The sequence below is a fragment of the Ruegeria sp. CDSC051 genome, from assembly GCF_059610665.1.
Map to the genome: position 1 here is coordinate 617449 of NZ_JBXWOC010000001.1, position 55646 is coordinate 673094.

General features: G+C 55.1%; 59 protein-coding genes and 1 tRNA gene (2 of these 60 only partly in view). 31 read left to right on the plus strand and 29 right to left on the minus strand.

The genetic code is table 11. The features are described from left to right. On the minus strand, window positions 1–239 hold the beginning of the coding sequence (locus AC2FH0_RS03160) for an invasion associated locus B family protein (RefSeq protein WP_142633757.1). Its footprint begins 379 nt before the window's first position; the window shows 239 of its 618 coding nt (coding positions 1–239); the start codon lies at window positions 237–239; its stop codon lies off the left edge, out of view. A gap of 433 nt (window positions 240–672) precedes the next feature. On the opposite strand from AC2FH0_RS03160, the gene AC2FH0_RS03165 reads away from it, so the two are divergent. Beyond that, window positions 673–2214, plus strand: a complete 1542-nt coding sequence (locus AC2FH0_RS03165) for a helicase HerA-like domain-containing protein (RefSeq protein ID WP_496788562.1) — start codon at window positions 673–675, stop codon at window positions 2212–2214. 36 nt (window positions 2215–2250) lie between these two features. Here AC2FH0_RS03165 and AC2FH0_RS03170 read toward each other — a convergent pair whose 3' ends face one another. From AC2FH0_RS03170 to AC2FH0_RS03200, 7 genes are all read right to left on the minus strand, one after another. Continuing rightward, window positions 2251–2502: a hypothetical protein gene (locus AC2FH0_RS03170; RefSeq protein ID WP_142633761.1), complete on the minus strand. Its 252-nt coding sequence runs from the start codon at window positions 2500–2502 to the stop codon at window positions 2251–2253. 176 nt (window positions 2503–2678) lie between these two features. Further along, on the minus strand, window positions 2679–3992 hold the full coding sequence (locus AC2FH0_RS03175) for a branched-chain amino acid ABC transporter permease (protein ID WP_496704583.1): 1314 nt from the start codon (window positions 3990–3992) through the stop codon (window positions 2679–2681). Then, window positions 3989–4999, minus strand: a complete 1011-nt coding sequence (locus AC2FH0_RS03180; RefSeq protein ID WP_282021241.1) for a branched-chain amino acid ABC transporter permease — start codon at window positions 4997–4999, stop codon at window positions 3989–3991. The genes AC2FH0_RS03175 and AC2FH0_RS03180 overlap by 4 nt, the downstream gene beginning before the upstream one ends. Next, on the minus strand, window positions 4999–5385 hold the full coding sequence (locus AC2FH0_RS03185; protein ID WP_496788563.1) for a hypothetical protein: 387 nt from the start codon (window positions 5383–5385) through the stop codon (window positions 4999–5001). The genes AC2FH0_RS03180 and AC2FH0_RS03185 overlap by 1 nt, the downstream gene beginning before the upstream one ends. A gap of 2 nt (window positions 5386–5387) precedes the next feature. Then, the gene (locus AC2FH0_RS03190; protein WP_271947146.1) at window positions 5388–6218 is read right to left on the minus strand and encodes an ABC transporter ATP-binding protein; all 831 of its coding nucleotides are present in this window, start codon (window positions 6216–6218) and stop codon (window positions 5388–5390) included. Then, window positions 6215–7003 (minus strand): ABC transporter ATP-binding protein, encoded by a 789-nt coding sequence (locus AC2FH0_RS03195; protein ID WP_496788564.1) that lies wholly within the window; start codon window positions 7001–7003, stop codon window positions 6215–6217. The genes AC2FH0_RS03190 and AC2FH0_RS03195 overlap by 4 nt, the downstream gene beginning before the upstream one ends. Before the next feature lie 130 nt (window positions 7004–7133). Further along, entirely contained in the window at window positions 7134–8315 is a 1182-nt protein-coding gene (locus AC2FH0_RS03200) for an ABC transporter substrate-binding protein (protein ID WP_142633772.1), read from the minus strand. 153 nt (window positions 8316–8468) lie between these two features. Here AC2FH0_RS03200 and AC2FH0_RS03205 point away from each other — a divergent pair, with 153 nt between their 5' ends. Continuing rightward, a complete protein-coding gene (locus AC2FH0_RS03205; protein WP_496708456.1) occupies window positions 8469–9566 on the plus strand; it encodes a PQQ-dependent sugar dehydrogenase in 1098 nt (365 codons plus the stop codon). On the opposite strand, the gene AC2FH0_RS03210 is transcribed toward AC2FH0_RS03205, so the two are convergent. Then, window positions 9563–10567 (minus strand): GlxA family transcriptional regulator, encoded by a 1005-nt coding sequence (locus AC2FH0_RS03210; RefSeq protein ID WP_496691228.1) that lies wholly within the window; start codon window positions 10565–10567, stop codon window positions 9563–9565. The genes AC2FH0_RS03205 and AC2FH0_RS03210 overlap by 4 nt on opposite strands. A gap of 169 nt (window positions 10568–10736) precedes the next feature. Here AC2FH0_RS03210 and AC2FH0_RS03215 point away from each other — a divergent pair, with 169 nt between their 5' ends. Further along, complete coding sequence (locus AC2FH0_RS03215; RefSeq protein WP_496788565.1) at window positions 10737–12107, plus strand: class II 3-deoxy-7-phosphoheptulonate synthase; 1371 nt, start codon at window positions 10737–10739, stop codon at window positions 12105–12107. Window positions 12108–12180: 73 nt separating this feature from the next. Here the strand turns inward: AC2FH0_RS03215 and AC2FH0_RS03220 are convergent, their stop codons facing one another. Next, window positions 12181–12855: a PAS domain-containing protein gene (locus AC2FH0_RS03220; RefSeq protein ID WP_496788566.1), complete on the minus strand. Its 675-nt coding sequence runs from the start codon at window positions 12853–12855 to the stop codon at window positions 12181–12183. A gap of 243 nt (window positions 12856–13098) precedes the next feature. On the opposite strand from AC2FH0_RS03220, the gene AC2FH0_RS03225 reads away from it, so the two are divergent. The 12 genes from AC2FH0_RS03225 to AC2FH0_RS03280 all read left to right on the plus strand — a co-directional run bounded on the left by AC2FH0_RS03225 (window position 13099) and on the right by AC2FH0_RS03280 (window position 24863). Then, the gene (locus tag AC2FH0_RS03225; protein ID WP_496788568.1) at window positions 13099–13989 is read left to right on the plus strand and encodes a YicC/YloC family endoribonuclease; all 891 of its coding nucleotides are present in this window, start codon (window positions 13099–13101) and stop codon (window positions 13987–13989) included. Between the two features lie 16 nt (window positions 13990–14005). Beyond that, a complete protein-coding gene (gmk, locus tag AC2FH0_RS03230; RefSeq protein ID WP_142633784.1) occupies window positions 14006–14647 on the plus strand; it encodes a guanylate kinase in 642 nt (213 codons plus the stop codon). Next, a complete protein-coding gene (locus AC2FH0_RS03235; protein ID WP_282027405.1) occupies window positions 14644–15168 on the plus strand; it encodes a gamma carbonic anhydrase family protein in 525 nt (174 codons plus the stop codon). The genes gmk and AC2FH0_RS03235 overlap by 4 nt, the downstream gene beginning before the upstream one ends. A 34-nt stretch (window positions 15169–15202) precedes the next feature. Further along, window positions 15203–16249, plus strand: coding sequence for a sensor histidine kinase (locus tag AC2FH0_RS03240; protein WP_496788569.1), 1047 nt, complete (start codon window positions 15203–15205; stop codon window positions 16247–16249). A gap of 195 nt (window positions 16250–16444) precedes the next feature. Continuing rightward, on the plus strand, window positions 16445–17485 hold the full coding sequence (locus tag AC2FH0_RS03245) for a substrate-binding domain-containing protein (RefSeq protein ID WP_142633790.1): 1041 nt from the start codon (window positions 16445–16447) through the stop codon (window positions 17483–17485). Window positions 17486–17563: 78 nt separating this feature from the next. Further along, complete coding sequence (gene pstC, locus AC2FH0_RS03250) at window positions 17564–19036, plus strand: phosphate ABC transporter permease subunit PstC (RefSeq protein ID WP_496788570.1); 1473 nt, start codon at window positions 17564–17566, stop codon at window positions 19034–19036. Next, window positions 19033–20394, plus strand: a complete 1362-nt coding sequence (gene pstA, locus AC2FH0_RS03255; protein ID WP_271947130.1) for a phosphate ABC transporter permease PstA — start codon at window positions 19033–19035, stop codon at window positions 20392–20394. The genes pstC and pstA overlap by 4 nt, the downstream gene beginning before the upstream one ends. A 12-nt stretch (window positions 20395–20406) precedes the next feature. Beyond that, on the plus strand, window positions 20407–21204 hold the full coding sequence (gene pstB, locus AC2FH0_RS03260; RefSeq protein WP_142633794.1) for a phosphate ABC transporter ATP-binding protein PstB: 798 nt from the start codon (window positions 20407–20409) through the stop codon (window positions 21202–21204). Window positions 21205–21220: 16 nt separating this feature from the next. Further along, window positions 21221–21922: a phosphate signaling complex protein PhoU gene (gene phoU / locus AC2FH0_RS03265; RefSeq protein ID WP_271947126.1), complete on the plus strand. Its 702-nt coding sequence runs from the start codon at window positions 21221–21223 to the stop codon at window positions 21920–21922. 11 nt (window positions 21923–21933) lie between these two features. Further along, complete coding sequence (phoB, locus tag AC2FH0_RS03270) at window positions 21934–22623, plus strand: phosphate regulon transcriptional regulator PhoB (protein ID WP_142633798.1); 690 nt, start codon at window positions 21934–21936, stop codon at window positions 22621–22623. A 121-nt stretch (window positions 22624–22744) separates the two neighbouring features. After that, window positions 22745–23974, plus strand: a complete 1230-nt coding sequence (locus tag AC2FH0_RS03275; protein ID WP_281972097.1) for an acyl-CoA dehydrogenase — start codon at window positions 22745–22747, stop codon at window positions 23972–23974. Window positions 23975–24095: 121 nt separating this feature from the next. Next, window positions 24096–24863, plus strand: a complete 768-nt coding sequence (locus AC2FH0_RS03280) for an SDR family oxidoreductase (RefSeq protein ID WP_496788572.1) — start codon at window positions 24096–24098, stop codon at window positions 24861–24863. On the opposite strand, the gene AC2FH0_RS03285 is transcribed toward AC2FH0_RS03280, so the two are convergent. Both AC2FH0_RS03285 and AC2FH0_RS03290 read right to left on the minus strand, forming a co-directional pair. After that, window positions 24860–25729 (minus strand): acyl-CoA thioesterase, encoded by an 870-nt coding sequence (locus AC2FH0_RS03285; protein ID WP_282021248.1) that lies wholly within the window; start codon window positions 25727–25729, stop codon window positions 24860–24862. The genes AC2FH0_RS03280 and AC2FH0_RS03285 overlap by 4 nt on opposite strands. Window positions 25730–25778: 49 nt before the next feature. After that, window positions 25779–26996 carry a serine hydrolase domain-containing protein gene (locus tag AC2FH0_RS03290; protein WP_496788574.1) on the minus strand — a complete coding sequence of 406 codons (1218 nt, stop codon included), beginning with the start codon at window positions 26994–26996 and terminating at the stop codon, window positions 25779–25781. 183 nt (window positions 26997–27179) lie between these two features. Between AC2FH0_RS03290 and AC2FH0_RS03295 the strand changes: the two genes are divergently transcribed. Continuing rightward, window positions 27180–27791, plus strand: a complete 612-nt coding sequence (locus AC2FH0_RS03295; protein ID WP_496788576.1) for a 2-hydroxychromene-2-carboxylate isomerase — start codon at window positions 27180–27182, stop codon at window positions 27789–27791. A 12-nt stretch (window positions 27792–27803) separates the two neighbouring features. Here the strand turns inward: AC2FH0_RS03295 and AC2FH0_RS03300 are convergent, their stop codons facing one another. After that, the gene (locus AC2FH0_RS03300; RefSeq protein ID WP_496788577.1) at window positions 27804–28823 is read right to left on the minus strand and encodes a phosphotransferase family protein; all 1020 of its coding nucleotides are present in this window, start codon (window positions 28821–28823) and stop codon (window positions 27804–27806) included. A 25-nt stretch (window positions 28824–28848) separates the two neighbouring features. Next, entirely contained in the window at window positions 28849–29667 is an 819-nt protein-coding gene (locus AC2FH0_RS03305; RefSeq protein WP_271947112.1) for an SDR family NAD(P)-dependent oxidoreductase, read from the minus strand. A gap of 151 nt (window positions 29668–29818) precedes the next feature. Between AC2FH0_RS03305 and AC2FH0_RS03310 the strand changes: the two genes are divergently transcribed. The 3 genes from AC2FH0_RS03310 to AC2FH0_RS03320 all read left to right on the plus strand — a co-directional run bounded on the left by AC2FH0_RS03310 (window position 29819) and on the right by AC2FH0_RS03320 (window position 32116). Then, window positions 29819–30814 carry an NADPH:quinone oxidoreductase family protein gene (locus tag AC2FH0_RS03310; protein WP_271947110.1) on the plus strand — a complete coding sequence of 332 codons (996 nt, stop codon included), beginning with the start codon at window positions 29819–29821 and terminating at the stop codon, window positions 30812–30814. A gap of 100 nt (window positions 30815–30914) precedes the next feature. Beyond that, window positions 30915–31355: a type II 3-dehydroquinate dehydratase gene (gene aroQ, locus AC2FH0_RS03315; protein WP_496700298.1), complete on the plus strand. Its 441-nt coding sequence runs from the start codon at window positions 30915–30917 to the stop codon at window positions 31353–31355. A gap of 5 nt (window positions 31356–31360) precedes the next feature. Then, window positions 31361–32116 carry a LuxR family transcriptional regulator gene (locus AC2FH0_RS03320; protein WP_142633818.1) on the plus strand — a complete coding sequence of 252 codons (756 nt, stop codon included), beginning with the start codon at window positions 31361–31363 and terminating at the stop codon, window positions 32114–32116. A 396-nt stretch (window positions 32117–32512) separates the two neighbouring features. Here the strand turns inward: AC2FH0_RS03320 and tsf are convergent, their stop codons facing one another. The 5 genes from tsf to AC2FH0_RS03345 form a co-directional block, all read right to left on the minus strand. Further along, the gene (gene tsf, locus AC2FH0_RS03325) at window positions 32513–33388 is read right to left on the minus strand and encodes a translation elongation factor Ts (protein WP_496788578.1); all 876 of its coding nucleotides are present in this window, start codon (window positions 33386–33388) and stop codon (window positions 32513–32515) included. A 77-nt stretch (window positions 33389–33465) separates the two neighbouring features. Next, entirely contained in the window at window positions 33466–34257 is a 792-nt protein-coding gene (rpsB, locus tag AC2FH0_RS03330; RefSeq protein WP_142633821.1) for a 30S ribosomal protein S2, read from the minus strand. Window positions 34258–34424: 167 nt separating this feature from the next. Next, window positions 34425–35261 (minus strand): lyso-ornithine lipid O-acyltransferase, encoded by an 837-nt coding sequence (gene olsA / locus AC2FH0_RS03335; protein ID WP_271948058.1) that lies wholly within the window; start codon window positions 35259–35261, stop codon window positions 34425–34427. A 4-nt stretch (window positions 35262–35265) separates the two neighbouring features. Then, window positions 35266–36021: an L-ornithine N(alpha)-acyltransferase gene (gene olsB, locus AC2FH0_RS03340; protein ID WP_496688091.1), complete on the minus strand. Its 756-nt coding sequence runs from the start codon at window positions 36019–36021 to the stop codon at window positions 35266–35268. A 97-nt stretch (window positions 36022–36118) separates the two neighbouring features. After that, window positions 36119–36301 (minus strand): DUF3553 domain-containing protein, encoded by a 183-nt coding sequence (locus AC2FH0_RS03345; protein WP_271947102.1) that lies wholly within the window; start codon window positions 36299–36301, stop codon window positions 36119–36121. A gap of 42 nt (window positions 36302–36343) precedes the next feature. On the opposite strand from AC2FH0_RS03345, the gene AC2FH0_RS03350 reads away from it, so the two are divergent. Next, window positions 36344–36940 carry a histidine phosphotransferase family protein gene (locus AC2FH0_RS03350; protein ID WP_496691241.1) on the plus strand — a complete coding sequence of 199 codons (597 nt, stop codon included), beginning with the start codon at window positions 36344–36346 and terminating at the stop codon, window positions 36938–36940. Here AC2FH0_RS03350 and AC2FH0_RS03355 read toward each other — a convergent pair. The 9 genes from AC2FH0_RS03355 to AC2FH0_RS03395 form a co-directional block, all read right to left on the minus strand. Continuing rightward, window positions 36937–38199 carry a glutamate-5-semialdehyde dehydrogenase gene (locus tag AC2FH0_RS03355; protein WP_496788579.1) on the minus strand — a complete coding sequence of 421 codons (1263 nt, stop codon included), beginning with the start codon at window positions 38197–38199 and terminating at the stop codon, window positions 36937–36939. The genes AC2FH0_RS03350 and AC2FH0_RS03355 overlap by 4 nt on opposite strands. A gap of 24 nt (window positions 38200–38223) precedes the next feature. After that, window positions 38224–39330 (minus strand): glutamate 5-kinase, encoded by a 1107-nt coding sequence (gene proB, locus AC2FH0_RS03360; RefSeq protein WP_496788581.1) that lies wholly within the window; start codon window positions 39328–39330, stop codon window positions 38224–38226. Further along, a complete protein-coding gene (obgE, locus tag AC2FH0_RS03365) occupies window positions 39318–40352 on the minus strand; it encodes a GTPase ObgE (RefSeq protein ID WP_496691244.1) in 1035 nt (344 codons plus the stop codon). The genes proB and obgE overlap by 13 nt, the downstream gene beginning before the upstream one ends. A gap of 37 nt (window positions 40353–40389) precedes the next feature. Next, the gene (locus tag AC2FH0_RS03370) at window positions 40390–40926 is read right to left on the minus strand and encodes a GNAT family N-acetyltransferase (protein ID WP_496700295.1); all 537 of its coding nucleotides are present in this window, start codon (window positions 40924–40926) and stop codon (window positions 40390–40392) included. Further along, window positions 40923–41531 (minus strand): LysE family translocator, encoded by a 609-nt coding sequence (locus AC2FH0_RS03375; protein WP_496688076.1) that lies wholly within the window; start codon window positions 41529–41531, stop codon window positions 40923–40925. Before AC2FH0_RS03375 ends, AC2FH0_RS03370 begins: the two co-directional genes overlap by 4 nt. Before the next feature lie 93 nt (window positions 41532–41624). Continuing rightward, entirely contained in the window at window positions 41625–41894 is a 270-nt protein-coding gene (rpmA, locus tag AC2FH0_RS03380; RefSeq protein WP_120635433.1) for a 50S ribosomal protein L27, read from the minus strand. A gap of 11 nt (window positions 41895–41905) precedes the next feature. Beyond that, a complete protein-coding gene (locus AC2FH0_RS03385; RefSeq protein WP_271947092.1) occupies window positions 41906–42523 on the minus strand; it encodes a 50S ribosomal protein L21 in 618 nt (205 codons plus the stop codon). A 210-nt stretch (window positions 42524–42733) separates the two neighbouring features. Continuing rightward, window positions 42734–43531: a DUF2059 domain-containing protein gene (locus tag AC2FH0_RS03390; RefSeq protein ID WP_496704615.1), complete on the minus strand. Its 798-nt coding sequence runs from the start codon at window positions 43529–43531 to the stop codon at window positions 42734–42736. Beyond that, window positions 43531–44313 (minus strand): DUF2059 domain-containing protein, encoded by a 783-nt coding sequence (locus tag AC2FH0_RS03395; RefSeq protein WP_282021541.1) that lies wholly within the window; start codon window positions 44311–44313, stop codon window positions 43531–43533. The genes AC2FH0_RS03390 and AC2FH0_RS03395 overlap by 1 nt, the downstream gene beginning before the upstream one ends. 183 nt (window positions 44314–44496) lie before the next feature. Between AC2FH0_RS03395 and AC2FH0_RS03400 the strand changes: the two genes are divergently transcribed. From AC2FH0_RS03400 to AC2FH0_RS03450, 11 genes are all read left to right on the plus strand, one after another. Beyond that, window positions 44497–44586, plus strand: a tRNA-Ser gene (locus AC2FH0_RS03400). Between the two features lie 344 nt (window positions 44587–44930). Next, on the plus strand, window positions 44931–45452 hold the full coding sequence (locus AC2FH0_RS03405) for a hypothetical protein (RefSeq protein ID WP_281972111.1): 522 nt from the start codon (window positions 44931–44933) through the stop codon (window positions 45450–45452). 201 nt (window positions 45453–45653) lie between these two features. Continuing rightward, window positions 45654–46682 (plus strand): zinc-binding dehydrogenase, encoded by a 1029-nt coding sequence (locus AC2FH0_RS03410; RefSeq protein WP_496708447.1) that lies wholly within the window; start codon window positions 45654–45656, stop codon window positions 46680–46682. 74 nt (window positions 46683–46756) lie between these two features. Beyond that, window positions 46757–47632 (plus strand): branched-chain amino acid ABC transporter permease, encoded by an 876-nt coding sequence (locus AC2FH0_RS03415; protein ID WP_281994624.1) that lies wholly within the window; start codon window positions 46757–46759, stop codon window positions 47630–47632. Window positions 47633–47635: 3 nt separating this feature from the next. Continuing rightward, window positions 47636–48733, plus strand: a complete 1098-nt coding sequence (locus AC2FH0_RS03420) for a branched-chain amino acid ABC transporter permease (RefSeq protein ID WP_142633851.1) — start codon at window positions 47636–47638, stop codon at window positions 48731–48733. Next, window positions 48730–49494 (plus strand): ABC transporter ATP-binding protein, encoded by a 765-nt coding sequence (locus tag AC2FH0_RS03425; RefSeq protein WP_271947084.1) that lies wholly within the window; start codon window positions 48730–48732, stop codon window positions 49492–49494. The genes AC2FH0_RS03420 and AC2FH0_RS03425 overlap by 4 nt, the downstream gene beginning before the upstream one ends. Further along, the gene (locus AC2FH0_RS03430) at window positions 49491–50264 is read left to right on the plus strand and encodes an ABC transporter ATP-binding protein (RefSeq protein ID WP_496788582.1); all 774 of its coding nucleotides are present in this window, start codon (window positions 49491–49493) and stop codon (window positions 50262–50264) included. Before AC2FH0_RS03425 ends, AC2FH0_RS03430 begins: the two co-directional genes overlap by 4 nt. Before the next feature lie 4 nt (window positions 50265–50268). Next, the gene (locus AC2FH0_RS03435) at window positions 50269–52155 is read left to right on the plus strand and encodes an AMP-dependent synthetase/ligase (protein ID WP_496788583.1); all 1887 of its coding nucleotides are present in this window, start codon (window positions 50269–50271) and stop codon (window positions 52153–52155) included. 29 nt (window positions 52156–52184) lie between these two features. Then, window positions 52185–53345: an ABC transporter substrate-binding protein gene (locus tag AC2FH0_RS03440; RefSeq protein ID WP_281994628.1), complete on the plus strand. Its 1161-nt coding sequence runs from the start codon at window positions 52185–52187 to the stop codon at window positions 53343–53345. A 144-nt stretch (window positions 53346–53489) separates the two neighbouring features. Next, complete coding sequence (locus AC2FH0_RS03445) at window positions 53490–54155, plus strand: YrbL family protein (RefSeq protein WP_496691251.1); 666 nt, start codon at window positions 53490–53492, stop codon at window positions 54153–54155. Between the two features lie 153 nt (window positions 54156–54308). Then, window positions 54309–55397, plus strand: a complete 1089-nt coding sequence (locus AC2FH0_RS03450) for an SGNH/GDSL hydrolase family protein (protein WP_496700271.1) — start codon at window positions 54309–54311, stop codon at window positions 55395–55397. A gap of 102 nt (window positions 55398–55499) precedes the next feature. Here the strand turns inward: AC2FH0_RS03450 and rpsI are convergent, their stop codons facing one another. Beyond that, window positions 55500–55646, minus strand: the 3' end of a protein-coding gene (gene rpsI / locus AC2FH0_RS03455; RefSeq protein ID WP_058271904.1) for a 30S ribosomal protein S9. Its footprint extends 339 nt past the window's final position; 147 of the gene's 486 nt are visible here — the last part of the coding sequence; its start codon lies beyond the right edge, outside the window; its stop codon occupies window positions 55500–55502.

Below are 55646 nucleotides of genomic sequence, written 5' to 3' on the forward strand. Positions count from 1 at the left end.
TCTTTGCCCGCGTTCATCTTCAAACAGTTCAGGCTCCAGTCGCCGAATTTTTCTTTGTCATAGCGCTGTCCGACCTTGACGGTTTCATCGACCGGCTGCCCCAGGTCGAGACCATTGTCCACCTGCTCGGTCGTAGGGGATTCGGTGGCAGGTTCTGTCGTGTCGGTGGTCTCTTGCGCCAGGGCGGCGCCGTTGAAAAGAAAAGCTGCCGCAACAAGCTTTATCGGTGTCCTGAACATAATTGCCTCGTGATTGTTGATGTGGCTTTTCGCCGGGTCTAGCACCACTGGCGCGCAGTGTCAGGCATTATGCAGCGTAAAAAGACAGAAGTGATCGGAATCTCGCCTGAGGCCCCGTGGGCAACACGTGTGGCCAAGATAAAAGGGAGCCGGTGGAGCGGCTCCCTTTCATGAATTTTTCTCCCCGTCGGACCGGCCGACTTAATTATGAGCAGACGTTACGAGAGGGCGGCGCGGTGGTCAACTGCTAACCTGAAAATTTAATTATGAAGCTATGGTGGAAAAAGGGCCACGCGTGAACGCGCGGCCAGTCGACAGGGAGGAAGTTTGTTGACCGCGCAATTCTCATACACGAACAACCAGAAAACTATCGCAGCCAAAGGTTAACTTTGTATGCTGGGCGGAGATCGGTAGGAAACAGGGCCTTAAGCATATGAGTGAGAACATATTTCTTGGCGGTGGTGGCGCAGATTACAGCCAACCGCAGACGTTGTCGTTGAAATACGCCAACCGCCACGGCCTGATTGCCGGTGCGACCGGTACTGGCAAGACCGTGACGCTTCAGATCCTGGCCGAGGGGTTTTCCAAGGCCGGGGTGCCGGTGTTTCTGTCTGACGTCAAAGGTGATCTGTCTGGTTTGGCGTTGGCGGGCAGTGAAAGTCACAAGCTACATGGGGCATTTCAGAAGCGTGCCGAAACCATCGGATTCACGGATTACGAATATGCCGCTTGCCCGGTCACTTTCTGGGATCTGTTCGGTCAGCAAGGCCATCCGGTTCGAACCACAGTATCCGAGATGGGACCTTTGTTGTTGTCCAGGCTGATGGACCTGAGCGAAGCACAAGAAGGCATTGTAAACATTGCATTTCGGGTTGCCGATGAAGAAGGTATGCCCCTGTTGGATATGAAAGATCTGCAAGCCCTGTTGGTCTGGATTGGAGAGAACAGAGCAAATCTTTCGCTGCGCTATGGGAATGTCTCAACCGCCTCGATCGGTGCCATCCAGCGACGGTTATTGGTTCTTGAAAATCAAGGGGGCACCAATCTGTTTGGCGAACCTGCCCTGGAACTGGCCGATCTTATGCGCACCGATGCCAACGGGAATGGCATGGTGAACATCCTGGCCTCTGACAAGCTGATGGGATCACCTCGTCTGTATGCGACGTTCTTGTTATGGCTGCTGAGCGAACTGTTTGAAGAGTTGCCCGAAGTCGGCGATCCGGACAAACCCAAGCTGGTATTTTTCTTTGACGAAGCGCATCTGTTGTTCGAAGACGCGCCCAAAGTGCTTGTGGACAAGGTCGAGCAGGTCGCCCGCCTTATCCGATCAAAGGGCGTAGGGGTCTATTTCATCTCGCAAAACCCGGCAGACATCCCAGAAGACATTCTGGGTCAGTTGGGTAACCGGGTACAGCATTCTTTGCGAGCCTTCACCGCCCGAGACAGGAAAAACCTTCGCCTTGCGGCTGAAACCTACCGCGAGAATCCAACCTTTGATACTGAGGCCGCCATCCGTGAGGTTGGCGTGGGCGAGGCGGTTACATCCATGCTGCAAAAGAAAGGGGTTCCGGGCATCGTCGAACGCACTTTGATCCGTCCCCCTGGGTCACAGTTGGGGCCGATTACCGCTGCCGAACGGCAAACGGTAATGAATGTGTCTCCGATGAAAGGCAAATACGAAACCCGCATAGATCGCAGATCAGCCTTTGAGATGCTCCAGGCGCGGACTGATGCCGCAGCACAGGCCGCAGCCGAGGCAGAAGAACAGCTTGAGTCTCAATCGATTGCAGAACGCGAATTTGCCACGGCTCGCCGATACTCAGGTAGCAAAGTATCGCGGTCTTCTTCGCGGATCGTGCGAAAGAAGGACACCTTTGCCACCGCCATGAGCGAGGCCGTCATAAAAGAGCTTAAGGGAACAACCGGGCGCAGGATCGTCCGAGGCATTCTGGGCGGGTTATTTCGTAATCGTTGAATGGCGGGCCGGGCTGATTGCCCGGCCACACAACGGTCACTTCAGGCGGCGTTGGCCTTCTTGTCTGCAATATGCATCAGCCTCGGGGACGGACATTTTTGTTGCCGGAAAGTCGATTGCCCGGTCCCAGTCCACGCGGTTCTGCCGGTAGAGCTGGCATGTTACCACGCCCTTGGGGGTCTGGACCTTGACCGGAGTGGTTTCCAGATCTTTTGGTGACGGAATACATGCGGTCAAAGAGGCAAGAACCGGCAGCAGAATGAGTGTCTTTGTAAGAGTGGTTTTCATCGGTGTTTTCTATTCCCTGCGGGCAAATGGTAGTAGTCTGCACAAAGGCAAATATTTGGTGAACACGACTGTGAAACTTGTCAGGCCGATGAGTTGCTCTAGTAAGTTCCTCACTCAAAAGCAAGAAACCGCACCAATTTCTTGACGCGGTTCCATATATTGGAGGTTCTGTGGCCCTATTTCTCGGGGATCAGCCCTCTTGGACTGAATCTAAGAACAATCAGCAGAATCAACCCCATCGTGAACAGTCGCATATGGGCCGCGCTGTCGATCAGATGCGTCTTGAGCGCACTGCCATCGGGCATTCCGGACGTGATCAGGTTCATAATCCACAACCCAATCGGTTCGACCTGGACCCACAGGAACCAGATGAGGAATGCGCCCAGCACAGCACCAAAGTTATTGCCCGATCCGCCCACGATCACCATGACCCAGACCAGAAATGTAAAGCGCAGAGGGTTGTAGGTACCCGGCGTCAACTGCCCGTCCAGCGTTGTCATCATCGCGCCCGCGATACCGCAGATGGCAGAGCCCAGAACGAAGATTTGCAAATGGCGGCGGGTGACATCTTTACCCATCGCCTCGGCTGCAACCTCGTTGTCACGGATGGCGCGCATCATGCGGCCCCAGGGGCTGCGCAGCGCCATCTGGGCCATCCACAGCAGGATCAGAAGAACAACCATGAACAGCAGGGAATAGCCCAGCTTGACCGACAGGGTCGAGGCGATGACAGGGTCCAGCCCAAACCAATCGGCACGGGCAATGAAGGATGGATCCTGCTGCAGCTCAACCTCATAGCCGACCACGGGCGAGGGGCGTGGGATGCCGTAGACATTCTTGACACCTCGGGCCAGCCAGTCCTCGTTTTTCATGATTGCGATGATGATTTCGGCAATCCCAAGCGTCGCAATCGCCAGATAGTCCGAGCGCAGGCCAAGGGCTGTTTTGCCGATCAACCAAGCAGCACCGGCGGCCAACACACCGCCCGCGGGCCAGGCCAGCAGAACCGGCAGATTCAACCCGCCAAGGTTGCCCGCAACGGCTGGGTCAATGGCTTCGACACCAGCAACGCTGGGGTCAAACACCGCACGGTAAATGAAAAACCCGGCGATCAGAATGGCTACGATGGCAATCGTCTGTACACGGCCCCTCGGCATTTTTGTTGCCACCAGAACCGCCGCAACGACGGTCGCAGCCCCCAACAGCAACGCAAGGACGATCCCGTATCCTCCGGATGACCACGCGCCGGGTGTCGGCGGGGTTGAGACCAGCACAACTGCCAGCCCGCCCAGCGCAACAAAGCCCATAACACCAACGTTAAACAGGCCCGCAAAGCCCCATTGCAAGTTCACCCCAAGCGCCATGATGGCCGAGATCAACCCCATGTTCAGGATCAGGATTGCCGAATTCCAGCTTTGCGTGAATCCGGTCAACAGGATCAGGCCGCCAACAACCACGAAAAGCAGCGTATTTTTGACAGTCTCGGTCATACTGCTTTCCCCTTAAACAGACCTGTGGGCTTAAACAGAAGCACGATAAGCAAGATAACAAAGCTGACCGCGAATTTGTAATCGGTGGATAGGAATTGGACCAACCCCGAGGGCTCCAGATGTTCCGGTGCCAGATAGGTCAGCACCTTTTTCCACGCATAGGTGATCGTCACCTCGGAAAACGCGATGATGAACCCGCCCGCGATAGCGCCCAGCGGGTTGCCGAGGCCGCCGACGATGGCTGAAGCGAAGATTGGCAGCAGAAGCTGGAAATAGACAAAGGGCTTAAAGCTCTTGTCCAACCCGTAAAGCACACCCGCAGTCGTCGCCAGCGCCGCGACAAGGATCCAAGTGATCATCACCACACGTTCAGGGTTGATGCCAGACAGCAGCGCCAGATCCTCGTTATCCGAATACGCGCGCATCGACTTGCCGGTGCGGGTTTTGTTCAAAAACCAGAACAAAAGTGCCACGGCGACTACGGCCACAACCACGGTGATGCCCTGAGAGGTCTTGATCGCCAACCCCTCACGCAGCCCGGTCATTGCCTTGAATTCCCGCGCTGAAACGATGAACCGCTCACCGTCCGAGAACCTTTGATCATCCGGCCCGATTATGAACCGCACCAGCCCGTTCATGATGAACATCACGCCCATCGAGACGATCACCAGAATGACCGGTTTGGCCTTTTGTTCCCGGTAGAAACGGTAAACCAGCCGATCCGTGATCAGAACCAGAACGATACAGCCCAGAATGGCAAAGGGCAGGGCCAGCAGAGCAGTCGGTAACGGCCCGAAACTGACCCCGGCGGCCTGCAGGCCCCATGTGACCAGCACGGCGATCATCGCGCCAAAGGCCATCGTGTCGCCATGGGCAAAGTTCGAGAACCGCAGGATGCCATAAATCAGCGTCACCCCCAACGCGCCCAGCGCCAACTGGCTGCCATAGGCGATTGCGGGAACAAGAACGAAGTTGGAGAGCGCCACAAGAGCGTTGAGGAAGTCCATTAGTTTGCTCCTCCAAATGTCGAGCACTTTCCGTGCCATTGGGAGTTTACAAACTCGCCTGCTATCGCCGTGTGCCGAGAATGAACGGCAGTTCCGTTCTTAAGAACCGACGTCGATTGCACAATGCCGAATCCTGCTGGTTCTACGAAAGAATAAGCCAGATCACCTGCCAAGGTAATAACCTGAACTAGGTTTGCATTACCCTGCACATAAGCTTGGCCCTGCTCATCCAAAAAGAAAGTTAGGTCCATCTTCTTTTCTTCGCATCCATAGTCACGAGTGCACTCGACATCGAAATTGCACACAAACGAAGTTGCTTGCGCCGACAAAACCTGCGGCGTCAGCAAAAACAAAGTGAGCAACGTCGCAGCATATGGTTGTCGCATCCTCACCCCCCCAAGAAACTCTTACGAACCTCTGGATCGGCCAGCAGTTCCTTGCCCGTGCCGGTATAGGCATTCCGCCCCTGAACCAGCACATATCCCTTGTCGGCGATCTCCAACGCCTGACGAGCGTTCTGCTCAACCATCAGGATCGGCAACCCGGTGCGCGAGACCTCGATGATCCGGTCGAACAGCTCATCCATCACGATGGGTGAGACACCAGCGGTTGGCTCGTCCAACATCAGCACTTTGGGCTGGGTCATCAATGCGCGGCCCACGGCGACCTGTTGGCGTTGACCCCCCGACAGCTCTCCGGCGGCTTGATTGCGTTTGTCTCGGAGAATGGGGAAGAGGTCATAAACCTGTTCCATCGTGTCTGAAAAGTCGTCACGACGGATGAACGCGCCCATCTCAAGGTTTTCTTCGACCGTCATCGAAGTGAAGATGTTCGAGGTCTGCGGAACAAAGCCCATCCCCTTGATCACCCGATCCTGGGGCGACAGGTTGGTGATGTCTTCTCCGTCCAGTCGCACAGATCCCGCGCGGACATCCAGCATCCCAAACACGGCCTTCATTGCAGTGGATTTACCGGCGCCGTTGGGGCCAACGATTACAGCGATTTCACCGGCATCGACTGAAATCGTGCAATCATGCAGGATATCCGGGCCCTTGCCATAGCCGCCGGTCATGGTGTCGCCGATCAGGAATGGGCCACCTTCGACGCGGTGCGTCTTTCCGCTTTTGCGATGTGCGGGCGTCATCGTGCCCATGCCTTGGGTGTTGGTGATCGAGGCATCCTTGTTGCCGTGGTCATCCTGATAAGGATTATCGCTCATGCCCCGGCCTCCAGCTTGTCTTTGTTCTTCAGGCCGGTGCCCAGATAGGCTTCGATCACATGCTCATTGGCTTTGATCTCGTCCAGAGTGCCCTGGGCCAGAACCTTGCCCTCGGCCATACAAATGACCGGGTCGCAGATTTTGCCGATGAAATCCATGTCGTGTTCAATGACCACAAACGTATAGCCGCGTTCCTTGTTCAGGCGCAGGATTGTGTCGGCGATGGTCATCAGCAGGGTGCGGTTCACACCCGCGCCGACCTCGTCCAGAAACACGATCTTGGCGTCGACCATCATGGTGCGGCCAAGTTCCAGCAGCTTTTTCTGCCCGCCCGAGACCTGACCGGCCTTGTGATCGGCCAGATGTTCGATGGTCAGAAACTCCAACACCTCATCAGCCTTAGCCATTAACGCGCGCTCTTCATTAGCGATGCGTTTGCGGCCGAACCAGGTGTTCCACAGCGATTCCCCCGATTGCGCGCCGGGCACCATCATCAGGTTCTCGCGACAGCTCATCGAGGAGAACTCATGCGCGATCTGAAAAGTGCGCAGCAGACCTTTGTGAAACAGATCATGCGGTGGCAAGCCGGTTATGTCCTCGCCATCCATGAACACGCGTCCAGAGGTGGGCGAGAGCACACCCGCGATCACGTTGAACAGAGTTGTCTTTCCGGCCCCGTTCGGCCCAATCAGGCCGGTGATCGAACCCTTCTGGATTTCCAGCGATGCCCCATCCACCGCATGAAACCCGCCGAAATGCTTATGCACGTCCTCGACGACGATCATCTTTTCCCCTAGCCGCCGTTTTCGGCGTTCTTGTTTTCACACCCTCATTGAAGAGGTGCGGTCTTTTTTCACTGAAGCAGCCCGGACACAAGGTCCGGGCTGCATATTTTCAGGTCTTCTTAGGCCAAAATCAACGGAAGTTGACGGTCTTGTTTTCGCCGTCGGTGACTTCGATCTCGCGATACGAACCTGCGCTTTCGCCGGGGCCGATCAGCTCAACGCCGGACGCGCCGACATAGTCGATGTCTTGACCTGCGGCCAACAGTTCCAAACCTTTGGCCAGCTCACCCGGATAGATCTTCTCTCCTGGAGCGTTGGCAACATCTAGGATCTTGCTGCCGTAGTCGGCCGGGTTGGTCGAACCAGCGGCCTGCATCGCCAGCATGAACAGCGCTGCGGCGTCATAGCTTTCAGGCGAATAGGGCGACGATCCGTCAAAACCGGCGGCTTCGGCCATGGCAAAGTACTTTTCAGCACCTTCACCACCTGAACCGGCGATCTGACCGAACGAGCCGTTCAGGTCGGGGCCGACATTTGCGGGCAGCGAGTCACCGATCATGCCGCCGGGCAAGCCGAACGTGTCGAATGCACCGCTGTCCAGCGCCGACTGAATGATGCCCAATCCGCCCTGATCGAGATACCCGGCTACAACCAGAATGTCGCCACCGGCCGAGGCCAGCGCGCCAACTTCGGCCGAGTAGTCCGCTTTGCCATCCTCATGCGCTGCCACGATTGTGACTTCGCCGCCCGATGCCTCGAACGAGGACTGGATCGCGTCTGCCAGACCCTTGCCATAGTCGTTGTTGGTGTAGGTCAGTGCGATTGAAGTGATCCCGCGATCATTCAGGATATCTGCCATCACCTGACCTTCACGTGCATCCGACGGGGCGGTGCGGAAGAACAGGCCGTTATCCTCCATGGTCGACAGACCGGGCGAGGTGGCCGAGGGCGAGATCATGACCATCCCGTTCGGGATCGCGACATTCTGCAGGATCGCTCCGGTCACGCCAGAGCAGTCACCGCCAATGATGCCGGCAACGCCGTCGGCAATCATGCGTTCACCGTTCGAGGTGGACAGGCCGTTGTCGATACAGCCGGTATCAGCGCGCGATGCAGTGACGGTAGAGCCATCCAGCAATTTGCCGGATTCGGTGACTTCGGCCATCGCCATCTCGGCGCCTGAACCCATAGCGGGTGCCAGCGATTCAATCGGTCCGGTAAAGCCGAACAGAACACCCAATGTGACGTCTTCGGCCATAGCTGCGCCCGAAAGAAGGGCGGTTGCTGCAGTTGCTGTAAGCAGCTTTTTCATATGGTTACTCCCAGTTGTGAACGTATTCGTTCTGGGCACGACCCTAGGCAAGCTGTTCGAAAAAGAAAAGTCCTAACGCAAACGTGTTTTTGTGGCGCACAGTTCTAGTTGTTCAGATGTGCCCGGCGCGGTGTTTTCGGTAAGGAGAACGAGATGTTTAGACTAGCTTTGATCTTCATCTTATCTGTTGTTTCAGGGTTGGCAGGGGCAGAATCGCTAACTACCAACTCCGGATCGGCGCGTGTGACGGCGATGGTGAAGGGGCTCGATACGCCCTGGGCAGTCGGCATCCTGCCTGACATGTCCTTTCTGGTAACTGAGCGCGACGGTGATCTTCTGTTCGTGTCGGAGGGAAACATAGTTCGCGTCAAAGGCACTCCCAATGTGGTTGCAAAGGGGCAGGGCGGTTTGCTGGACGTAACCGTTGCCAGGGATTTTTCGCAAAGCCGTGAGGTTTTCCTGACCTATTCCAAGCCTCAACCAAAGGGGGCAGGCACTGCACTTGCGATTGCGCGCCTGTCCGAAGACGGATCAAAGCTGACCGATCTGCGCACGATTTTCGAAGCTGAAAATGGTGGGGATTCTGGGCGTCATTTTGGCTCTCGTATTGTCGAGGCAAAGGACGGGACATTACTTGTCACTATCGGCGATCGTGGTGATCGCCCGACCGCACAGGATCAATCGAGTCACAACGGCTCGGTGATCCGTGTGAACCGGGACGGCTCGGTGCCGGCTGATAATCCATTTGTCGGACAACCGGGAATTCAGCCAGAGATATGGTCTTATGGCCACCGGAATCCCCAAGGTGCAGGGCTGGATGCACGGGGGCATCTATGGGTATCGGAACATGGAGCCAAGGGCGGTGATGAAGTGAACCTAATCCGGCCGGGGCGGAACTATGGCTGGCCGGTGATTTCCTATGGCAAGCACTATTCCGGACAAACAATCGGCGAGGGGACGGCGAAACCGGGGATGGTGCAGCCTGAATTCTATTGGGACCCTTCCATCGCCCCATCCGGCCTTTTGATTTATTCAGGCAAGCTTTGGCCCGAATGGAAGGGTGATCTATTCGTCGGGTCGCTCAAATTCGACTACATTGCTCGGCTTGAAGGCACTCCATTGACTGAGGTCGAGCAGATCAAGGGCCCTCAGACGGAACGCGTCCGCGACATTGTCGAGGCACCGGATGGATCAATCTGGTTTATTTCCGTCGGGCAGGGCGCTGTCTTTCGCATGACTCCCAGCGATTAAACAGACAAGCGCCCGCTTTGCGCACCGCGCTCACGATAGGGCGTGGTGTTGTAGTGCGCCCGGTAGCATTTCGAGAAATGGCTAGGCGAGGCAAACCCGCATGCTAGCGCCACGTTGATCACGCTCATGTCGGTCTGCATCAGCAGGTTCCGGGCCTTATGCAGGCGCAGCTCCATATAATAGCGTTTAGGCGACCGGCTGAGGTAACGGCGAAACAGACGCTCTAGCTGCCGCGTGGACATGCCGACCTCTTTGGCCAGAATCGAAGGCGAGATCGGCTCTTCGATGTTTTTCTCCATCATCAGGATGACCTGGCTCAGCTTGGGATGGCGCACCCCAATCCGTGTTGGGGTCGACAAACGCTGTGTGTCCTGATCGGTGCGGATCGAGGAATAGATCAACTGATCGGCCACCGCGTTGGCAAGGTCTTCCCCGAAATCCTCGGCGATGATTTTCAGCATCAGGTCGATAGAGGAAGTGCCACCGGCTGTTGTCATCCGGTTTCCGTCAATCTGGAATACGGATTTGGTCAGCTCGACCTCATCGAATTCTTCGGTGAAACTGTCTGAGTTTTCCCAGTGAATTGTCGCACGCTTGCCATCCAGTAAACCGGCCTTGGCCAAGGTATAAGCTGCCGTACACAGCCCACCAATGCGCAATCCCCGGCGTGCTTCGCGGCGGACCCAGTTCAGAATTTTCTTGGTGGTAGCGGCTTGAACATCGACACCGCCGCAGATCAGCACGACGTCATCGCGCTGCAGCTCGGCTAGATCAGCGTCCAGTTTGAACTCGGTCCCGGCGGAGCATTTGATCGTCTCGCCGCCTTCGCCAGACAGGCTCCAACTGTAAAGCTCTTTGTCGGCCATGCGGTTTGCGATGCGCAGGCTATCCAGCGCGGATGCGAAACACAGCAGCGAGAATTTGTCCAACAGGACAAACACGAAATGACGAGGGCTGGCCGCAGTGGTTTCCACCGTGACAACTTGGCGTTGCTCTTGCATGGCGAGGTGTCCTTGATTCGGCGCCGTTTGACCCTACGTCCGGCGACAGATTTGACCGCCACCATGATCAAAGCTTGTTTGCGACGTCAAGAGGTCCAAATCGTATATGGCCTCTCATCAAACGTTTTTGTATAGAGGCGACTTGAATACTTCAGCGGAGATCAAAGCTATGACCGAATGGCAAAAAACGAACTGGCGCAACAAGCCCCGGGTTCAGATGCCAGACTATACAGACGCAGCCGCGCTGGCAAAAGTCGAGGCTCAGCTTTCGCAGTATCCGCCGCTGGTGTTTGCAGGTGAGGCACGTCGGCTCAAGCAACATCTTGGTGCTGCGGGGCGGGGTGAGGCCTTCCTGCTGCAGGGCGGCGACTGTGCTGAAAGCTTTGAACAATTCAGCGCGGATGCGATCCGCGACACCTTTAAGGTGATGCTGCAGATGGCCATGGTTCTGACCTATGGCGCAAAGGTGCCGGTGGTCAAAGTGGGCCGTATGGCTGGACAGTTCGCCAAACCGCGCAGCGCACCGACAGAGGTGGTGGATGGCATTGAGCTGCCCAGCTATCGCGGCGATATCATCAACGAGCTGGATTTCACGCCCGAGGCGCGGATTCCGAATCCGTCCAAGATGTTGCAAGCCTATACGCAGGCAGCGGCAACATTGAACTTATTGCGCGCCTTTTCGACCGGTGGTTTCGCCGATATGAGCCATGTGCATTCGTGGACACTCGGCTTTGCCGATGGCCAGGATGTTCAGAAATACTCTGAAATTGCTGACCGAATTCAGGATTCGATTGATTTCATGGGGGCTGCGGGCATCACCGCGGACACAACGCATGAATTCTCGTCGGTTGAATTCTATACCAGCCACGAAGGTCTGCTGCTTGAATACGAAGAGGCGCTAACCCGTCTTGATTCTACATCGGGCAACTGGTTGGCCGGGTCCGGCCACATGATCTGGATTGGCGACCGCACCCGTCAGCCTGATGGCGCGCATGTTGAATTCTGTTCCGGCGTTCTGAACCCGATCGGTTTGAAATGCGGTCCGACGACATCTGCCGAAGACCTCAAAGTTCTGATTGCCAAACTGAACCCGGAAAACGAAGAAGGGCGTCTGACCCTAATCGCGCGGTTTGGTGCAGGCAAGGCAGGAGAGCATCTGCCGCGTCTGGTCAAAGCCGTCAAGGAAGAGGGCGCCAAGGTGACCTGGGTCTGTGACCCAATGCACGGCAATACGATCAAATCGGCCACCGGCTATAAGACCCGGCCCTTTGATTCCGTGCTGCGCGAAGTTCGCGACTTCTTTGGTGTGCATCAGGCCGAGGGCACGATCCCCGGCGGTGTGCATTTTGAGATGACGGGGCTAGACGTGACCGAATGCACTGGAGGTGTACGCGCTGTAACAGAAGAAGATCTGTCAGACCGTTACCACACTGCCTGCGATCCACGTTTGAACGCGTCACAGTCGTTGGAACTGGCCTTCCTTGTTGCGGAAGAACTGACAGATCTGCGCCGGAACCGCGGCAAACGCGCAGCCTCCTAACCACTTGGTCAGACGATTTTAAAAAGGCGGGTCTAATAGGCCCGCCTTCTTTACATTTAACACGCGTTACTCGTTACTTATCCCGTGATACGACCAATCGAAGATGAGATCCGGGACGTTTGAACTCTTGTTGTTCTTCGGCAAATCCTTCGACAACAGGCTGAACCGGTTGTTGCGGTGCCGGTATTTCTGACACAGCACGCAGTTTATGATGGCATACATCAAAGCGCCGAGGGGTTGCCCCAATCGCCCCGTCACTGACCATGACGCCAAGAACACGGCTGACATCGCCCAAATCGCTTTTCAGCGGCAAAAGGATCATTCGCGCCTGAAGATTCGTGCGCCCAAACCCACCGGTCGAGGCCAATTCAAGTTCAGCGATGGCAGGACCGGCAAAAACCTGTTCAAGGATTTCGGTAACCTGAGTTCGCGCGCTGGGTTCGAAAAAAGCGGTCAGCGGCATTCCCCGGATCTCCATACCTGCCAGTGTGTTCAAGTGACTGCCGGCCAGACGAAACCGGGCCAGACCGGGTGCAATGCGTTCAAGGATGAAGGTGTTAGGCAGGATATTCTCAAGCCCGCGCGGGTCGATCTGAGATCGCATAGGAACACCATCGCCGGACAGCAAGGCTGTCCAGTACGCTTCGGCCTGTCGTATGGGCGATAGACTGCGCCCACTGTCAAAACGATCCATTGCGACGATCTTTCCAAATTTAGTCCCGGAACCGTTACCGAAAAAGATCTTCATTTTCATCACCCTAACTGCAATCGACCGTCATTTTCATAAAATGCAAGATACCGGGAGCTTTTGCGCCTTGTCGGTACTTGCCTAGACGAGATTGGCATGGGTTGAGTCAATTTTGGAGTAATTCTTTAATGAATGGTTAACCTCTGTCCGACGCTGTCATTCTCAGCAAACTCTTGCCCTGCACACGAGGATGGCATTAGGTGCGGACAAGAACATTAGGCGGGCAAAGCGGAGAAGACAGGCATGATCAGATCCATGACCGGATTTGCCTCGGGCAAGGGAACACATGGTCCACATAGCTGGACCTGGGAGTTGCGCAGCGTAAACGGCAAAGGGCTGGATATGCGTCTGCGGGTGCCTGAATGGCTCACCGGGCTCGAAGCCGCGCTTCGTTCGCGGATTTCGAAAAGCCTGGGCCGGGGGAATGTGACGCTTTCGCTCAAGCTGAGCCGCGTGGAAACGACAGCCGATCTCGTGCTGAATCCAGTTGCGATGGCCGCTGCTCTGGATGCTCTGGCGCGAACGCAGACGATGGCAGAAGAACGGGGACTAGCGTTGGCCCCGTCGACGGCGGCCGAGCTTATTGCTGTCAAAGGCATGTTGGAAACCGGTGGGGATGCGGATGATCCGGCCCCCTTGGTCAAACATCTAACCGGCGCGTTTGATGATTTGCTGAGCGATTTCATTAAGATGCGTGAATCCGAAGGCCGGGCCCTGGCCGATGTGCTGGAGGCGCAGCTATCGCAGGTTTCAAGCCTTACGGAGCAAGCCGCCAAGCTCGCTGAAGAGCGCCGGGATACAATCGCTGAAAACTTACAAGAAAACCTGCAGCGCGTGATGGAGAATGCGCAAGGCGCGGATCCGGACCGGGTTGCACAGGAGCTGGCTCTGATCGCAGTCAAGTCGGATATAACGGAAGAAATTGACAGGCTGAAAGCCCATGTCACAGCCGCGCGCGATCTGTTTGCGCAGGATGTCGCCGTGGGGCGCAAGCTTGATTTCCTGATGCAAGAGTTCAACCGCGAGGCCAATACGCTGTGTTCCAAGGCACAAAGCGCTGATCTGACAACAGTGGGGCTTGAGTTGAAGGCGGTAATAGATCAGATGCGCGAGCAAGTGCAGAACGTAGAATAATGACAGGAGCGCCCTGATGGCGGATCGACGCGGCCTATTAATCATTCTGTCCTCGCCTTCGGGCGCAGGGAAATCCACGTTGGCCAAGCGTCTGATGCAATGGGACACGGATCTGGAGTTCTCGGTTTCGGCCACAACACGCGCGCCCCGGCCTGGGGAAGAACATGGGCGTGAGTATTATTTCCTGACAGAAGATACCTTTCGACAGCAGGTGTCCGAGGGACAGATGCTGGAACATGCCCATGTGTTTGGCAATTTCTACGGCTCTCCGGCTGGGCCAGTTCGCGAGTCCATCAATGACGGCAAGGACGTTCTGTTCGATGTCGACTGGCAGGGCGAGGTGCAGATTAGGAACTCGGATCTGGGCAAACACGCCCTGTCGATTTTCATCCTGCCACCGTCGATCCCCGAATTGCGCCGCCGACTGGAAAGCCGCGGTCAGGACAGTGAAGAGGTTATTTCCAAGCGGATGCTTAAAAGCTGGGATGAGATCAGTCATTGGGGATATTACGACTATGTGCTGGTCAATGACGATCTGGACGAGACCGAAGAAAAGCTGAAAACCATCGTCAGTGCCGAGCGAATGCGGCGTATCCAGCAACCCAAGCTTCAGGATCATGTCCGTACGCTGCAAAATGAATTCGAGGATCAGTCATGACCATCTATGCCCTTGGCTCTGATGTACCGGAAATCCACGAGGACACCTGGGTCGCCCCAGACGCCAATCTGATCGGCAAAGTCGTGCTTGAACAGGGGGCCTCGGTCTGGTTCGGCTGCACGATCCGCGCTGATCACGAAGAAATCCGGGTTGGTGAGGGTAGCAATGTTCAGGAAAACTGCGTCATGCATATTGATGCGGGGTATCCTCTGACCATCGGGAAGAACTGCACGATTGGGCATAAGGTCATGCTGCATGGCTGTACGATCGGGGATAATACCCTGATCGGAATGGGGGCCATCGTGTTGAACGGTGCCAAGATCGGCAAAAACTGTCTGATCGGGGCAGGGGCTTTGGTGACCGAAGGAAAAGAGATACCGGATAACTCTCTGGTCATGGGCTCACCGGGTAAAGTCGTGCGCGAGATCGACAATGCGACCGCCCAGAAACTGACCTTCAGCGCCTTGCATTATCAAGAAAACATGCGTCATTTTCGCGATACAATGCGAGAGCTATCCTAGCGTCCAACTGCGTTGCTAAGAGAACTGCCCCTTTATGACCAACGACCAACTTGAAGAAATTGTAACCGCCATCCCGATGCCCGCGCTGATGGTTGACCAGACGGAACGGATTATTGCGGTCAATACCGAAGCAAAGACGTTGTTGGGCCAGAATATCCTGCAGCGGCATTTCGCGACCATCCTCAGACAGCCGCAGGTTATCGAAGCGATTGAACAAAGCCTGCGCACGAAGGGAACGTCCAACACTCGGCACCTGTCCAATGACGGAGCCCAGGATACAACATTCGAAGTTCAGTGCCGGTACATGAATGGGGTCGGTGCAGTATCCGGCGGTGCGTTGCTTGCTGTATTTCAGGACGTTACGCATGTTGAGCACGCAAATCAGATGCGACGTGATTTCGTCGCGAATGTCAGCCATGAATTGCGGACCCCGCTGACGGCATTAATGGGCTTTATTGAAACCTTGCGCGGTCCGGCCCGAGATGACGAGGTTGCCCGGGATCGTTTTCTTCAGATCATGAACGACGAGGCAAATCGCATGAACCGGCTTGTCGGCGATCTTCTGTCTTTGAACCGCGTCGAAAGCGAAGAGCGGGTTCGCCCGAAAGAACAACTTGAGCTGACAGCACTTCTTAGATCGACCCTCAATTCTCTGCGCCCATTGGCAGATGGCGCGGATGTAGTGCTGAGCCTAGATGCGCCCGACGACAAAATAATGCTAGTTGGCGACAGCGACCAGTTGCTCCAAGTATTTACCAACCTGATCGAGAACGGAATTAAATACGGCGGCAGCGGTGGTCGGGTAGAAGTTCGCGTCAAATCTTCGGATCACGACACCGCCATGCGCGGTCCCGGTGTTCGCGTTCAGATCGTGGATAGGGGACCTGGAATCGACCCGAAGCATGTATCGCGTTTGACCGAACGATTCTATCGCGCGGACAGTCATAGGTCACGGCAACTGGGTGGAACCGGGTTGGGCCTGGCGATTGTAAAACATATTCTAAACCGCCATCGCGGCAGATTGCGGGTGGAAAGCGATCTTGGAAAAGGCTCTGTTTTTACAGTGATTTTGCCGCGCTGATCGCTCGGATCAAACCAGTTGTCGGATCTGTTTTGTTTCTTTCACAGCATATGTCCCGTGGCGTATCGGCTGAAAATCCAAACGTGTCATGAAACCGTTACACACTTGTCACAAAAGGCTTACGCACGACTTTTAGAGGTTCGGCCAAGATCATCATGAGGATGATCCAGAAACATATTTCTCAAGGAGACTGAAATGTCCTTTGTAAAACTGTCGGCTTCGGTTCTGGCTATCGCTGCTGTTTCGGCCACTGCGGCCACCGCGCGTGATCAAGTTCAGGTTGCTGGTTCTTCCACCGTTCTGCCCTATGCTTCGATCGTTGCAGAAGCTTTTGGTGAAAACTTTGACTTCCAGACCCCGGTTGTTGAATCGGGCGGATCTTCGGCCGGCCTCAAGCGGTTCTGTGAAGGTGTTGGTGAAAACACCATCGACGTAGCGAACGCTTCGCGCCAGATCCGTGAAAAAGAGATCAAAGCCTGTGCCGAAAACGGTGTTACCGACATCATCGAAGTTCAGATCGGCTATGACGGCATCGTTTTCGCATCCGACATCAACGGTAACTCTTTCGAGTTCACGCCGGAAGATTGGTACAAAGCGCTGTCCGCTCAGATCGTGGTTGATGGCCAGCTGGTCGACAATCCCAACAAGACCTGGGCCGACGTGAACCCTGCATTCCCAGCGCAGCCGATTGCAGCCTTCATCCCCGGCACCAAGCACGGCACGCGTGAAGTGTTCGAAGACAAGGTGATCCTGGCCGGTTGTGAGCATCTGGGTGACTTTGATGTCTACAAAGCCGCAAATGGCGACGACAAAAAAGCCGCTGAAAAAGCCTGTATCGCTCTGCGTACCGATGGCGTTTCGGTCGACATCGACGGCGACTATACCGAGACCCTGGCTCGTATCGACAGCAACAAAGACGGCATCGGCGTCTTTGGTCTGGCGTTCTACGAGAACAACACCGACAAACTGCAGGTTGCGACCATGGCAGGCATCGTGCCTTCGACCGAATCCATCGCAACTGGCGAATACCCGGTATCGCGCCCGCTGTTTTTCTATGTGAAAAAAGCACATATCGGCGTTATCCCCGGGCTGAAAGAATATGCAGAGTTCTTCGTCGCTGATGAGGTTGCAGGCCCCGATGGCCCTCTGGCTGCATACGGTCTGGTATCAGACCCAGAACTGGTCAAGGTTCAGGAAATCGTAGCCAGCGAAACCACTTTGGGCGGCGGTTCCTAAGCTTTCACACGACTGAACCGGGGCGGTGTCTACGCCCCGGTTTTCTTAAATCCACTCCTGCCGCTTGACGGAGTTCTCATGGCACTAACCTGGCTGCTGCTCATTTTGCTGGCGATTGCTGTTCTTGGCTATTTTGCGGGCCGGTCCCGCGCGATGGCCAGCGCGGACGGAAACCTGCGCAATCTGCACTCACTTCCATCCTATTACGGCTATAACGTTGCTTTGACGGCGCTGATACCGGGGTTCGTTTTGCTGGTCATCTGGTTGCTGGCGCAGCCCTTGATCGTCAGCAATTCTGCCTCTGGGTTGCTGCCGGACTCGGCAATCCCCGAGGGGTCGACCCGCGGCTTGCTGATGAGCGAAGTGCGCCGGGTCGCCAACGGCCTGGACGGCGCGGTTGCCGCAGGCACCATGACCGAAGACTTTGCCCGCAGCGCGCATGAGGATTTTGCCGATGTGACCGCGCGACTGAAAGAGGCTGGCCAGATCATTACGCAAGAGGTAACCGCACCCATTCTGCTGGCGGCGCAGAAATATCGCTCGATGAGCGCAAGCGGAACCATTGCGATGCAGATCGCGGTTTTGGTTGTGACGCTGATCGGGGCCTCATTTGCCTATATCCGCACTCATAAAGAATTTCGCGCCCGAAATGTTGTCGAACAAGGCATTCTGGCGCTGCTGCTGCTGGCCGCTTCGATCGCAGTTCTGACCACAGTCGGCATCGTCCTGTCCATGTTTTTTGAAACGATGAATTTCTTCGAACTTCATTCGTGGAAAGACTTTTTCTTTGGAAGCACCTGGGCCCCGAACTTCCGGGGCGGAAGTGAACTGTCGATCCTCCCACTGCTGTGGGGGACTTTGTATATTTCTCTGATCGCGTTGCTGGTTGCGGTTCCGATTGGGCTGTACGCTGCGATCTATCTTTCCGAATATGCCTCGACCGTGGCAAGGTCTGTGGCCAAGCCTTTGCTGGAAATCCTCGCCGGTATCCCAACCATCGTTTACGGTCTTTTCGCGCTGCTGACGGTCGGTCCGGCACTGGTATCTGTGTTCGGGCAGGGGGGAGCTTTGGGCGTTGGTTGGATGGCCAGTTCGAACGCTGTACTCACGGCGGGTCTGGTCATGGGCATCATGCTCATCCCGTTCGTGTCGTCACTTTCTGACGACATCATCAACGCGGTGCCCCAGTCGATGCGAGACGGATCGCTAGGCCTAGGCGCAACGCATTCCGAAACTGTCAGGCAAGTCGTCCTGCCGGCAGCTTTGCCCGGGATCGTGGGGGCAATCTTGTTGGCCGCCAGCCGCGCAATCGGTGAGACCATGATTGTCGTGATGGCCGCCGGTGCGATTGCCAAATTCTCGGGAAACCCTTTCGAAGCCATGACCACAATCACCACTAGGATCGTCAGCCAGCTGACCGGGGATACTGATTTCGCAAGCCCGGAGACTCTTGTGGCCTTTGCCCTGGGTCTGACCCTTTTCATCATCACGCTGGGGCTGAACATCTTCGCCCTCTATATCGTGCGCAAATACCGGGAGCAGTATGAATGACTGACATGTCCCAAAAACAAGACGCAGCACCTGCCGCTAAACACAAAGGGGCTTCGCTGTTCAATCAGGACACGCGAACCAAACGTCGCAATGCGGCCGAATCCCGGTTCAAAATGTACGGTATCGCGGCCATTGGTATCGGTCTTGTGATGTTGATTGTGTTGGTGACTAATATCGTCACCGCCGGTACGGGCGCTTTTCAGCAAAGCTTCCTAGAGCTGACGGTAGAGCTGAAGGCAGACAAGCTCGACAAAAAGGGCAACCGCGACATCGCAGATATTAGTAAAGTCTCGACCTTTGGATACGCGCCTTTGATCGCCTCAGCGCTGGAGGTTGAGGTGCAGAAACTGGGCATCCAGTCCGATCTGTCGCCCAAAGAGATGGGGCAAATCCTGTCCAAATCCGCACAGGCGGACCTGCGCAACTACGTCATTTCGAACCCGGATGAGATAGGTACGTCGGTCAGCTTCCGCTTTTTGGTGAACAGCCGCGTTGATGGCTATCTGAAGGGCCGTGTGACACGCCAGTCCATCGCAAATGACAAAAGCATCTCTGTCGCACAGCTGGACTTCGTGGATCAGTTGCGTGCTGCTGGTGTGCTGTACAAGGCGTTCAACCCTGACTTTATCTTCGGGGCGGACGCCTCCGATCAGCGGCCCGAGGCTGCCGGGATCGGAGTATCCATGCTGGGTTCTCTGTTCATGATGCTGGTCGTGTTGGCGCTGGCCCTGCCGATCGGGGTTGCCGCCTCGATCTATCTGGAAGAATTCGCGCCTCAGAACCGGTTTACCGATATCATCGAGGTGAACATCTCGAATCTGGCGGCCGTTCCTTCGATTGTATTTGGTATTCTGGGCTTGGCCGTGTTCATCAATTATATGCATTTACCGACCTCTGCGCCGCTGGTTGGTGGTCTGGTTCTGACGCTGATGACGCTGCCAACAATTATCATTTCGACCCGAGCATCACTCAAGGCGGTGCCGCCGTCGATCCGGGACGCTGCGTTGGGGGTAGGGGCCTCGAAAATGCAGGCGGTGTTCCACCATGTGCTGCCGCTTGCGGCACCCGGCATCCTGACGGGCACCATCATTGGTCTGGCACAGGCGCTTGGCGAAACCGCTCCGCTGCTGCTGATCGGGATGGTGGGCTTTATCGCCTCGAACCCGCCCGACGGGATTGTCGAGGGCTTTCTGTCACCAAACTCGGCCATGCCCGCACAGATTTACGAGTGGTCCAAGCGCGCGGACCCGGCCTTTTACGAGCGCGCATGGGGGGGCATCATCATCCTGCTGCTTTTCCTTGTCACTATGAATGCAATCGCAGTTATCCTGCGCCGCCGCTTTGAACGCCGCTGGTAAATGGGGGCCATTATGAACGATATGACACGAGTGGAGAGAACCGTGGACGCCAAAGACATCAAGATCGCCGCGAACAAGGTTCAGGTTTATTACGGTGAAAATCACGCCATCAAAGACGTCGACGTCAGGATCGAAGACAAGACCGTCACCGCCTTTATCGGCCCCTCGGGTTGCGGAAAATCCACCTTCTTGCGCTGCCTGAACCGGATGAACGACACGATCGACATCTGCCGTGTCGAGGGCGATATCCTGCTGGATGGCGAAGATATCTATGACAAACGCGTCGACCCGGTTCAGCTGCGTGCCAAGGTTGGTATGGTGTTTCAGAAACCGAACCCGTTTCCCAAGTCGATCTATGACAATGTGGCCTACGGCCCGCGTATCCACGGGTTGGCCAGAAACAAAGCTGAACTGGACGAGATTGTTGAGAAATCACTGCGCCGCGGCGCCATCTGGGATGAGGTCAAAGACCGTCTTGATGCGCCTGGAACCGGCCTGTCCGGCGGTCAGCAACAGCGCTTGTGCATCGCCCGTGCGGTGGCTACGGAACCTGAGGTCCTGCTGATGGACGAGCCGTGCTCGGCCCTTGATCCGATTGCGACTGCGCAGGTCGAGGAACTGATCGACGAATTGCGGTCGCGATACTCGGTGGTGATCGTTACCCACTCGATGCAGCAGGCCGCTCGCGTCAGCCAGAAGACCGCGTTTTTCCATTTGGGCAACCTTGTCGAGTTTGGTGAAACCGGACAGATTTTCACCAACCCCGAAGATCCCCGCACCGAAAGCTACATCACCGGCCGTATCGGCTGAACATAGGTATTCAGAGATGACAGAACAACATATCGCATCCGCCTTCGACCGGGATCTGGAAGCCATTCAGGCGCATATCATGAAAATGGGAGGCCTCGTCGAAGCCGCAATCATGAGCGCGGCACGGTCGCTTGAATCGCGCGATGTCGAGCTCGCGCAAGAGGTGCGTCAGGGCGACAAGGCCATTGATGCGTTGGAAGAGCTGATCAACGAAGAAACGGCGCGTTTGATCGCGCTGCGTGCGCCAACAGCAAGCGATCTTCGTCTGGTCCTATCGGTATTGAAGGTTTCCGCCAACCTGGAACGCATCGGCGACTATTCAAAGAACATAGCCAAACGCACGACCGTTCTGGTCAATACCAGTGAGATCAATGGCAGTGCCGCCGCCTTGCGACGTATGGCACGTGAAGTCGAGCGGATGCTCAGGGACGCTTTGGACGCCTATGTCCAGCGCGACGCTGAGCTGGCGGCGGATGTCATCGAACGTGATGAGGAAGTCGACCAGATGTATAATGGTCTGTTCCGAGAATTCCTGACTTTCATGGCAGAAGACCCGCGCAACATCTCATCCTGTATGCACCTGCATTTCATCGCCAAGAATATAGAACGTATGGGCGATCATGTGACGGCCATTGCCGAGCAGGTCGTCTATCTGGTGACCGGAGAGCGCCCGACAGAAGCGCGTCCCAAAGCCGATTTTACATCGCAATCCGTCTAGGAGATTTGAGAATGTCCGCTGATCAACCGACCGTTCTGGTTGTCGAGGATGAGCCGGCTCAGCGCGAAGTCCTGGCCTATAATCTCGAGGCAGAAGGCTTTCGCGTATCCAAAGCAGCCAATGGTGAAGAGGCCATGTTGCTGGTCGATGAAGACAGTCCGGACATTATCGTACTAGACTGGATGATGCCCAATCTTAGCGGGATCGAGGTTTGCCGCCGGCTGAAAACCCGCTCCGACACCCGGTCGATCCCAATTATCATGCTGTCGGCCCGGTCGGAAGAAATCGACAAAGTACGAGGTCTGGAAACCGGGGCTGATGACTATGTGGTCAAACCCTATTCGATTGTCGAGCTTATGGCCCGGGTACGCACCCAGTTGCGGCGTGTCCGGCCTGCGACTGTAGGAATTAGGCTGGAATTCGCAGACATCGTTTTGGATTCTGAAACTCATAAGGTCAGCCGCGACAGCAAACCACTAAAGCTTGGCCCAACCGAATTTCGCTTGCTGAGCACATTCATGGAAAAGCCGGGCCGCGTCTGGAGCCGAGAACAGCTATTGGATCGCGTCTGGGGGCGGGATATTTATGTCGATACACGAACGGTCGACGTTCATATCGGCCGCTTACGCAAAGCACTAACGCAGTATGGTGGAGATGATCCGGTTCGCACTGTTCGCGGTGCGGGATACGCGCTGGGTTGAACGCGTGGGGTAGGCGGCTGCAAGCTATGAGTTTTACTCAAGGGTGGATGCGAAACTCTTACTGTTTTTTGGCGGGCCGACGGGTTAGTTTGCCGCGAAGCTGACAAAGCGGAGACGCACCATGAATGCCCCTGACACCAAGCCGACATTACGCGCCAAAGATGCGCCTGACATGGGCCAGTTCGCCTGGGATGATCCGTTCCGCCTGTCAGACCAGCTAGACGAAGACGAACGTATGATTGCGGCCAGTGCGCAAGCCTATGCGCAGGAAAAGCTTCAGCCGCGGGTGACAGAAGCATTTCAGAACGAAGAAACTGACCCCGAGATTTTTCGTGAAATGGGTGAAATGGGTCTGCTGGGCACTACGATCCCGGAAGAATACGGCGGGCTAGGGGGCGGATATGTCTCTTACGGCCTTGTCGCCCGAGAAGTGGAACGCGTGGATTCGGGCTATCGCTCGATGATGTCTGTACAAAGCTCGTTGGTGATGTATCCGATCTATGCCTATGGCAGCGAGGAGCAGCGCCGGAAATACCTTCCGAAACTGGCCAGCGGCGAATGGATCGGGTGTTTTGGTCTGACCGAACCTGATGCGGGCTCTGATCCGGCAGGTATGAAAACGCGTGCGGAAAAGATCGACGGTGGATATCGTCTATCTGGCAGCAAGATGTGGATATCGAACGCCCCGATTGCGGATGTGTTTGTTGTTTGGGCCAAATCTGATGCACATGACGGAAAGATCCGTGGCTTTGTCCTTGAAAAAGGCCTCAAAGGTCTGAGCGCGCCGAAAATCCAGAACAAGCTGAGCCTACGCGCCTCGATCACCGGTGAAATTGTGCTGGAGGGTGTCGAAGTCACCGAGGATGCTTTGCTGCCTCATGTTCAGGGACTGAAAGGCCCGTTTGGATGTCTTAACCGCGCACGCTACGGAATCAGCTGGGGTGTTATGGGCGCTGCCGAAAGCTGCTGGCATGCGGCGCGCCAATATGGGTTGGACCGGAAACAATTTGACAAGCCATTGGCGCAGACGCAGCTTTTCCAGCGCAAATTGGCGGATATGCAGACAGAAATTGCTCTGGGTCTTCAGGCAAGCCTGCGTGTCGGGCGACTGATGGACAAGGCCGAAGCCGCGCCCGAGATGATTTCGATCATTAAGCGCAACAATTGCGGCAAAGCCCTGGATATTTCACGTCATGCGCGAGACATGCACGGCGGCAACGGCATTTCGTTAGAGTTTCAGGTCATCCGACATATGGTGAACCTAGAAACGGTCAACACGTACGAGGGGACGCATGATGTTCACGCGTTGATCCTGGGGCGTGCACAGACGGGATTGCAGGCATTTTACTAAGTTTCCAGAATTCGTGTAATTGGTATTATGTTAAAATAATGTCAATGCGCTTGGGGAACTTTTCAAATCCTCACAATACCTTACGATCTGTTCCTGACACCTACCACATCATGAGGATCGAATGGAATTGAACGGAAAGATCGTTGTTGTGACCGGTGCCGCTGATGGCATCGGAAAAGGTTTGGCACAGCGATTTGCTCGTGAAGGTGCCACGGTTGTCTGCGCTGATATCAACAAAACCGGCGCAGACGCTGTCGCAGAAGAGATTGGCGGCCATTCATTCCATTGTGATGTTTCGCTTGAGGCTAATACAGCCGAGTTGATCGAAGCTGTAGAAAGCTCGGTTGGCCCTATCGATCTGTATTGTGCAAATGCCGGGATATTGACGATTGGTGGTTTGGAGGTTCCGGATGAAGACTGGGATCGCATCTGGAAAATCAACGTGATGTCACATGTTTGGACCGCGCGGCATCTGGTGCCCAGAATGCTCGATCGTGGCGGCGGCTATATCATGACAACGGCCTCAGCCGCTGGATTGCTGAACCAGCCAGGTGCAGCTCCATATGGTGTCACAAAGCACGCAGCCGTTGGGTTTGCTGAATGGTTGTCGCTTACATATGGGCATAAAGGTTTGCGGGTCTCGGTACTTTGCCCACAAGCCGTACGGTCCGATATGACGCGCGGGCACGAAACTTCCGTGGCTTCGATTGACGGAATGTTGGAACCTGAAGATGTTGCCGAGGCTTGCGTAAAGGCAATATCTTCTGAGCAATTTCTGGTACTGCCGCATCCAAAGGTTCTGGACTACATTCGCCATAAATCCGGAGATTATGACAGGTGGATTTCAGGAATGCAGAAGTTAAATCAAATGTTTATTGAAGAGACTTAACTTTTGTTCTGAGGGCGCCTCATCAGGCCTTCCTGGGCAACTGATGCGACCAGAACGCCATCTTCGGAATAGATTGATCCACGGTTGAAGTTGCGCCCTCGCCCGCCCCATGGCGAATCCATGGAATACAGATGCCAATTCTCGAACTTGAGCGGCGCGTGAAACCAAATCGCATGGTCCAGGCTGGCGCCGTTCACTTCACCAGTAAACCAACTTAGGCCGTGCGGGCGCATGCCCGAGCTCATGAGATACATATCTGAAGCATAGGCCAGCAACAGATGCTGCGTGACCGCATCGGCATTGGCCGCGGCGCCCATTCGGAACCAAATCTGGTTGCGGTCATCCGATTTCTCTGGGTTGAAAGGATCCAGATGGCCGACCTCGCGGACTTCGATCGGGCGCTCGCGTGTTAGTTCTCCGCGAAAGCTGGGCGGTACTTTGTCCAGATATTTCTTCTTGAGCTCTGATCGCGATGGGTAGGATTCGGGCGCTTCCATCTCAGGCATGTCGTGTTGATGATCCCAACCTTCGTCCTGAATGTGGAATGAGGCGGACATGTTTAAAATCTGCTTACCATGCTGAATTGCAACCACACGGCGCGTCGTGAACGAACCTCCGTCACGGGCCCTATCAACTTGATAAATTACGGGAATGCTTGGGTCGCCCGGGCGGATGAAATAGGCGTGCAGGGAATGACACAGGCGGTTGTCGACGGTGCGATATGCTGCGGCTAGTGCTTGTGCGATGACCTGACCGCCGAAAATTCGCATAGGTGTTTCGCCGCCCGACCCTGTTCCCCGAAACAGGTCTACTTCCAGTCTTTCAACGTCCAGAAGATCCAGAAGAACTTTCTCTGCTTCGGTCATATGCGGTACTCCGATTAATCTTGGCGAATGGGTATCAGCGCGCCGAATGTCATTCAATGATTGACCCGAGGGTGAGCGCCTTCAATTCTGCGCGGGAGGGATAAGAGCTGGATGGTGACAGTTGGGTGTAAAAGATCGCTGTAAAATCGTTCTGACGATCAACCCAAAAGAAGGTCGATGCCATACCACCCCAGCTGAAATCCCCCATGCTGCCCGGAACACAGGTTCTGCCGGGGTTAATGACGACAGCGCCACCAAGGCCAAAGCCCATGCCCTCCATGGGTTGTTCCGCAAAACTCTGCGGTCCCATCGAGGCAATATCGCCGGGTAAGTGGTTGTGAAGCATGAATTCTACAGTTTTTGGTGCAAGAACCTGTTGATCACCGAACCTTCCGCGATTTCGGAGCATCTCTGAAAATCTAGCAAAGTCATCAATGGTTGAAACCAACCCTCCGCCCCCAGAATACATTGTTGCCGATTCAAAGGGCGATGCGTCGGCATTGTCGACCAGACGCAATGTCTGCTCACCCGTACGGGCTTCGTTTAGCGCCATCGCATTGCCCGCCAAAGGCGTATAGAGCGAGGCAAACCGATCCCCTGCTCCCGCCGGAACCCTGAACCCGGTCTGGGACATGCCAAGAGGTCTGAAAATCTCTTCCGCAAGGAATTGCTCCAGAGATTGGCCAGAAATAACTTCTATCACGCGACCAATAACGTCTATCCCTACCGAATATTCCCATCGCGTTCCCGGCTGAAAGGCGAAAGGCAAAGTGGACAGCAGAGATACTCTTTCGGCCAAAGACCCTTCTTTAGGGCCGAAAACAAGATCAAGTTCGTCCATTGCCGCAGCCAGGATGCCGGGGTTGAAAGGATAGCTCAGGCCACTTGTATGGGTCAGCAGCTGATGAAGCGTTGGTGCAGGTGCAGGTTCGGTTTGATCCAACCTTGTGGCGCCGGGGACCAGCGCCTGTGTTGCGGTGAAATCAGATATATATTCAGACACTTGAGCGCCGAGGTGAACCTCACCGCGTTCAACAAGGATCATCAGGGCCGCAGTGGTTATCGGCTTGGTCATCGAATAGATGCGAACGAGGGTATCCCGCTCGAATGGCAGATTGTTCTCAACGCTTCTAAGCCCGCAGGAATGAAACAGAACCTCCCTGCCCTGATGCATCATCAAGAATGAGCTTCCGGCATATTTGCGATCATCCACATAGGATTGCATCCAATCGCAAATACGATCTAGCCGGGCTTGTTCGAACTTCATCTGTGTGTGCTCAACTTTGAGAAATTAACGTATCTTTCCCGGATATTGCGGGGTTAAGCGGAAAAAGGACAGCTAAATCACCTCAATCCAACGATGTCCCTGTACGCCAAAAGGGTTTTGCCTGCTAATGTGGTCGCAGATAGATTCGTGTCCGGTTCGACTCTCGCCTGATGGAGGAGAAATATGCCGCAAGATATAGAATTTGTTTATGATTTTTGCAGTCCGAACGCCTTCCTCGCGCAGAAGATGATATCTGATATCGCTGCAAAGCACGAAGTCGGTGTTACATATGTTCCGGTTCTGCTGGCCACTGTTTTCAAAGCCACCAATAACCAAAGCCCGTTTAAGGCTTTTTCAGAGAACCGGCAGAAGACGGCCTATTTGACCCGCGATCTCCATCGCTTTGCGCGTCACCGTGGGTTGAGCTTTCATATGAGCCCACATTTCCCGATGAACACCAAATTCGCCATGCGCGGGGCTTTGTTAGCATCCGGTAAATCATGGGAAAACAGATATATAGCGTCCATATTTGATGCTATTTGGGTGCACGGCCAAAAAGTGGATGATCTGGGTGTCCTTTGCGACATTCTTCAGGATAACGGCTTGCCTATACGAAAACTGCGCGAGGCCATGACCAATCTGAACGTAAAGCAAAACCTGAAAAACCAAACCAAGGCTATGGTCAAGCGGGGTGTTTTCGGTGTCCCCAGCATGTTTGTAGACACTGAGATGTTCTTTGGCAAAAACAGCCTGGCCAACCTTGAGCTTGAATTGTCGAGATTTCATGCGCCCTAGGCGGTTTCATCCTCAGCCCAATGCAGTCAGCCCTCGTTGTGCAAACTTAGGAACGTAACTACCAAAAATCTGAGCTCTTTTCGGATCAGAGGCGTTTCCGTCAAGCGCCCGCTTATAAACACCCTGCAAGATCGCGGCCATTCGGAAGAAATTGAACGCCAGATAGAACCCAAAGTTATCAATTCCGGGCAGGTCGCGGCGCTCGCAGTATTGATCAATGAAAGCCTGATCGGATGGCAGGCCGAGCGAGGACCGGTCTATGCCAGCCAGACCCCGCCCCTCTTTTCCAGGTGGCATCTGCCATTGCATGATAACGGCTGCGAGATCGGCAAAGGGATGCCCGATTGTCGACAATTCCCAATCCAGTACGCCCAGACAGCGGGTGCCCTGCTTTTCGAACATCAGATTGTCGATGCGGTAATCGCCGTGAACCAGCGTTCTCTGACCATCATCCTTGGGGGTTGCGTTGGTCAAAGCCTCGATCAAGGCATCCATATCCGGAATCTGAATGGTTTCGGACGCCCGAAATTGTTTCGTCCACCGCCCGATCTGACGCTCAAAATAGCTTCCCGGCGGGCCATAGTCGGACAGGCCATTAGAATCGATATCGACCTTATGCAGCGCCGCTAGAACGCGGTTCATCTCGTCGATAATTGCCGTGCGGGTTTCGGTTCCTTCGCCAAGCATCGTGGGTTCAAGAAACGTCCTGCCGTCGAGATGCTCCATCACATAAAACGCCGACCCGATGACGTCATCATCCTCGCAAAGCAGCAGCATTTTGGGTACAGGCACATCGCTTTCGGCCAGAGCACTTTGAACCCTGAACTCGCGGTCAACGGCATGGGCGGATTTCAGCAACACTCCCGGCGGCTTGCGGCGCAGGACATAGGAATTCTCAGGCGTTTTTAACTCAAAAGTTGGGTTTGATTGGCCAACCTCGAATTTTTTCGCCTCCAACGGACCCCGATACCCTTTGAGATGCGTGTCGAGATAGGCATCGACGCGTTTCAGATCCAGAATTGCGTTGTCCATTTCGTGGCTCCCCTTGGCCGATGCTTCAGAGTGCTTCAGCAAAGATGTTGCCGGCGGTGACAACATTGATCCCGCCCGAAACCGGGATCACCGCGCCGGTGACATAGCTGCCACCCAGACCGCACAGGAACAGCATACAGCCTGCGATATCCTCGTCACGTCCAACGCGACCCAAGGGCACGGATTTGCCGACTTTCTTGCGCGTCCCTTCGTCAGATGTGGCAAATGCCGTCATCCGAGAGACAAAGGGTCCAGGCGCCAGCGCATTGACGGTGATGTGATGCGGAGCAAGTTCTTTGGCCATGATTTTGGTCAGATGCAGCACAGCCGCCTTTGAGGCAGAGTAGCTATACGCACCGTCGCCCATAGGAACTTCGCCCATAACCGATCCAACATTGACGATACGGGATGGATCTTCGGCAGTCCCGGAAGACATCAGAATCGGCAACAGTTTTTGGGTCAGTTCGAATATTCCTGTCACATTGATCGACATGACTTTTTCCCAGGCTTCGTAGGGAAACTGACCCATCGGTGCGCCCCAGGAAACACCGGCATTGTTCATGAGGATATCCAGCCGGTCCGTGCGCTTGAGCACTTCGGCCACCAGATTGCCGACACCCTCTTTTGATCCGACATCACCGGCAAACCCTTCGGCGGTTCCTGTGGCGCCCAGTGCGTTCAATTCGGCCGCGACCGCCTCGCACGCGTCACCTTTACGAGATGCCAACAGTACACGTGCACCCGCCCGGACCAGCGCCTCGGCCGCCATTCGGCCAATTCCGGTGGCCCCACCCGTGACCAGAGCGGTTTTGCCCTGCAATGAGAAAAGAGTTTCGGGGGTCATGACCTGCTCCTCGGTTTTTGATTTTGGCAAACTGTCTCATTTGTCGGTCAAGAGTAACGCCTAACCCGGTTGTGCCGGGTGGTTTCTTGACAACTCAGAACAGTAGGCCAAAAGTTCCTCCTTACCGAATAACAGGGACATTAGCGTAAACATGCAAGCCTTACTCAGCGTCGCTCCGGGCGGGCCGGAGACATTGGAACTGACCACCCTGCCCGATCCGTCGCCGGGCAAGGGCGAATTGCTTGTTCGCGTGCGGGCCGCAGGCGTTAATTTCCCGGATACACTGATGATACGCGACCTGTATCAGATAAAGCCACCAAGACCGTTTGCCCCCGGAGGTGAGATCGCTGGCGAGGTTATCGGGTTGGGCGAAGGTGTTTCGGGCTTTAACGTTGGCGACCGTGTGCTGGCCCTGACCGGACACGGAGGTTTTGCCACACATCTGGCGGTCAAAGCGGCGACAGCTGTTAAATTCCCGAGCTCAATGCCATTTGAGGACGCGGCGAGCTTTATCTTCACCTATGGCACCTCATATCACGCACTGAAGGACCGCGCTGCGCTGCAACAAAGGGAAACGGTCCTGATTCTGGGTGCCGCAGGCGGAGTTGGTACGGCTGCGATTGAGCTAGCCAATGCCATGGGGGCTAGGGTTATTGCGGCAGTCTCATCGCAGGACAAAGCAGATTTCTGTCGTCAGATCGGGGCGGACGAAACGATCATTTACGCGCGCGACATGGACAAACAGGCGCAAAAGGCCTTTGGATCGGACATCAAGGCCTTAGCCGGTAGTCAGGGCATTGATGTCGTCTACGATGCCGTTGGCGGTGCCTATTCAGAGCCAGCGCTGCGCAGCTTGGGGTGGAAGGGGCGATTCCTGGTCGTCGGTTTCCCAGCCGGAATCCCTCAGATACCATTGAACCTCCCTCTGCTTAAGGGTTGTCAAATTGTTGGTGTTTTCTGGGGCGCCTCGGTGTTTCGCGACCCGAAGGGACATGGCAAAAACATGAAAGATTTGTTCGGGTTATATGCCAAAGGTCAGATCAAACCACAGATCAGCGCGCAGTTCCCTCTGGACCAAGCGCAAGAAGCGCTAGAGCTTTTGGCCAGCCGAAAGGCCCTTGGGAAGATTGTCGTGACCATGGCATAGCCTCGTGTCCTAATGGCCGCGGTTCTGACGCATGATCCAGGTTCGGTGGACATCTCTACCTGTTCACGTTTAAGAACCTTGTTATGGGGACAGTATAACAATGCATAAAGCTCTTATTCTGAATGGTCCGAACCTCAATCTGCTGGGCACGCGACAGCCCGAGGTTTACGGAAGCACAACGCTGCAAATGGTCGAGGATATGTGCCTCGAACACGGTAAGTCTATCGGGATGGAAGTGATTCATTTCCAATCCAACCACGAAGGCGCGTTGATTGATGCCATTCATGCCGCCAAAGGTGTGCAGGACGGCATTGTTTTGAACGCAGGTGCCTATACGCACAGCTCGATTGCCCTGATGGACGCAATCGCCTCGGTTGAGCTGCCGGTCATCGAGGTTCATTTGTCCAATATCCACGCGCGTGAGGAGTTTCGACACCGATCCTATATCTCACGTGTGGCTGTAGGCATGATTTGCGGATTGGGTCCGCAGGGATATGTGCTGGCGCTGGATGCGTTGCGGTTCCATTTACAGGGTGAATGATCGCTATGAAGCTTTCTGAGTATCTGAATTTCCTCAGCTATACCAAAACCCTGGAAGAGCTCTGGGATGCCCATTGCCGGCAAATGGCAGAATATGGGTTCGATCGTTTGCTGTACGGATATACGCGATATCGCACCGAAACGTCGCTGGGGGATCCCGAGGATTTTGTAATCCTGACCAATCACAGCAAAGATTACCTGGATGGGTTTCTGGGAGGCGGGTTGTATTTCCATGCTCCAATGCTGAAATGGGCTTTGCATAATGAAGGGGCCGCAAGCTGGAGGATCGCCCAGGATCTGATGACTGATGGCACCCTGACCGCAAAAGAGCGAGACGTCATCGAGTTCAACAAAACCAAAGGTGTCGTCGCCGGCTATACGGTCAGTTTCGACTCGGTTTCGGTTCGGTCAAAAGGGGCAATTTCGCTTTCAGCGCATGGATCGCGTACACAAGACGATGTGGATGCTGTCTGGGAGGAATTTGGCCAGGATATTCTTCTGATGAACAACGTTGCTCATCTGAAAATCCTCACCCTGCCCTATAACGCACCAAATCGTGCCCTGACAAAACGTCAGCGTGAGGCGCTTGAGTGGGTCGGCGACGGCAAAACAACTCAGGACATTGCGATTCTGATGGGGCTGACTTCGGCCACTGTCGAAAAGCATCTGCGTCTGGCGCGCGAGGCCCTCGTGGTCGAGACAACGGCGCAGGCAGTTTTGAAAGCATCTCTTCAAAATCAGATGTTCATCGTTGGGGTTTGACTCAGGGAGTGACGCGAATATGCGTCAATTTACCTAGGGTAAGGAAAACATGACTTTCCGAATCTAACGCTAAAGTTGCAAAGTGGTATTGTTCCGTGAGTGGTGGCTTTAGCCTGGGAACATTTGGTCGGATCTTTGCAATAACAAAGCTCTCCGATCGCTCTGACAATAGGGCGCCTATTTGTCCGCGTCTCTTTGTCGGAATTTTGGGGGGCCTCGTCCATCCCCATCTTTGCGGGGCCCCTCATTTAAACTAGGTTTAACTTGTGGACGCTTTCGGCGTCCTTTTTCGTTTCTTGGCATCATTTCTACACTAAGGGCAAAGAAAAACCGGATACGCATGGCGTACCCGGTTTCTCAGATTGATACACAGGCCCTGTTCAGGGCCTGTGATGCTTAGCCCTGAACTGCTTTTGCAACTTCAGCGGCAAAGTCTTCTTTTTCGACAACGATGCCTTCGCCAACTTCCAGACGCACGAATCCGGTGACGGTCGCGCCTGCTTCTTTGGCGGCGGCCTCAACGGTCAGGTCAGGGTTTACAACGAACTGCTGGTTCAACAGGGTCGATTCAGCGACGAACTTCTTCATGCGACCAACGATCATCTTTTCGATGACCTGCTCCGGCTTGCCGGATTCGCGCGCGATGTCCATCTGGACCTGCTTTTCTTTCTCGACGATCGCCGGGTCCATGTCTGCCTCGGACAGAGCTGCTGGGTTCACAGCTGCGATATGCATCGCAATCTGCTTGCCGATGGCTTCGTCACCGCCGGTCAGAGCGACCAGAACGCCGATCTTGCCCATGCCGTTAGTGGCTGCGTTATGGACGTAAGATACAACAGTGTCGCCCGACAGTTTGGACATACGGCGCACCGACATGTTCTCACCGATGGTGGCGATCTTGTCGGTCAGCGTTTCCGCAACGGTTTTGCCACCCAGATCAGCTGCCAGCAGAGATTCGACATTGTCGACGCCTTCTGCGGCATATGCGATCTTACCAACCATTTCCTGGAATTCGGCGTTTTTCCCGACGAAGTCGGTTTCCGAGTTCACTTCAACTGCAACACCATTGTTGCCGTTTACGTGAACGGCAACCAGACCTTCCGCCGCGGTACGACCCGATTTCTTGGCCGCTTTGGCCAAGCCTTTGGTGCGCAGCCAATCAACGGCTTCGTCCATGTTGCCGCCGGTTTCGGTCAGCGCTTTTTTCGCGTCCATCATGCCTGCGCCAGTGGTGTCGCGCAGTTCTTTTACCATTGCTGCTGTGATTGCCATCTTTTGGCCCTCCTCAATTCAAACGGAATTGGGGCAGGTCATACCCTGCCCCAGATGTCATTTACGTGACGGGCAGCTTACGCTTCGGCAGGTGTCTCTGCTGCTGCGGGTGCTTCTTCCGCAACGACTTCTTCAACCGGTGCTTCTTCGAATGCGCCAAGATCAACGCCTGCTGCACCCATCTGAGCGGTCATGCCGTCCAGAGCGGCACGTGCTGCCAGATCGCAGTACAGCGAGATCGCGCGGGCTGCGTCATCGTTGCCAGGGATGATGTAATCGACACCATCGGGCGAGCAGTTGGTGTCGACAACTGCCACGACCGGGATACCCAGCTTGTTGGCTTCGGCGATGGCCAGTGCTTCTTTTTTGACGTCGATGACGAACAGCAGGTCCGGGACGCCGCCCATTTCGCGGATACCGCCCAACGAAGCCTGCAGTTTGCCCTGGTCACGTTCCATGCCCAGACGCTCTTTCTTGGTCAGGCCTTCGGCGCCCGATTCCATGGCTTCGTCAATCTGGTTCAGACGGTTGATCGACTGGGAAACGGTTTTCCAGTTGGTCAGCGTGCCGCCCAGCCAACGGTGGTTCATGTAGTACTGGGCTGACTTTTCAGCTGCTTCGGCGATTGGGCCTGCGGCCTGACGCTTGGTGCCTACGAACAGAATGCGGCCGCCCTTGGCAACAGTGTCACGAACAGCCTGCAGAGCCTGGTCCAGCATCGGAACGGTCTGGGTCAGGTCCATGATGTGGATGCCATTGCGCGAGCCGTAGATAAACGGGCCCATGCGGGGATTCCAACGCTGTGTCTGGTGACCAAAGTGAACGCCAGCTTCCAACAGCTGACGCATGGAGAACTCGGGAAGAGCCATGCTTTATTTCCTTTTTCCGGTTTACGCCTCGGCGGGGGTGAAAGAAGCGGATGCTCCAACCGGCGGGCCAGATAAGGATGTCTCCCCTATAAAGCCCAAACCCCGCCTGCGGGTTTGAATGGCGCGCGTATACGGCAGGTTTTCAGGCAGTGCAAGGGCCAATCGCCCTATTTTTCAAGCCGCGCAAGGCTGTGCGCCTGACGCACGGTATCTTCGCAATAGGCGGCCAGGGCCTTTCGGTTCTCAAAGTCGCTGACCTTGGCTGGCGAATGATAAATTAGCTCTACGCCACCTTGGCGACGTGCTCCCAAAGTCTTTAACAGATGCGGTGCAAAATCCATGTCACCCCACCAGCCATAAAACCGGTCAGGCTCACCCTTAGGTGCATGGTAAACGACCGACACCGGTTGAACATACATGAAATCGCGTAGATCTTCGGTGAAGAATGCCGCAAAAAGTGTTGTTTTAAATGGTAAAATCCGTAGACCGTCGGTCGACGTACCCTCTGGAAAAAACAGCAGCTTGTGACCGGCTGTCAGGCGCTCCTGAAACAGAAGTGTCTGTTCGCGTGCCTTCTTGCGGTCGCGCTCGATGAAAACAGTACCTGTCGCTCGCGCCAGCCAGCCTATACCGGGCCATTTGGCTACCTCGGCCTTCGAGACAAAATAGATTCTTTTACGGGCATTCAGCGCAAAAATATCAAGCCACGAGGAATGGTTCGCAACAACCGCACCACGCTGGGTCATAAGCTCGCCGGTTGTACGGTAGCTAATCCCGAGAATCCGGAACGCATTACGGCATACGAACTGCGTGATGAAGGGCGTGACCGGACGGTGAACCCCATAGAGCGGGCGCTCGATCATGCGAAGGATCAGCAGGACAATCAGCCCGCTGAATACAAATACAGCAAGTGGTAAACCCCGAAGGAAGACCAATAGCCATCCGCAGACCCCCAGATTGATTGGGTCAGGTGCGTCTTCACTGTGCCATGAGGCGTCACTCATCACGTTACGCTCCACCATAGATGCGCCGTTGTCGCTCATTCATCCGCGCCGTGTCGAGGATAAGGCAAACATCGGTGGTATTGAACATATGGTCGATAAAGGCACCCTCGCCCACAAACCCGCCGAGACGCAGGTATGCTTTTATCAGTGCTGGAACCTGCACCATCGCTGCGCGCCGATCCAGTTTATCGCTATCCAGCATATCCATGGGCTGGAACACTTCGGGCTGAGCCCGAACCCGAAGGTCCGGAGGCGCAAGGTGATTGTGATGTAACATGGACAAAGGCTGAGCCAGAGCTTGAGGATCGGTGCCGTGGAAACTGGCGACGCCGAACAAGACCTCGATCTCGCGCTCGGCAACATAGGCGGCCAACCCGTTCCACAGGTGATACATTGCTGTGCCGCCGCGATAATCGGGATGTAGACATGAACGTCCCAACTCCAACAGCTTGCGTCCGCCTTGTTTCAAGATGGAAAGATCGTATTCATCTTCGGAATAGAACTGTCCGATTTCAGAAGCACGATCACCTGGTAACAGCCTGTAAACGCCAACAACTTTGCCAGATTGATCGTCAACCGCCAACATGTGATCGAAATAGGGATCGAACCTGTCACGCTCCAGCCCGGCATCGTGGTCGACCATTTCCCCACCGCCGCCCAGTTCACGTATGAACACGTCATAGCGTAACCGCTGTGCAGCCCGCAATTCGGTGTCATTTTCGGCGAGTTTGACGGTGAAAGAAGGGCCTGCGTCCGGCATCAGAGGTTCCGTATTGTTTCCGCGCTGATACCGCAGGTTTCAGGGGAATGGCAACATAGAGCGCTTCGATCAAACGTTAACCTTTCTTAAACCAGTTTCACGGATCAAAGACCGGCATCAGGGCGATGCGTGTCCCGTCGATTACCACTTTTCCCTGCTCGCGGAAGTTTACGGTGATCTTACCTGCGATGTTGGATTGTACCTGTCCAATGCCCCAATCGGGGAAATCGGGGTGGCGGACATACATGCCCGGTGCGAGAATGGCATTCAGATCTGTCATCAAGGGGCTCCGGTCCGGCGGCAGATACAGCAGGAGGTACGCATGAGCGACTTGGACGTCAACCTGGCCGAACTGATCGGCTCGCGGATCTGCCACGATCTGATCAGCCCGATCGGGGCGATCACCAACGGCTTGGAGCTGCTTGAAATGGTTGGCGCGGTGCAAGGCCCCGAGATGGAACTGATCGCGGGAAGTGTCGGCAGCGCCGGCGCACGCATCCGCTTTTTCAGGGTCGCTTTTGGGTCGGCCAGCGATCATCCCCTTGGGCGGGCCGAGGTTTTAGAGCTGTTGAATGATGTCGAACGCGCAGGTCGTGTTCGCGTCAACTGGAACCTGACCGAAGCGGTACCGCGTAATCAGGTGAAACTGGCCTTTCTGGCGTTGATGTGCTGCGAAAGCGCGATGCCATTTGGCGGGGATGTAACGATCGTAAACGATGGGAAGAACTGGTCTGTGACAGGGACCGCGGACAAAATGAAGCTGGAAGCCGAGCTATGGAAGAACCTGCCCAGCGGACGGTTTACCAACAAGGTCACCCCGGCGCAGGTTCAATTTGCGCTGCTGCCTGAATCCGCATCGTCGATGGGACGGCGGGTCGCGACCGATACGGCCTCAACTCGCGTCGAAATCCGGTTCTAAGACCGAACAGTCCCTGAACCGCGCACCAGATACTGAAAACTGGTCAGTTGAGCCGCACCTACGGGGCCGCGCGCGTGCATCTTTCCGGTGGCGATGCCAATCTCGGCCCCCATGCCAAACTCACCGCCATCGGCGAATTGGGTTGAGGCGTTATGCATCAGGATCGCGCTATCAAGCCGTTCAAAGAACCGGGCAGCTGCAGCGGGATCCTCGGTCATGATGCAATCGGTATGGTTCGACCCAAACCTGCGGATATGAGCAATGGCGGCGTCGATATCAGTCACCGGCTTGGCCGCGATGATACTATCCAGAAACTCTTTGCCCCAATCATCAGAAGTGGCCGCAATAGTGCCATCAACGGCCAAAGTACCTTCGGCGTGCACTTCGACACCTGCGGCCATCAGCGCCGATATGACATCCCGTCCCAGCGTTTCAGCGATATCCTGATGGATCAGCAGACATTCGGCAGCACCGCAGATTCCGGTACGACGGGTTTTGGCGTTCAAAACCACCTCCAGCGTCTTTTGGGGGTCAGCGGCCTTGTCGATATAGATATGCACAATGCCTTCCAGATGGGCAAATACCGGGACCCGGGCCTCGCGCTGGACTAGCCCGACCAGCCCTTTGCCCCCACGGGGAACGATTACGTCGACATAATCGGTCATGGTCAGCAGTTCCTGAACCGCCGCCCGGTCGCGGGTTGGGATAAGCTGAACGGCATCCTCGGGCAGGTTCGCCGATTTCAAGCCCTGAACCAAACACGCGTGGATGGCTGACGAGGAATGAAAGCCTTCTGATCCACCGCGCAGGATGACCGCGTTCCCGGACTTCAGGCACAACGCTCCCGCATCCGCCGTAACATTTGGGCGGCTCTCATAAATCACGCCGATAACCCCCAAAGGTGTCCGCACACGCTGGATGTTCAACCCCGAGGGCATGTCCCATTCGGTCAGAACCTCACCAACAGGATCGGCCTGCTCTGCAACGGCGCGCAGCCCGTCGACCATGCCCTGAATGCGGGTCTCATCCAGCATCAGGCGATCCATCATCGCCGGGCTCAACCCTTTGTCGCGCCCGAATTCCATATCTTTCTTATTGGCCGCAATGATCTGTTCACGATTGGCCCAAACAGCCTCGGCGGCCCCAATCAGGGCAGCATGTTTACGCTCGGCGCTTGCAAATGCCAGCTCGGCAGCGGCGGCCTTGGCGCGTTTCCCAAGATCGGTCATCAGGTCGGGGATGCTGTCGAAATCCTTCATCTCAGGTGCCTTTCAGTCAATTTGTCAAACAGCCAGATCATCGCGGTGGATCAACACCGCGCGGCCAGGATAGCCTAGAGTGGCTTCGATTTCGGTCGATTTGCGCCCCTTGATAGCGTCTGCTTCTTGTGCGGTATAGCGGCTGAGCCCCTGCGCAAGCCGTCGCGCCTGTTGGTCCATGATCGAAACAGGATCACCGCGCCCGAAATCTCCGGATACTTCGACTATTCCTGCTGGCAAAAGGCTTTTGCCATTGCTCAGCGCCCGCGCGGCCCCCGCGTCCACAACGATCTCACCTCGGGGTTTCATCGCGGAAATCCAGCGTTTGCGGGCGGCATGCGGGTCAACTGTCGCTGTGAACCATGTGCAGTTCGCGCCGTTTTCAAGCGTTTTCAACGGGTTCAGAGGGGATCCTTCGGTGATCGCCATATCGCAACCAGCAGCCGTGGCCATTTTTCCCGCCAACAGTTTGGTCTTCATCCCGCCCTTTGATAGGCCGGAACCGGCATCACCCGCCATCGCCTCAATCTCGGGCGTGATGTTTTCGATGACGTCATACCGCCTGGCAGAGGCATCCTCATTTGGATTGGCCGAGTAGAAGCCATCAACATCCGACAGCAGGATCAGCTGATCAGCGCCAACAGTGACGGCGATCTGAGCGGCCAGACGATCATTGTCGCCATATCGGATCTCATCTGTGGCGACTGTATCGTTCTCGTTGACAATCGGAACGACTCCAAGCCCCAGCAGCGTTTCCAAGGTGGCGCGTGAATTCAGATAGCGGCGACGATCCGCGCTATCCTCCAGCGTGACGAGCACTTGTGCAGTGGTAATGTTGTGAGGCGTCAGGGCTTCTTCATAGGCGCGGGCCAGCCGGATTTGCCCGACAGCGGCGGCGGCTTGCGACTGTTCCAACGGAAGCGTGGCCAGGGGCAGACCCAAAACGCCACGCCCCAATGCGATTGACCCCGATGAGACCAGAATGACGTCGGTCCCCTGCCCCTTTAGCCATGCGACGTCCTGAGCAAGCGAATGTAACCAATCAGATCGCAGCAACCCTGTGTTCCGATCCACCAGCAAGGCGGATCCGATCTTGACCACGAGGCGTTTGGCTGCGGTCAGGGTTGCCAAGGCAGTTCCTCCTCGGCGGGTTTCTGGCGCACGCGGTCATCGTCTATCCGACCGCGCAAAGCCCGCAGGACGTCGGTTACACCCAGATGCGCCACACCAGACATTGCCATTACGGAGCCTCCGACGGCCTCTTCAAGCTCGGTCTTGGCCAGTTCGCGTTCCTCGTCATCCAGGGCGTCGACCTTGTTCAAGACGGTGATGCGAGGCTTATCGGCCAACTCACCACCATAGGCTTCAAGCTCGTGAATGATCGTGCGATAGTCTTCGGCCACACTTTCCGAGGTGCCATCAACTAAATGCAGCAATACCGCGCAGCGTTCGACATGGCCCAGAAAGCGGTCTCCGATCCCGCGTCCTTCATGTGCGCCCTCGATCAGACCGGGGATGTCGGCCACCACGAATTCCACATTGTCGACACCCACCACGCCCAAATTGGGGTGCAAGGTGGTAAAGGGGTAATCGGCAATTTTGGGGCGTGCGTTCGATGTCGCAGCAAGAAAGGTCGATTTCCCGGCATTAGGCATCCCCAACAGGCCGACATCGGCAATCAGTTTCAAGCGCAGCCAGATCGTGCGGTCGATACCTGCCTGACCCGGATTAGCCCGACGAGGAGCCTGGTTGGTGGCCGATTTGAAGTGCAGGTTGCCAAAACCGCCATTGCCGCCCTTGGCCAGCAGGACCCTTTGGCCCACCTCTGTCAGATCGCAGATGACGGTTTCTTCGTCTTCATCCAGGATCTCAGTGCCGACCGGGACGCGCAGAATGATGTCATCACCATCTTTTCCGGTGCGCTGCTGCCCTCGGCCAGGCTGACCGTTCTTGGCAAAGAAATGCTGCTGGTAGCGAAAGTCGATCAGGGTATTCAACCCATCCACAACTTCGACCCAGACAGAGCCACCTTTACCGCCGTCCCCGCCATCGGGACCGCCGTATTCAATGTACTTTTCGCGCCGAAAACTGACGCAGCCGCCACCGCCGGCCCCGGACCGGATGTAGACCTTTGCAAGATCGAGAAATTTCATGACTGTCCCCTACTGCAAAGGCCCCACCGGCCACAAGTCAGAGTTTTTTACTGTATGTCCAAGTGGGCACGTTCGCATCACGCGCCACCGAATAGATTTCGGCATCACCCAGGTATTCGAAACCACAATGCGTCAGCACCCTGGCTGAGGCTGGATTGTCCTGAAATACGCTTGCGAACATCGACGTGTTTTCAAGCGGATTGGCGACAACCAGTGTTTCGACCGCCAGAGATGCGATCCCGGTGTTCCAATAGACAGGAGCCACCCAATAGCCGACCTCGGATTGGTTGCGATCCAGGCGTTCCAAAGAGATCAGGCCTATCAGCTCCGGACCGCCATCCTTGGTCGCGTCCATCGCCCAGACATCCTCGCTGCGGTCTTCGGCCATGGACCGGGTCACAAAGGCCTCAACCGCGCCGGGCGGCAAAGGGTGCGCAATCCTTGTCGTCATACGCGCAACCCGCTCATCTCCGGCATAATGTTCGATGAGACCCAGATCCGACCGGCGCAACGGACGCAGATCGAACCGCTCGGTTTCTATGACCGGCTGGTTTATGATCGTCTCAAGTTTCATAGGTGCGTTCCTCCTCCGAACAACACAAAAAGTACAGACGCAACAGTGAGACCTGCTAACGTCCACATCAGATATTTTTCCATCGGCCGACCTTCAACCGCGTGGGCAATTCTATCTCCGGCAAATGTCCAGATTGGATGAAGAATCACCTGACAAATCAACAAACAAGCCGCGATTGCGAGCGTTGCCTCAAAAGTTGGTGTTCCGACGGCGACAAACCCCGTGAACCCCGCAACGATCATGGCCCAGGCCTTGGGATTGAGCGGATGAACAATCAATCCAGCCAGAAACCCTGGCGCTGCGCCATCAGCCTCTTGCCGGGACAGCCGCGTGTTGGCGATCTTCCAGGCCAGCCACATGATATAGGCCGCCGAGGCGTATTTCAGAACAGCAAACACCGCCGGCGCCTGATCCGCCAATTGCAGCAACCCAAAGCCCACCGGCCAGATGATTAGCTGCTTGCCCAGAATGACGCCGCCCACAAAAGGCAGCGCTGCCCGAAACCCGTAACGCGCACCGGTTCCCAGCAGGACCATATTGGCCGGTCCCGGCGTGCCGACCTGACTGGCGGCAAAGATCAGGAAACTGGTGGTTGCGACTGTCATCGGACTGTTTGATCGAACCTGCGTTAAAACGAGAAAAGGGACCGGCATTTTCTGCCGGTCCCCCAAGAATTTTCAAACCTTATGGGTTTCGGCTTACTCTGCGGCCTCCGCCACTGGCAGGACCGAAATAAAGGTGCGGTTTTTGAGGCCTTTGTGGAACTTCACAGCGCCATCAACAGTTGCAAAGATGGTGTGATCTTTGCCAATGCCTACGCCTTCGCCCGGCCAGAACTTGGTGCCGCGCTGACGCACGATGATGTTGCCTGAAATGGCGGCCTGGCCACCATACAGTTTCACGCCAAGGCGGCGACCAGCTGAGTCGCGACCGTTACGGGAGGAACCGCCAGCTTTTTTATGTGCCATTCTCTCTCTCCTTAGCCTTTAGCAAGCTCTTTGGCCTGCTCAACCCATTCGGGTTTCACTTTGACCGTTTCGATAGCAGCAATCTGCTCGTCCGACAAGGCGGCCAGAGCGGCAAAGCTCTCGATACCGGCCTCGTTCAGCTTTTTGGCAGCGGCTGGGCCGACACCGTTCAGCGCGGTCAGATCGTCTGCAGCAGCAACAGCGGCGGGTGCCTCTGCTTTGGCTTCTGCTTTCTTGGCGGGCTTTTTCGCTGCGGGTGCAGCTTCGCCTGCCGGTGCAGAACCGGTTGCAGCTTTGATGCCCGACTTGTCAGCGCCCGACGACAGGATGTCGGTGATCTTGACCAGGGTCAGCTTCTGACGGTGGCCAACGGTACGCTTCGAGCTGTGCTTACGACGGCGCTTGACGAAGTTGATGACCTTGTCACCCTTGATCTGTTCGATCACGTCGGCCTGAACGGCTGCACCATCTACAAACGGTGCACCAACAACCGGAGCGTCACCGCCCAGCATCAGAACATCGTTGAATTGAACTTTTTCACCTGCGTCGGCAGCCAATTTTTCAACGCGGAGGATATCACCCGCCTGAACCTTGTACTGCTTGCCGCCAGTCTTGAGGACCGCAAACATGCGTCTTTCCTTTGTCTAACCCGCGTTCTGTGGTCCCCTTGCGGGTGTTTTCGGCCTCAGCCACCTCGAACAGCGCGCCCTTTTTCGGGCTGTGTGAATGACCCATGGATCAGCCCCTTGGGTCAATAATAACGATACCCGGCGCGGAGAATCCGGCCGGGATGGGCGCTTATCCAAAGATTGCAGAGGAAAGTCAACATGAAATGGCGACTAAAGATCAGAGCCCTGTAAGACAGCCGCTACCGCCTTTCCCAGATCGTAATAGATCTGATCATACATACTGTCGAAGCTTTCGAACAGTGAGCTGTTCAGCGCTTGCCCTGTATCCGTTCGAGAAAACGCGATGTTCTTGCGCATTTGGGCGTTGCTCAAAGGGTTATAGGCCATCAACAGAAAGGAATACAGCCAGGTTTCTGTCTCTTGCTCGATCCCGTCCTTTTGCAGCAGAAGGTTGTCCAGAAGGTCGCTGTCATCGAGAACCTGGCCGTCATTTATCCCCCTGAAAAAGTTGTAATCCGCGCTCAAAGCGCTCCGCACGTTCTGTTTGATCAGGTCGTTGGCCAGTATGTACTCTTCGACCAGTTTGAACTGCATGCTGTCTTTGGTGTTTTCGAAATAGGCCTGTTTTGCCAAGTCTTCGATTGCCGGATCAACAAAAGCAAGCCGTGCGGAATTCTCAAGGGAAACGATGGTCTGGCCAAGATCGCTTTCAAAAAAGGCGATGGCGCGTTCCAAATGCACTTCATCCAGGCTTTGCTGGAATCCCTGGACCAACTGATCATACATCCAATCGGGATCATAAATCGCCTCGACCCGAGTTTCGAACAGAGCGCCACCGTTGCCATCCAACAAAGTGGCGTCCATCTCTTGGCTCATCTTTCCGCCTTCGGACAGGAGGATTTCGATCAGGTTCTCCAGACGCATTGCTTGCGCCAGCCGATCTGCTTTTTCCACGGCGCCGGATGATGTGGCCCAGAAGATCAGGGCAAAAACGATCAGAATGCGCATCAGATGTCCTGTGCGGGGTGAAGCTCGGCCATTTTGGTTGCCAGGACTTCGAATTTCATAGCCATTATCTCATACTGAATGGCGTTCAAAAGTTCGTAGACTTCCTGCATTAAAGGCTGTTCCAACGCCTCGACATAGGTGATGACATCCGCATCCGAGAAATCCTGATAGGTATAAGCAGCACCGGCAAGTGCAGAAAGCTGTAAGGCCTGTCGCATCCCGGTTTCGTTCTGTTTCATCATTGCGCGCAATTCATCTGCATCCAACTGCAGTTCGATCACACCTGAAGCGCTGGCGGCGAGGAGGAACCGGATTTGTATTTCCTGAAGGGCGCGCAAAGAAGTACCGCTTGAGTCGATGGCAGTGTTCATCCTTTTTAGACTCTCAACACGTTGAGAGCCTTCGCGGACAAGTTGAGCGACTATCTCTTGCCCCTGCTGTTGTTTCGCTTCGTCATCCTCGATCAGATGGGAAGCGTTTTCAGCAGAGACCAGTCGTTGACCCAGATCTGATGCATAGAATTCTACCGCGTGATTTAGCGCCTGATCGCTGAGCGTCTGCTCTAAAATCGAAACTGCAGTTTCATGCATGTCTTTGGTATCGAAAACTTCTTCGGTCAGCCGCGCCCAGTCCGACCCGAATCCATCGGGGTCAAAGCCCAGCATCTGAGGTGCCGAGGCCGAGGCCAGAGCAATACTTTCAAGGGCAACGTCGAAACCGGTCGTGGTCAAGAATGCCTCGATCCTATCGCGCCCGGCAGCGGATGCCGGGATTGGCAGCATGAATACTGTGAAAAGAAACAGCGAAAGGGCGGTGGTGATGTGGTGCGTAAAATGTCTCATGTACAGAAGCCTAGGGGTTTTGCGGCATCTGGCAACGGAAAATCCTGGGATTGATAAATTATGAAACTTTCTGCTTGCACCCCCGGGTGTTCATCACTAAATCCCCCCCTCACAGACCCCCGCGGAGAGGTGCCGGAGTGGTCGAACGGGGCGGTCTCGAAAACCGTTGTGGGTGCAAGCCCACCCAGGGTTCGAATCCCTGTCTCTCCGCCATCAGCCATTCAGCGCATGATTGGCAACCAGCTTTCCGGAATTTAGCTCAAGCACCTGAAATGCAGGCCTTTGTCGCCTTATTCGCTTTGCGCGCGTTCCTACGAGAATTCTTAGTTTCTGTGCTTCCCTGCTGAACAGGCATTTGTGCGACCCTGTGGGTCGGTTGACAAGAATGGCATCTCGGCCACTGGTTGTTCAACGTTGGCGTGTTATTGCCATGGGATCGGCCCAGATCGGCGTACACTGGCTCAATCCCTTGTTCTGAGAGGATGTTCCACGAATTCCCCTTTCCAGTCCGCTAGTTTCCCCCCATCTCGGCGACACATATTTCAAAGGAGAATCCCATGTCGCGTATAATCTTGCTAGGGGTCGTCGTCGCCGGCGTTGGCGCCGCAATCTATTACTATCTGAATCAACCTGCCGCTCCGGTCGAACAGCCGCAAGCCGCCGCTGAAGAAACCGGAAACGCCGTGTCTGAAGCCGTAGAATCGGTTACCGAACAGGCTGGTGAAGCTGCGTCTTCCGTTACGGAACAGGCGGCTGAAATCGTCGAACAGTCCAGCGAAGCCGCGTCTGACCTAGCCACTCAAGCCGGTGAAACAGCGACTGAGCTGGCCGATCAGGCTGGAGAAGAGGTCGCTGCCCTCACCAACCAGGGGCAAGAGCTGCTGAATTCCTGGGTTGAGAGCGGCGCTATGAGTGTTGATAACTTTGACTATGACGCCATGGTGGCCTCAGTTCAGGAAAGCACACTGGCAGAAGAACTGAAGGTAAAAGCGGTTGGTATTCTCGATGATATCAAAGCCTCACCTGCAACAATCGCGCTGAAAATTCAGGAACTTCAGGCCCTGTTGACTGGTCAGTAAGAATTAGAAAGACCGCCGAAACAGGCGGTCTTTCCCTACGTCAAAGAATAGTTCGATTGACGCGCCTTTGGCCATTTGCTTGGCTGATCTGAACACATATGCCACGGTTGATGTCGATCATGGCCATCATTTTCGAAATTGTTGGTTTGATGCAGTCAAGCAGGACCCGACAGTTTCCTATCGTTCAGAAAAGGTACGCTCATGACCCCCCTTCCCTCTTCCATGTTTGCGATCGTTCAAACACATCATGGGTATTCGGGCAAAGCCACTGGTCCCAACATCCAAAATGCGTCTGATTGGCTGGCCGAAACGGAAATGCCTGTGCCCGAGCCGGGCGCAGGTCAGGTTCTGATCCGCCTGAGGGCATCATCGGTTAATCCGTCCGACCTCCATTTTATCAAGGGTGAATACGGGCAGCCTAGGGTAAAGGGATCTCCGGCCGGGTTTGAGGGATGTGGAGACGTCGTCGCCACCGGTGCCGGAGCCGAGGGTTTGCAGGGACAGCGCGTGGCATTCATGGCCACTCTTTCCGGTGCCTGGGCCGAGTACGCTCTGACCGATGCACAAATGTGTATTCCACTGCGCCCGGATATCTCGGATGACGACGGGTCAGCACAGATTGTGAACCCGATGACGGCCATGGCGATGGTCGATCTGGCGCGTCAGGCCGGAGATGCTTTTATCGTATCTGCCGCAACCAGTCAGTTGGGCAAGCTTATGTGCAGCCTCGGTCGCGATCTTGGGCTCAAGCCGATTGCGATCGTGAGACGCGCTGAGACCGTTGCTGCATTGAAAGAGCTGGGCGCTCATGACGTGCTGGTAACATCAGACCCCGACATGCTGCAGAAATTCGCAGCGCTTAGCAAAGAGCTTAAACCTCGGGTCTTTCTGGATGCCGTCGCCGACCAGATTTCCGAACAGATTTTCTGTGCGATGCCGAAAGGTGCGCGCTGGGTGTGTTATGGCAAGCTCAGCCCTGAACTGCCCAAACTAACGCAGACGGGACAGCTCATCTTTATGGGTAAGAAAATCGAAGGGTTTTGGCTGACACAATGGATGACAGCGACGCCTCGCGAAGATGTGGTACGTGTCGTTGCCGAGGTTCAGGCCCGCTTTGCGGACGGGCGTTGGAAAACAGATGTTTCAGAAAAGCTTACATTAAAAAATGTTATGTCCGGGCTGGTTGATGCACTGCAAAAGAGTGACGGAAAGGTAATTATCACGCCATAGTAGTACAAACCCCGGGCTAAGGAGGAGGCCCGGGATCTAAATGAACCCGGAGCAACCGGTATAGGGAGGTGAGTTTGGATAATGCGCAGCTGCTGATTAGCGGGCTGGCGAATGGCTGTGTCTATGGGCTGATCGCGCTCGGATTTGTTCTGATTTACAAGGCGACCGAGGCAGTGAACTTCGCACAGGGTGACCTCATGATGCTGGGCGCCTTTGTTACCATCGGGCTTACAAATGCCGAATATATGGGGCTGCCTTTTTGGCTGGCCTTGCCGATCTCGTTGGGGATCATGGGCGCGCTGGGGTACTTGCTGGACCGGTTGATCATTCGGCGACTTTTCGGGGAAAGCCAGACGGCTGTGGTCATTCTGACCATCGCCCTGGGCTTTGTAATCCGATTTGTCGCTGGTCTGATTTGGGGGCACGAACCGCAGACGCTGCAGAATCCACTGGCCGGAAAAGAAGTGCGTTTTGGTGGCCTTGTACTGGGGATGGAGGACGTGGCGGTTATTGTCGTTACCGTTCTGCTGACCTGGGGGCTGTACCAGTTCTTCAGTCGTACCAAGCTTGGGCTTGCAATGCAGGGTGCCTCACAAAATCAGTTGGCGGCCTATTATATGGGAATCCCGGTAAAACGTGTGCAGGGTTTCATCTGGGCGTTGGCCGGCGTGGTTGCGGGTATCGCAGGCATTTTGTTTGCCGCCAAAGGATCCGTGGACCCGGCAACCGGACTTCTGGGCATTAAGGCCTTCGCCGCTGCGGTCATTGGCGGATTCGGAAGTTTACCTGGAGCATTGGCCGGAGGTTTGATCGTTGGCGTAATCGAACCGTTTGCCAGTCGCTATATCGCTGCTGGGTACAGTCAGATTGCACCTTATGCACTGTTGTTGGCTGTCCTGATCTTTCGCCCCAATGGGCTGTTCAGCCAAGTTAGGGTCAAAAAGGTTTAAGCCATGCGGATCATTTTCAAGACCAGTTACATGCAAGATATCCGGCCTTGGAAAGACCGGTATCAACTGAGCCTATACCTGATCCTTCTAGGCGTTGTGATCGCCGCTCCGTGGTGGTTGGACGCATTCTATCTGGGTGAGCTGACAAATGTTCTGATCTGGGCGATTGCAGGTCTTGGGTTGATGATACTGACCGGCCATACCGGACAGGTCAGCCTTGGGCATGCGGCTTTTCTGGCCTTTGGGTGCTATGCGAATATCATCTTGATTGAGGCAGGCTTGCCATTCCTGCTGGCCTTCCCGATCGCCGGTATCCTGACCGGGATAGCAGGGGTGACCGTTGCTATCCCGGCCCTGCGCCTTCACGGTATCTACCTGGCAATCTTTACCATGGCCCTGTCGATCCTGATGGATGACGTGATTGTCCTGGCCGAGCCGATCACCGGCGGGGTCGCCGGTAAATATATCGGCGGGGTCGAGATATTTGGATTCATGGTCGATCGCTGGGCTACGCCGGTCCAATTCTTCTGGCTGGTGCTTGCAGTCGCGGTTCTGGTCACTCTGGGCTATATTAACCTGCTGCGCGCACCGCTTGGGCGCAGTTTCATCGCCGTGCGAGATTCTGAGGTCTCGGCCCAGGCGATGGGTGTTGATATTGCGCAGACCAAGATGATTTCATTTGCCCTGTCCTGCGCCGTGACCGGCTGGGCAGGTGCTCTGATGGGGATGTTCTCGGGCGCGTTCAATAACGAGACATTCAGTGTCCTAATCTCAATTCAGTTGCTGATGATGATCGTGATCGGTGGTCTGGGCTCAATCCACGGGGCATTCCTGGGCGCTGTCGTCATAGGGTTTCTGCCGCAATTTTTGTCGATCGCAAAAGAGTATGTCGGCGCAGTTTTCGGGGGCAGCACCGTCGCAATTCCGGGATTGGAATTTGGTATCTTCGGCATGATCCTGATCGCCTTTATCCTGTTTGAACCCATGGGGATGTATGGACGTTGGCTGAAGATCCGGACATGGTTCGAACTGTTTCCCTTCTATCGCAAGGACATGTTCAAACGTCAGAAATCCTATCTCAAGACGGAGCGTCTGAGATGAGCCTGCTTGAATTTAAGAATGTCACCTTGAAATTTGGTGGCGTGACGGCTGTGAACGACCTGTCCTTTTCGGTCGAAGACGGCGAGGTTTTTGCCATAGTCGGCCCCAACGGCGCGGGTAAATCGACCGTTTTCAATCTGATCTCGCGCTTTTATGAACCAATAGAGGGTTCAATCCGGTATGACGGGCATAACTTGCTGCAGGTGAAACCGTCCGGCGTTGCAGCTTTTGGTGTTGCGCGGACGTTTCAGAATATCGAACTGTTCGAACACGCCACTGTTCTGCAGAACCTGCTGGTCGGGCGTCATCGGCACCGCAAGACAAAACTTTTATCCGAGGTGCTGTTCCTGCCGTCGGCCCGGCGGCAAGAGATCGAAAACCGTGAAAAGGTAGAAGAGATCATAGATTTTCTTGATCTGCAGGCCTATCGCGACAAGATGATATCCGGCCTGCCTTACGGTGTGCGCAAAGTGGTTGAAGTTGCCCGCGCCCTGGCCACCGATCCCAAGTTGTTACTGCTGGATGAACCGGCCTCGGGGCTGTCGGTCGAGGAAACGACCGATATGCGCTGGTGGATAGACGATATCCGGCGGCAGATGGGGATTACGGTGCTGATGGTCGAACATGACATGGCTTTGGTTTCGGGCGTCTCGGATCGGGTCCTTGCAATGGCGGATGGGGCAATGCTCGCACTGGGAACCCCTGCGCAGGTACAGTCACACCCGGCAGTGGTTGAGGCCTATCTAGGGAAAGTGTCATGAGCGATCCGATCCTGACCATTCGCAATGTCGAAAGTTTTTACGGGCCAATCATGGCAATCCGGGGCGTGTCGCTGGATGTGCCTCCGGGTAAAATCGTGTCGATCCTTGGGGCCAATGGGGCCGGCAAGACCACATTGATGAAAACCGTGTCCGGCGTAATGGACCCGGAAAAGGGCAAGATCAGCCTTGACGGGGTCGAAATTCAAGGGGCTGAGCCACATAAAGTTGTGCAGAAAGGCGTCGTCCACGTACCCGAAGGGCGCGAAGTATTCCCCCTTTTGACCGTGGATGAGAACCTGAGTCTCGGGGCCTATACCTCGTCGGACCGGGGACAAATTGATCATGATCGCGATCTGGTTTTTTCATACTTCCCGATCCTGAAAGAACGCCGCAATCAAGAGGCGGGGACCTTATCCGGAGGCCAACAACAGATGTTGGCAATCGGGAGGGGGTTGATGGCAAATCCAAGGATTATGTTGCTGGACGAGCCGTCTCTGGGCCTGTCCCCTTTGCTTGTGCAAGAGATTTTCGGCATCCTGAAGCGCCTGAATGATGAGCAGAACATGACGATGATGCTGGTTGAACAGAATGCCAATGCTGCGCTGGAACTGGCGCATCACGGCTATGTCATGGAGGTCGGGCGCATCGTCATGGATGGCCCCGCGGATGAGCTGATGCAGTCTGAAGACATCCAGAACTTCTATCTGGGCGTGCAGGAAGAAGGTGCGCGTGAAAACCGCCGCTGGAAACGCAAGAAGACGTGGAGGTGAGCGCATGAATATAAGCACCCTGCCCTCTCAGATCATGATTAATGGTGTTCAGTACAACGCAAACCCCGGTCAGCGACCGGTCTATGTGGATGAATGCACAACCATCGGCCAGCTGTTTCAAAAGCGTTGTGCCGATTTGGGCGCGCGTACGGCGCATCGTGAAAAGGATTTCGGTATCTGGAAATCCTATTCCTGGGCGGATTACTGGCAGCACGCGAAATGGATTGGCCTCGCCTTGCAAAAGCTGGGGTTGAAACGGGGCGAAGTTGTTTCGATCCTGTCCGAGGACCGAAAAGAATGGGCCTGGTTCGATATGGGCATTCAGGGCGTCGGGGGGATCGCCTCGGGCATCTATACGACGGATTCGGCCGCGCAACTGAAATATCTGATCAATGACAGTGGCAGCCGTTTTCTGGTGGTCGAAAATGAAGAGCAGTTGGACAAGTTCCTTAAGGTCGAAGGTGATCTTCCCAATCTTTTGAAGGTTATCATCCTTGAGGATGAAGGTCTGCATGACCTGGACCATGACCGCTGCATGTTGATCGGCGATCTTTATGAGCTAGGTCAGCAAACCGAGCGTGAAGAGCCGAACCGCTTTGACGCCGAAATCGCGCTTGCATCCCCGCAGGATACCGCTCTTCTGGTTTATACATCGGGCACGACCGGCATGCCAAAAGGCGCAATGCTGAGCCACGAGAACATCCTGGCCGCAATCGAAGCCGGCGCCCATTCCTTGCCCGCATTGGAAACAGATGAACAGCTGTGCTTTTTGCCGCTCTGCCACATCCTCGAGCGTGATGTTTCCATATATTTCCCGCTGGCAACGAAATCTGTCGTCAACTTTGCCGAAAGCCCCGAGACTGTTTTCGCAAATCTGCAAGAGGTTTCTCCTTCGACGTTTACGGCGGTCCCGCGTGTCTGGGAAAAGATCTATTCTCAGGTTCAGATCATGGCCCAGGATGCAACCTCGACCGGGCGCGCGGCCTTTGGAATGGCGGTAAAGGCGGGTCTGGCACGTGCCGAATATATCCTGGCGGGCAAGCCGGTCCCGGCCAGTGTTGCCGCGCAGTACTGGTTTTGGGATCGTTTGGTTCTGCGTAACCTGCGCCGGATGCTGGGGCTGGACAATATGCGGCGCGGTGGAAGCGGCGCCGCCCCGATTTCGGCGGATTTGCTGAAATGGTACTGGGCCATTGGTGTACCTCTGGTCGAAGGTTTTGGTATGACCGAAACATCGGGCCTGGCAACATTGAATACACTTGGAAACAACAGGATCGGAACCATTGGAAAGGCTGTGCCCGTTAATGACGTCCGTATTTCCGAAGGCGGAGAGATTCAGCTTAAAGGGCTGAACATCTTTCAGGGTTACTGGCGAAACAACGCCAAAACAGCCGAGACTTTCACTGCGGATGGTTGGTTGCGTACTGGTGATATGGGCCAGATCGACCAAGACGGTTTCGTGACCATTACGGGTCGCCTCAAAGATCTTATCATCACGGCGGGCGGCAAAAATATCGCCCCGGCCGAGATTGAAAGCCGTCTCAAGTTCAGCCCCTTTATCTCGGACGCAGTTGTAATTGGCGATAAGCGCAAGTTCCTGACTGCACTAATCATGATTGATCAGGAAAACGTGGAGAAATTTGCGCAGGATCGAAAGGTCCCCTTCTCGAATTTTGCCTCTCTTTGTGCCTCCGCCGAGGTTCGGGACCAGATCAAAGACGAAGTGGGTGCCGCAAACAAGGATTTCGCACGGGTTGAACAGATCAAGGATTTCCGCCTGATAGATGTTCTGCTGACGGCAGATGATGACGAACTGACGGCCACAATGAAGCTCAAGCGCAGCTTTGTGGAAAAGAAGCACGAACATCTTATTGAAGACATGTACAATTAGACAAAACGTTATCCAAAGGGAGGATTATAATGAGGAATCTGATTAAACGGCTGTCCGCTGCCACAGTTTTGACGGCTGTAGCGACACTCTCCAGCGCTCAGACACAGGGTGTTACGGATGATGAGATCGTAATCGGCTCGGTCAATGATCTGAGCGGTATCTTCGCCGCCGTTGGTGTCCCAGCCACCAAAGGCGCCAATGTGGTGTTCGACCGCGTGAACGCCGCAGGTGGTGTGCACGGTCGGACCATCCGTTTTGTGGTTGAGGATAATGGCTATCAGATGCCGCGCGCGATGCAGGGCTACAACAAGTTGCTGAACCGCGACAAGGTGTTTGCGATGTTGCAATCTCTGGGTACGCCGATGAACCTGGCCGGGTTCAAACTGCTCGATCCCAAGGGCATTCCGAATGTCGCGCCTTTGACGTCGTCGCAGAAAATGCTGCAAGAACCAGTGCGCAACAAATTCACGTCCTTTTCCACCTATTTCGATCAGGCGCGTGTCGGCGTGAACTATCTGGCCAGCGAATTCGGATCGCAAACAGTCTGCACCATGTATCTGCCCACCGATTTCGGCGAGGAGATTCTGGAAGGCAGCAAGGCGGGTGCCGAAGAGGCTGGGATCGGTTTTGGCACAGAAACCACCCACAAGCCCGATGAGACGGATTTCGTGGGCTCTCTGAGCAAGCTCAGAGATGAAGGCTGCGACATCGTCACCATGGCCCTTGGGGTTCGGCAGGCGATCACTGTGGTTGGCACCGCCAAAAAGATGGGTCTAACGGATATGAAATTCTTGGGAACATCAGCCAGCTTCCTGACCGTCGTTGCCCAGGTGCCGGGTGGCGTGACGGATGGTTTTTATGCCGCCGCCTCATGGCTGGACTTGTGGGCCCGCGCGGATCAACCGGCCCCTGCAGCCTTCATCGAAGAGTATAAGGCTGCAACAGGCGAAGACCCCGTTGGATTTGCGATGTTGGGCTATTCTGCGGCTGAAATGATGGTTAAGGCGCTGGACGCCGCCGGCCCCGATCTGACTCATGACAGCTTTATCGCTGCGATGGAGACACTCGACTACAACGACGAACTGGTTGGAAATCACATCTCGTTTTCTCCGGACGACCACCAAGGTGCTGACACGGTGTTTGTGAGCGTTGTTGAAAACGGTGCTTGGAAGCTGGTCCACGAAGAGTAACGTCTGAAGAACAGAGTTTGATCAGCATTCAGGCGTTAGAAACCACGAGCCGTCCGTTCCAATACGGACGGCTTTTTCATTTTGTTTTGGGCTATCCACCTGCGGATAATTGGTTCCAATGCAAAACCGCTATAGTTAGGCGAAATGGAAAAAACTCGAATCGAAAATCTGTTGTCGTTGAAAGATCGTAAGATCATCGCGCAGGGTAATCGGCAATTTGTCTATCAACACCCTGATCTGCCGGACACTCTGCTGAAGATCCCGCAACCTCAGACGATAGATGACGAAGCTCATCTTGTGACGGATACCTGGTTTGATCGGATGTTTCGACGCTCGACGGCGTTCAAAGGATTTCTGCGCGAGTTTCACGAGTCGTTTGATCTTATGGTGCGTCACCAGAAATCCGCTGCTCCTATCCCCGTATGTGAGGTGCGAGGTGTGGTTCAGACGGACCTGGGTCTGGCGCTCATGTACGAGCGGATTTCCGAGCCTGACGGACAGCTATCGCCCAGCCTTATTGGTTTGGTCCAAAGCCGTCGCCTTAAGCCGCATCACTTGGATTCTTTGAACGCGCATTTTGACATTTTGGTCAAAGAGAACGTTTTGGTCAGTAACCAGAACCCCGGCAACATCGTCTATCAGACGTTGGCCGACGGCTCAGGACGATGGGTCTGGATAGACAGTTTCGGAAATAAGCAGGCGATCCCAGTTCGCAGGTGGTTCCCAAGCCTGAACAAACGAAAGATCGACCAGACTCGGCAGAAATTCCTTGCTTTGGCTCAACAGGCTTTAGGACGTGAAGCGGACTGACAAATCCGTGTTGGAGTAACTTTCTTTTCGTCTCACGCTTGACGTGTGCGGGCTGTTAATCTCAACATTCAGAAATGTTTTTTGTGCGTCCTCGTCATTACAACGATAACGGGACCAATTCGGTAAATGGTATTCTAGGTAGTTAGATAAAAAATGCGGTCAAAAATTCTGAACTTTCTGATCATCGTGATGATCTCTGCAACGCTTCTTGCTGGTGTGGAGCTGGGCATCCGTTGGCTGTCACCACAAGGCGTTCTGACAACATATCCAGAGGGTGGTCCACTTGGATTGAAGGACCCGGTCGTCGGGCATACGAACAGGCCAAACACTGTCGTCGCCATCAATGCACCAGAGTTCACGGTCGAGTATAAAGTCGACGAAAACGGGTTTCGTGAAACCCGCTTTCCAGCCAGTGCATTAGACGATGGAAAAACCATCAAGATCCTGTTGCTGGGAGATTCCTTTACCTTCGGCGCATCAAATGAGCTGGGCGATATCTGGCCAGAACTCTTGGCCCAGAAGTTCCTGGATCAAGGCATGCCTGTTCAGCTGATCAACGCAGGTGTTCCGGGATATAACACATCTCAACAGGCGCTGTATCTCGAGCGGTTAAGCGAAAAATATGACCCTGATATCGTGCTGGTTACCTTTCTTCCCAATGATATGTTCGCAAATGAGCCCATTCGGACCGTTGATGGCGTTGATGTCGCCTTTAGCGATGTCAGTTCGGTTGTAGGCTCGGGGAATATCAAGAAATCCTCGCTACACTCGGTTACGCTGTTAAAGCGAATGCTGATGGCGAACGATCAGACCTATACCCAACTGTACCTGATGACGCCGCGAAAGGCCTTTTTCACCACCCCGATGAGCGATCTGTTTCAAGCCAAAGTCGAGACGACAAAGCAGGTGTTTTCCCGCATGGCAGCCTTCACTCAGTCGCAGGGATCCGAGCTTGTGGTCGTGTCTGTCCCACAGTTGTTTCAGGTTCTTCAGGCCGCGAAAACATCTTCCGATCCCGAGGTCGATCCCGGCCTACCCGACCGCCTAATGGAGGGTGTGGTGGCCGAGCAAGGATTTCAGTGGCACGAAGCGCTGCCCTACCTCGCCGAGGAATACGGCACCAAGGGTGAAGACCTGTATTTCCGATACGATGGCCATCTGAATGCGGACGGCAACAGGGTTCTGTCCGAATTCATGTTCCAGATTCTGGCCCCGCTGATCGAAACCAAAACAGCCGGCTGAGTTCGACAACAGATTCGGCACCCCAAATCCTTATCAACAAAAGAAAAACGGCCGCAACATTGTGCGGCCGTTTGAAACAGTCTTGAAAGTTCGTACGAGCGATTAACGCTTGGAGAACTGGAACGAACGACGCGCTTTGCGCTTACCGTATTTCTTACGTTCCACAACGCGGCTGTCGCGGGTCAGGAAGCCAGCGGCTTTCAGTGCGCCACGCAGGCTGGGATCGTACAGTTGCAGCGCTTTCGAGAT

Coding starts and splice junctions, on each gene's coding strand:
- AC2FH0_RS03165 (WP_496788562.1), top strand. CDS start 673: ATGAGTGAGAACATATTTCTTGGCGGTGGTGGCGCAGATTACAGCCAA.
- AC2FH0_RS03170 (WP_142633761.1), bottom strand. CDS start 2,502: ATGAAAACCACTCTTACAAAGACACTCATTCTGCTGCCGGTTCTTGCC.
- AC2FH0_RS03175 (WP_496704583.1), bottom strand. CDS start 3,992: ATGACCGAGACTGTCAAAAATACGCTGCTTTTCGTGGTTGTTGGCGGC.
- AC2FH0_RS03180 (WP_282021241.1), bottom strand. CDS start 4,999: ATGGACTTCCTCAACGCTCTTGTGGCGCTCTCCAACTTCGTTCTTGTT.
- AC2FH0_RS03185 (WP_496788563.1), bottom strand. CDS start 5,385: ATGCGACAACCATATGCTGCGACGTTGCTCACTTTGTTTTTGCTGACG.
- AC2FH0_RS03190 (WP_271947146.1), bottom strand. CDS start 6,218: ATGAGCGATAATCCTTATCAGGATGACCACGGCAACAAGGATGCCTCG.
- AC2FH0_RS03195 (WP_496788564.1), bottom strand. CDS start 7,003: ATGATCGTCGTCGAGGACGTGCATAAGCATTTCGGCGGGTTTCATGCG.
- AC2FH0_RS03200 (WP_142633772.1), bottom strand. CDS start 8,315: ATGAAAAAGCTGCTTACAGCAACTGCAGCAACCGCCCTTCTTTCGGGC.
- AC2FH0_RS03205 (WP_496708456.1), top strand. CDS start 8,469: ATGTTTAGACTAGCTTTGATCTTCATCTTATCTGTTGTTTCAGGGTTG.
- AC2FH0_RS03210 (WP_496691228.1), bottom strand. CDS start 10,567: ATGCAAGAGCAACGCCAAGTTGTCACGGTGGAAACCACTGCGGCCAGC.
- AC2FH0_RS03215 (WP_496788565.1), top strand. CDS start 10,737: ATGACCGAATGGCAAAAAACGAACTGGCGCAACAAGCCCCGGGTTCAG.
- AC2FH0_RS03220 (WP_496788566.1), bottom strand. CDS start 12,855: ATGAAGATCTTTTTCGGTAACGGTTCCGGGACTAAATTTGGAAAGATC.
- AC2FH0_RS03225 (WP_496788568.1), top strand. CDS start 13,099: ATGATCAGATCCATGACCGGATTTGCCTCGGGCAAGGGAACACATGGT.
- gmk (WP_142633784.1), top strand. CDS start 14,006: ATGGCGGATCGACGCGGCCTATTAATCATTCTGTCCTCGCCTTCGGGC.
- AC2FH0_RS03235 (WP_282027405.1), top strand. CDS start 14,644: ATGACCATCTATGCCCTTGGCTCTGATGTACCGGAAATCCACGAGGAC.
- AC2FH0_RS03240 (WP_496788569.1), top strand. CDS start 15,203: ATGACCAACGACCAACTTGAAGAAATTGTAACCGCCATCCCGATGCCC.
- AC2FH0_RS03245 (WP_142633790.1), top strand. CDS start 16,445: ATGTCCTTTGTAAAACTGTCGGCTTCGGTTCTGGCTATCGCTGCTGTT.
- pstC (WP_496788570.1), top strand. CDS start 17,564: ATGGCACTAACCTGGCTGCTGCTCATTTTGCTGGCGATTGCTGTTCTT.
- pstA (WP_271947130.1), top strand. CDS start 19,033: ATGACTGACATGTCCCAAAAACAAGACGCAGCACCTGCCGCTAAACAC.
- pstB (WP_142633794.1), top strand. CDS start 20,407: ATGAACGATATGACACGAGTGGAGAGAACCGTGGACGCCAAAGACATC.
- phoU (WP_271947126.1), top strand. CDS start 21,221: ATGACAGAACAACATATCGCATCCGCCTTCGACCGGGATCTGGAAGCC.
- phoB (WP_142633798.1), top strand. CDS start 21,934: ATGTCCGCTGATCAACCGACCGTTCTGGTTGTCGAGGATGAGCCGGCT.
- AC2FH0_RS03275 (WP_281972097.1), top strand. CDS start 22,745: ATGAATGCCCCTGACACCAAGCCGACATTACGCGCCAAAGATGCGCCT.
- AC2FH0_RS03280 (WP_496788572.1), top strand. CDS start 24,096: ATGGAATTGAACGGAAAGATCGTTGTTGTGACCGGTGCCGCTGATGGC.
- AC2FH0_RS03285 (WP_282021248.1), bottom strand. CDS start 25,729: ATGACCGAAGCAGAGAAAGTTCTTCTGGATCTTCTGGACGTTGAAAGA.
- AC2FH0_RS03290 (WP_496788574.1), bottom strand. CDS start 26,996: ATGAAGTTCGAACAAGCCCGGCTAGATCGTATTTGCGATTGGATGCAA.
- AC2FH0_RS03295 (WP_496788576.1), top strand. CDS start 27,180: ATGCCGCAAGATATAGAATTTGTTTATGATTTTTGCAGTCCGAACGCC.
- AC2FH0_RS03300 (WP_496788577.1), bottom strand. CDS start 28,823: ATGGACAACGCAATTCTGGATCTGAAACGCGTCGATGCCTATCTCGAC.
- AC2FH0_RS03305 (WP_271947112.1), bottom strand. CDS start 29,667: ATGACCCCCGAAACTCTTTTCTCATTGCAGGGCAAAACCGCTCTGGTC.
- AC2FH0_RS03310 (WP_271947110.1), top strand. CDS start 29,819: ATGCAAGCCTTACTCAGCGTCGCTCCGGGCGGGCCGGAGACATTGGAA.
- aroQ (WP_496700298.1), top strand. CDS start 30,915: ATGCATAAAGCTCTTATTCTGAATGGTCCGAACCTCAATCTGCTGGGC.
- AC2FH0_RS03320 (WP_142633818.1), top strand. CDS start 31,361: ATGAAGCTTTCTGAGTATCTGAATTTCCTCAGCTATACCAAAACCCTG.
- tsf (WP_496788578.1), bottom strand. CDS start 33,388: ATGGCAATCACAGCAGCAATGGTAAAAGAACTGCGCGACACCACTGGC.
- rpsB (WP_142633821.1), bottom strand. CDS start 34,257: ATGGCTCTTCCCGAGTTCTCCATGCGTCAGCTGTTGGAAGCTGGCGTT.
- olsA (WP_271948058.1), bottom strand. CDS start 35,261: ATGAGTGACGCCTCATGGCACAGTGAAGACGCACCTGACCCAATCAAT.
- olsB (WP_496688091.1), bottom strand. CDS start 36,021: ATGCCGGACGCAGGCCCTTCTTTCACCGTCAAACTCGCCGAAAATGAC.
- AC2FH0_RS03345 (WP_271947102.1), bottom strand. CDS start 36,301: ATGACAGATCTGAATGCCATTCTCGCACCGGGCATGTATGTCCGCCAC.
- AC2FH0_RS03350 (WP_496691241.1), top strand. CDS start 36,344: ATGAGCGACTTGGACGTCAACCTGGCCGAACTGATCGGCTCGCGGATC.
- AC2FH0_RS03355 (WP_496788579.1), bottom strand. CDS start 38,199: ATGAAGGATTTCGACAGCATCCCCGACCTGATGACCGATCTTGGGAAA.
- obgE (WP_496691244.1), bottom strand. CDS start 40,352: ATGAAATTTCTCGATCTTGCAAAGGTCTACATCCGGTCCGGGGCCGGC.
- AC2FH0_RS03370 (WP_496700295.1), bottom strand. CDS start 40,926: ATGAAACTTGAGACGATCATAAACCAGCCGGTCATAGAAACCGAGCGG.
- AC2FH0_RS03375 (WP_496688076.1), bottom strand. CDS start 41,531: ATGACAGTCGCAACCACCAGTTTCCTGATCTTTGCCGCCAGTCAGGTC.
- rpmA (WP_120635433.1), bottom strand. CDS start 41,894: ATGGCACATAAAAAAGCTGGCGGTTCCTCCCGTAACGGTCGCGACTCA.
- AC2FH0_RS03385 (WP_271947092.1), bottom strand. CDS start 42,523: ATGTTTGCGGTCCTCAAGACTGGCGGCAAGCAGTACAAGGTTCAGGCG.
- AC2FH0_RS03390 (WP_496704615.1), bottom strand. CDS start 43,531: ATGCGCATTCTGATCGTTTTTGCCCTGATCTTCTGGGCCACATCATCC.
- AC2FH0_RS03395 (WP_282021541.1), bottom strand. CDS start 44,313: ATGCTGCCAATCCCGGCATCCGCTGCCGGGCGCGATAGGATCGAGGCA.
- AC2FH0_RS03405 (WP_281972111.1), top strand. CDS start 44,931: ATGTCGCGTATAATCTTGCTAGGGGTCGTCGTCGCCGGCGTTGGCGCC.
- AC2FH0_RS03410 (WP_496708447.1), top strand. CDS start 45,654: ATGACCCCCCTTCCCTCTTCCATGTTTGCGATCGTTCAAACACATCAT.
- AC2FH0_RS03420 (WP_142633851.1), top strand. CDS start 47,636: ATGCGGATCATTTTCAAGACCAGTTACATGCAAGATATCCGGCCTTGG.
- AC2FH0_RS03425 (WP_271947084.1), top strand. CDS start 48,730: ATGAGCCTGCTTGAATTTAAGAATGTCACCTTGAAATTTGGTGGCGTG.
- AC2FH0_RS03430 (WP_496788582.1), top strand. CDS start 49,491: ATGAGCGATCCGATCCTGACCATTCGCAATGTCGAAAGTTTTTACGGG.
- AC2FH0_RS03435 (WP_496788583.1), top strand. CDS start 50,269: ATGAATATAAGCACCCTGCCCTCTCAGATCATGATTAATGGTGTTCAG.
- AC2FH0_RS03440 (WP_281994628.1), top strand. CDS start 52,185: ATGAGGAATCTGATTAAACGGCTGTCCGCTGCCACAGTTTTGACGGCT.
- AC2FH0_RS03445 (WP_496691251.1), top strand. CDS start 53,490: ATGGAAAAAACTCGAATCGAAAATCTGTTGTCGTTGAAAGATCGTAAG.
- AC2FH0_RS03450 (WP_496700271.1), top strand. CDS start 54,309: ATGCGGTCAAAAATTCTGAACTTTCTGATCATCGTGATGATCTCTGCA.